54 protein-coding genes (2 of these 54 only partly in view) are annotated in these 55,836 nt (G+C 63.6%); 23 read left to right on the top strand and 31 right to left on the bottom strand.

All coding sequences use genetic code 11. The features are described from left to right. The 4 genes in view from ACSMXM_RS14650 to ACSMXM_RS14635 are tightly spaced (at most 10 nt apart) and all read left to right on the top strand, a layout consistent with a single transcriptional unit that may run on beyond the window. Positions 1-1,669, top strand: the 3' portion of a protein-coding gene (locus ACSMXM_RS14650; RefSeq protein ID WP_460317136.1) for a heme lyase CcmF/NrfE family subunit. 239 nt of this gene lie to the left of the window's left edge; 1,669 of the gene's 1,908 nt are visible here — the last part of the coding sequence; its start codon lies off the left edge, out of view; it ends in the stop codon at positions 1,667-1,669. Continuing rightward, entirely contained in the window at positions 1,666-2,196 is a 531-nt protein-coding gene (locus tag ACSMXM_RS14645) for a DsbE family thiol:disulfide interchange protein (protein WP_460317134.1), read from the top strand. Before ACSMXM_RS14650 ends, ACSMXM_RS14645 begins: the two co-directional genes overlap by 4 nt. Continuing rightward, positions 2,193-2,582 (top strand): cytochrome c-type biogenesis protein, encoded by a 390-nt coding sequence (locus tag ACSMXM_RS14640; RefSeq protein ID WP_460317133.1) that lies wholly within the window; start codon positions 2,193-2,195, stop codon positions 2,580-2,582. The genes ACSMXM_RS14645 and ACSMXM_RS14640 overlap by 4 nt, the downstream gene beginning before the upstream one ends. 10 nt (positions 2,583-2,592) lie before the next feature. Beyond that, positions 2,593-3,219 (top strand): tetratricopeptide repeat protein, encoded by a 627-nt coding sequence (locus ACSMXM_RS14635; RefSeq protein ID WP_460317132.1) that lies wholly within the window; start codon positions 2,593-2,595, stop codon positions 3,217-3,219. A gap of 7 nt (positions 3,220-3,226) precedes the next feature. Here the strand turns inward: ACSMXM_RS14635 and ACSMXM_RS14630 are convergent, their stop codons facing one another. After that, complete coding sequence (locus ACSMXM_RS14630; RefSeq protein WP_460317131.1) at positions 3,227-3,385, bottom strand: YdcH family protein; 159 nt, start codon at positions 3,383-3,385, stop codon at positions 3,227-3,229. Between the two features lie 54 nt (positions 3,386-3,439). Here ACSMXM_RS14630 and ACSMXM_RS14625 point away from each other — a divergent pair, with 54 nt between their 5' ends. After that, positions 3,440-3,709: a YdcH family protein gene (locus tag ACSMXM_RS14625; protein WP_460317129.1), complete on the top strand. Its 270-nt coding sequence runs from the start codon at positions 3,440-3,442 to the stop codon at positions 3,707-3,709. A gap of 10 nt (positions 3,710-3,719) precedes the next feature. After that, complete coding sequence (mutL, locus tag ACSMXM_RS14620; protein ID WP_460317128.1) at positions 3,720-5,570, top strand: DNA mismatch repair endonuclease MutL; 1,851 nt, start codon at positions 3,720-3,722, stop codon at positions 5,568-5,570. A 22-nt stretch (positions 5,571-5,592) separates the two neighbouring features. Here the strand turns inward: mutL and ACSMXM_RS14615 are convergent, their stop codons facing one another. From ACSMXM_RS14615 to ACSMXM_RS14575, 9 genes are read right to left on the bottom strand one after another with little or no spacing between them, the layout of a single operon-like run. Continuing rightward, positions 5,593-7,197: a hypothetical protein gene (locus ACSMXM_RS14615; protein ID WP_460317127.1), complete on the bottom strand. Its 1,605-nt coding sequence runs from the start codon at positions 7,195-7,197 to the stop codon at positions 5,593-5,595. A 58-nt stretch (positions 7,198-7,255) separates the two neighbouring features. Beyond that, positions 7,256-7,867, bottom strand: a complete 612-nt coding sequence (locus ACSMXM_RS14610) for an ATP-binding cassette domain-containing protein (protein ID WP_460317126.1) — start codon at positions 7,865-7,867, stop codon at positions 7,256-7,258. Then, positions 7,857-8,543 (bottom strand): molybdate ABC transporter permease subunit, encoded by a 687-nt coding sequence (modB, locus tag ACSMXM_RS14605; RefSeq protein ID WP_460317125.1) that lies wholly within the window; start codon positions 8,541-8,543, stop codon positions 7,857-7,859. The genes ACSMXM_RS14610 and modB overlap by 11 nt, the downstream gene beginning before the upstream one ends. Further along, a complete protein-coding gene (gene modA, locus ACSMXM_RS14600; protein ID WP_460317124.1) occupies positions 8,540-9,286 on the bottom strand; it encodes a molybdate ABC transporter substrate-binding protein in 747 nt (248 codons plus the stop codon). Before modA ends, modB begins: the two co-directional genes overlap by 4 nt. A 60-nt stretch (positions 9,287-9,346) precedes the next feature. Continuing rightward, the gene (locus tag ACSMXM_RS14595; RefSeq protein WP_460317123.1) at positions 9,347-10,495 is read right to left on the bottom strand and encodes a lipopolysaccharide biosynthesis protein; all 1,149 of its coding nucleotides are present in this window, start codon (positions 10,493-10,495) and stop codon (positions 9,347-9,349) included. A gap of 10 nt (positions 10,496-10,505) precedes the next feature. Beyond that, positions 10,506-11,294 (bottom strand): ABC transporter permease, encoded by a 789-nt coding sequence (locus ACSMXM_RS14590; RefSeq protein WP_460317122.1) that lies wholly within the window; start codon positions 11,292-11,294, stop codon positions 10,506-10,508. Then, on the bottom strand, positions 11,291-12,553 hold the full coding sequence (locus tag ACSMXM_RS14585; RefSeq protein WP_460317121.1) for a glycosyltransferase family 4 protein: 1,263 nt from the start codon (positions 12,551-12,553) through the stop codon (positions 11,291-11,293). The genes ACSMXM_RS14590 and ACSMXM_RS14585 overlap by 4 nt, the downstream gene beginning before the upstream one ends. Next, positions 12,550-13,752 (bottom strand): capsular polysaccharide export protein, LipB/KpsS family, encoded by a 1,203-nt coding sequence (locus ACSMXM_RS14580; protein WP_460317120.1) that lies wholly within the window; start codon positions 13,750-13,752, stop codon positions 12,550-12,552. The genes ACSMXM_RS14585 and ACSMXM_RS14580 overlap by 4 nt, the downstream gene beginning before the upstream one ends. A 2-nt stretch (positions 13,753-13,754) precedes the next feature. Further along, complete coding sequence (locus ACSMXM_RS14575) at positions 13,755-14,870, bottom strand: capsular polysaccharide export protein, LipB/KpsS family (protein ID WP_460317119.1); 1,116 nt, start codon at positions 14,868-14,870, stop codon at positions 13,755-13,757. Positions 14,871-15,094: 224 nt separating this feature from the next. Between ACSMXM_RS14575 and ACSMXM_RS14570 the strand changes: the two genes are divergently transcribed. Further along, positions 15,095-15,706: a DedA family protein gene (locus ACSMXM_RS14570; RefSeq protein WP_460317118.1), complete on the top strand. Its 612-nt coding sequence runs from the start codon at positions 15,095-15,097 to the stop codon at positions 15,704-15,706. A gap of 114 nt (positions 15,707-15,820) precedes the next feature. Here ACSMXM_RS14570 and ACSMXM_RS14565 read toward each other — a convergent pair whose 3' ends face one another. The 4 genes from ACSMXM_RS14565 to ACSMXM_RS14550 form a co-directional block, all read right to left on the bottom strand. Next, positions 15,821-16,780: a PRC-barrel domain-containing protein gene (locus ACSMXM_RS14565; protein WP_460317116.1), complete on the bottom strand. Its 960-nt coding sequence runs from the start codon at positions 16,778-16,780 to the stop codon at positions 15,821-15,823. Between the two features lie 126 nt (positions 16,781-16,906). After that, entirely contained in the window at positions 16,907-18,448 is a 1,542-nt protein-coding gene (locus ACSMXM_RS14560; RefSeq protein WP_460317114.1) for a diguanylate cyclase domain-containing protein, read from the bottom strand. Between the two features lie 235 nt (positions 18,449-18,683). Then, positions 18,684-19,868, bottom strand: a complete 1,185-nt coding sequence (locus ACSMXM_RS14555; protein ID WP_460317113.1) for an acetyl-CoA C-acyltransferase — start codon at positions 19,866-19,868, stop codon at positions 18,684-18,686. A 25-nt stretch (positions 19,869-19,893) separates the two neighbouring features. Further along, positions 19,894-21,423 (bottom strand): ABC transporter substrate-binding protein, encoded by a 1,530-nt coding sequence (locus ACSMXM_RS14550; protein ID WP_460317111.1) that lies wholly within the window; start codon positions 21,421-21,423, stop codon positions 19,894-19,896. A gap of 72 nt (positions 21,424-21,495) precedes the next feature. On the opposite strand from ACSMXM_RS14550, the gene ACSMXM_RS14545 reads away from it, so the two are divergent. The 6 genes from ACSMXM_RS14545 to ACSMXM_RS14520 are packed head-to-tail and all read left to right on the top strand — an operon-like array spanning position 21,496 to position 26,299. After that, positions 21,496-22,467, top strand: coding sequence for a cysteine synthase A (locus tag ACSMXM_RS14545; protein WP_460317110.1), 972 nt, complete (start codon positions 21,496-21,498; stop codon positions 22,465-22,467). 16 nt (positions 22,468-22,483) lie between these two features. Further along, positions 22,484-23,224, top strand: coding sequence for a cell division ATP-binding protein FtsE (gene ftsE / locus ACSMXM_RS14540; RefSeq protein WP_460317109.1), 741 nt, complete (start codon positions 22,484-22,486; stop codon positions 23,222-23,224). After that, entirely contained in the window at positions 23,221-24,114 is an 894-nt protein-coding gene (locus tag ACSMXM_RS14535; protein ID WP_460317108.1) for a cell division protein FtsX, read from the top strand. The genes ftsE and ACSMXM_RS14535 overlap by 4 nt, the downstream gene beginning before the upstream one ends. Further along, positions 24,115-24,678 carry a YdcF family protein gene (locus ACSMXM_RS14530; protein WP_460317107.1) on the top strand — a complete coding sequence of 188 codons (564 nt, stop codon included), beginning with the start codon at positions 24,115-24,117 and terminating at the stop codon, positions 24,676-24,678. Next, entirely contained in the window at positions 24,675-25,355 is a 681-nt protein-coding gene (locus ACSMXM_RS14525) for a lysophospholipid acyltransferase family protein (protein ID WP_460317106.1), read from the top strand. The genes ACSMXM_RS14530 and ACSMXM_RS14525 overlap by 4 nt, the downstream gene beginning before the upstream one ends. Beyond that, complete coding sequence (locus ACSMXM_RS14520; protein ID WP_460317105.1) at positions 25,352-26,299, top strand: hypothetical protein; 948 nt, start codon at positions 25,352-25,354, stop codon at positions 26,297-26,299. The genes ACSMXM_RS14525 and ACSMXM_RS14520 overlap by 4 nt, the downstream gene beginning before the upstream one ends. Here ACSMXM_RS14520 and ACSMXM_RS14515 read toward each other — a convergent pair. Both ACSMXM_RS14515 and hisC read right to left on the bottom strand, forming a co-directional pair. Further along, positions 26,220-27,155 (bottom strand): prephenate/arogenate dehydrogenase family protein, encoded by a 936-nt coding sequence (locus ACSMXM_RS14515; protein ID WP_460317103.1) that lies wholly within the window; start codon positions 27,153-27,155, stop codon positions 26,220-26,222. The two genes, ACSMXM_RS14520 and ACSMXM_RS14515, sit on opposite strands and share 80 nt — an antisense overlap. Continuing rightward, positions 27,155-28,261, bottom strand: coding sequence for a histidinol-phosphate transaminase (hisC, locus tag ACSMXM_RS14510; RefSeq protein WP_460317101.1), 1,107 nt, complete (start codon positions 28,259-28,261; stop codon positions 27,155-27,157). Before hisC ends, ACSMXM_RS14515 begins: the two co-directional genes overlap by 1 nt. A gap of 102 nt (positions 28,262-28,363) precedes the next feature. Here hisC and ACSMXM_RS14505 point away from each other — a divergent pair, with 102 nt between their 5' ends. From ACSMXM_RS14505 to ACSMXM_RS14495, 3 genes are read left to right on the top strand one after another with little or no spacing between them, the layout of a single operon-like run. Further along, positions 28,364-28,654, top strand: coding sequence for a hypothetical protein (locus ACSMXM_RS14505; protein ID WP_460317100.1), 291 nt, complete (start codon positions 28,364-28,366; stop codon positions 28,652-28,654). A gap of 39 nt (positions 28,655-28,693) precedes the next feature. Next, positions 28,694-28,852 (top strand): YqaE/Pmp3 family membrane protein, encoded by a 159-nt coding sequence (locus ACSMXM_RS14500; protein ID WP_460317098.1) that lies wholly within the window; start codon positions 28,694-28,696, stop codon positions 28,850-28,852. 34 nt (positions 28,853-28,886) lie between these two features. Beyond that, positions 28,887-29,330 (top strand): nucleoside deaminase, encoded by a 444-nt coding sequence (locus tag ACSMXM_RS14495; RefSeq protein WP_460317097.1) that lies wholly within the window; start codon positions 28,887-28,889, stop codon positions 29,328-29,330. Between the two features lie 88 nt (positions 29,331-29,418). On the opposite strand, the gene ACSMXM_RS14490 is transcribed toward ACSMXM_RS14495, so the two are convergent. Together ACSMXM_RS14490 and thiS are read right to left on the bottom strand one after the other, a co-directional pair. Further along, positions 29,419-29,610 (bottom strand): CsbD family protein, encoded by a 192-nt coding sequence (locus ACSMXM_RS14490; RefSeq protein WP_460317095.1) that lies wholly within the window; start codon positions 29,608-29,610, stop codon positions 29,419-29,421. A 113-nt stretch (positions 29,611-29,723) separates the two neighbouring features. Next, complete coding sequence (thiS, locus tag ACSMXM_RS14485; protein ID WP_460317094.1) at positions 29,724-30,719, bottom strand: sulfur carrier protein ThiS; 996 nt, start codon at positions 30,717-30,719, stop codon at positions 29,724-29,726. A gap of 69 nt (positions 30,720-30,788) precedes the next feature. Here thiS and aroQ point away from each other — a divergent pair, with 69 nt between their 5' ends. From aroQ to accC, 3 genes are read left to right on the top strand one after another with little or no spacing between them, the layout of a single operon-like run. Beyond that, the gene (aroQ, locus tag ACSMXM_RS14480) at positions 30,789-31,229 is read left to right on the top strand and encodes a type II 3-dehydroquinate dehydratase (protein WP_460317093.1); all 441 of its coding nucleotides are present in this window, start codon (positions 30,789-30,791) and stop codon (positions 31,227-31,229) included. Positions 31,230-31,270: 41 nt separating this feature from the next. Continuing rightward, positions 31,271-31,741, top strand: coding sequence for an acetyl-CoA carboxylase biotin carboxyl carrier protein (gene accB / locus ACSMXM_RS14475; protein ID WP_460317092.1), 471 nt, complete (start codon positions 31,271-31,273; stop codon positions 31,739-31,741). Next, positions 31,738-33,084, top strand: coding sequence for an acetyl-CoA carboxylase biotin carboxylase subunit (gene accC / locus ACSMXM_RS14470; protein WP_460317616.1), 1,347 nt, complete (start codon positions 31,738-31,740; stop codon positions 33,082-33,084). Before accB ends, accC begins: the two co-directional genes overlap by 4 nt. A gap of 110 nt (positions 33,085-33,194) precedes the next feature. Here the strand turns inward: accC and lpdA are convergent, their stop codons facing one another. The 7 genes from lpdA to ACSMXM_RS14435 form a co-directional block, all read right to left on the bottom strand. Then, positions 33,195-34,583 carry a dihydrolipoyl dehydrogenase gene (lpdA, locus tag ACSMXM_RS14465; RefSeq protein ID WP_460317091.1) on the bottom strand — a complete coding sequence of 463 codons (1,389 nt, stop codon included), beginning with the start codon at positions 34,581-34,583 and terminating at the stop codon, positions 33,195-33,197. Between the two features lie 79 nt (positions 34,584-34,662). Continuing rightward, the gene (locus ACSMXM_RS14460; protein ID WP_460317090.1) at positions 34,663-36,063 is read right to left on the bottom strand and encodes a dihydrolipoamide acetyltransferase family protein; all 1,401 of its coding nucleotides are present in this window, start codon (positions 36,061-36,063) and stop codon (positions 34,663-34,665) included. Then, a complete protein-coding gene (locus ACSMXM_RS14455) occupies positions 36,063-37,079 on the bottom strand; it encodes an alpha-ketoacid dehydrogenase subunit beta (protein ID WP_460317089.1) in 1,017 nt (338 codons plus the stop codon). The genes ACSMXM_RS14460 and ACSMXM_RS14455 overlap by 1 nt, the downstream gene beginning before the upstream one ends. A gap of 2 nt (positions 37,080-37,081) precedes the next feature. Further along, positions 37,082-38,314, bottom strand: a complete 1,233-nt coding sequence (locus ACSMXM_RS14450; protein ID WP_460317088.1) for a thiamine pyrophosphate-dependent enzyme — start codon at positions 38,312-38,314, stop codon at positions 37,082-37,084. A gap of 111 nt (positions 38,315-38,425) precedes the next feature. Further along, entirely contained in the window at positions 38,426-41,161 is a 2,736-nt protein-coding gene (locus ACSMXM_RS14445; protein WP_460317086.1) for a M16 family metallopeptidase, read from the bottom strand. 118 nt (positions 41,162-41,279) lie between these two features. Continuing rightward, a complete protein-coding gene (locus tag ACSMXM_RS14440; RefSeq protein ID WP_460317084.1) occupies positions 41,280-42,248 on the bottom strand; it encodes a mechanosensitive ion channel family protein in 969 nt (322 codons plus the stop codon). An 89-nt stretch (positions 42,249-42,337) separates the two neighbouring features. Continuing rightward, positions 42,338-42,817: a (2Fe-2S)-binding protein gene (locus ACSMXM_RS14435; RefSeq protein WP_460317081.1), complete on the bottom strand. Its 480-nt coding sequence runs from the start codon at positions 42,815-42,817 to the stop codon at positions 42,338-42,340. Between the two features lie 33 nt (positions 42,818-42,850). Between ACSMXM_RS14435 and ACSMXM_RS14430 the strand changes: the two genes are divergently transcribed. Then, positions 42,851-43,660: a crotonase/enoyl-CoA hydratase family protein gene (locus ACSMXM_RS14430; RefSeq protein ID WP_460317079.1), complete on the top strand. Its 810-nt coding sequence runs from the start codon at positions 42,851-42,853 to the stop codon at positions 43,658-43,660. Between the two features lie 55 nt (positions 43,661-43,715). Here the strand turns inward: ACSMXM_RS14430 and ACSMXM_RS14425 are convergent, their stop codons facing one another. The 5 genes from ACSMXM_RS14425 to ACSMXM_RS14405 all read right to left on the bottom strand — a co-directional run bounded on the left by ACSMXM_RS14425 (position 43,716) and on the right by ACSMXM_RS14405 (position 51,772). Further along, complete coding sequence (locus ACSMXM_RS14425; protein ID WP_460317078.1) at positions 43,716-44,060, bottom strand: VOC family protein; 345 nt, start codon at positions 44,058-44,060, stop codon at positions 43,716-43,718. A 412-nt stretch (positions 44,061-44,472) separates the two neighbouring features. Next, positions 44,473-45,285 (bottom strand): formylglycine-generating enzyme family protein, encoded by an 813-nt coding sequence (locus ACSMXM_RS14420; RefSeq protein ID WP_460317076.1) that lies wholly within the window; start codon positions 45,283-45,285, stop codon positions 44,473-44,475. After that, complete coding sequence (locus tag ACSMXM_RS14415; protein WP_460317075.1) at positions 45,282-45,677, bottom strand: hypothetical protein; 396 nt, start codon at positions 45,675-45,677, stop codon at positions 45,282-45,284. Before ACSMXM_RS14415 ends, ACSMXM_RS14420 begins: the two co-directional genes overlap by 4 nt. 28 nt (positions 45,678-45,705) lie before the next feature. After that, on the bottom strand, positions 45,706-50,253 hold the full coding sequence (gene gltB, locus ACSMXM_RS14410; RefSeq protein WP_460317074.1) for a glutamate synthase large subunit: 4,548 nt from the start codon (positions 50,251-50,253) through the stop codon (positions 45,706-45,708). A gap of 73 nt (positions 50,254-50,326) precedes the next feature. Next, entirely contained in the window at positions 50,327-51,772 is a 1,446-nt protein-coding gene (locus ACSMXM_RS14405; protein WP_460317073.1) for an NAD(P)-dependent oxidoreductase, read from the bottom strand. A gap of 277 nt (positions 51,773-52,049) precedes the next feature. On the opposite strand from ACSMXM_RS14405, the gene ACSMXM_RS14400 reads away from it, so the two are divergent. Further along, positions 52,050-52,850, top strand: a complete 801-nt coding sequence (locus tag ACSMXM_RS14400) for an undecaprenyl-diphosphate phosphatase (RefSeq protein ID WP_460317070.1) — start codon at positions 52,050-52,052, stop codon at positions 52,848-52,850. 3 nt (positions 52,851-52,853) lie between these two features. Here the strand turns inward: ACSMXM_RS14400 and recQ are convergent, their stop codons facing one another. Then, the gene (gene recQ / locus ACSMXM_RS14395; RefSeq protein ID WP_460317069.1) at positions 52,854-54,656 is read right to left on the bottom strand and encodes a DNA helicase RecQ; all 1,803 of its coding nucleotides are present in this window, start codon (positions 54,654-54,656) and stop codon (positions 52,854-52,856) included. 56 nt (positions 54,657-54,712) lie between these two features. On the opposite strand from recQ, the gene ACSMXM_RS14390 reads away from it, so the two are divergent. Together ACSMXM_RS14390 and ACSMXM_RS14385 are read left to right on the top strand one after the other, a co-directional pair. Beyond that, a complete protein-coding gene (locus tag ACSMXM_RS14390; RefSeq protein WP_460317067.1) occupies positions 54,713-55,792 on the top strand; it encodes an esterase-like activity of phytase family protein in 1,080 nt (359 codons plus the stop codon). A gap of 2 nt (positions 55,793-55,794) precedes the next feature. Next, positions 55,795-55,836: the 5' end (the start) of a pyridoxamine 5'-phosphate oxidase family protein gene (locus tag ACSMXM_RS14385; RefSeq protein WP_460317066.1), read on the top strand. Its footprint extends 540 nt past the window's final position; only the first 42 of its 582 coding nucleotides appear in the window; its start codon is at positions 55,795-55,797; the stop codon falls past the right edge of the window.

Genomic DNA, 55,836 nt, shown 5'->3' with positions numbered 1-55,836 from the left:
GCCCTTCGGCTATAAGCTAACGGGCGCCTGGGCGAACCACGAAGGGTCAATGCTGCTGTGGGTCAGCGTGCTTGCCGTCTTCGCCGCCGCCGCCGCGTATCGCGCCCGCGCGCTCGGCCCCAGGTTTAGGGGCCGCCTGATCCAGACGACCGGCGCCATTGCGCTCGGCTTTTACGCCTATCTGCTTCTTTCTTCGAACCCGTTCCTGCGCCTCGACCCCGCCCCGGTGGAGGGTAACGGGCTTAATCCGCTGTTGCAGGACCCCGGCCTCGCCTTTCACCCGCCACTTCTTTATCTCGGCTATGTCGGGCTCAGCGTGGCCTTTGCCTTTGCCGTTGCCGCCCTCATCGAACGGCAGGTGGGGCCGCAATGGGCACGCGCAGTAAAGCCATGGATCCTCGCCGCCTGGGCCTGCCTGACCGCTGGCATCACGCTCGGCAGCTTCTGGGCCTATTATGAACTGGGCTGGGGCGGCTGGTGGTTCTGGGATCCGGTGGAAAATGCCAGCCTGATGCCGTGGCTGGCCGCCACCGCCCTGTTCCATTCCGCCAGCGTCTTGGCGCAGCGTGACGCGCTCCGGAACTGGACCATTCTGCTCGCGGTTGCGGCGTTCAGCTTTTCGATGATCGGCACCTTCATCGTCCGTTCCGGCCTTCTGACAAGCGTACACGCCTTCGCCGTCGATCCGGAGCGCGGCCTCTTTTTGCTGGCGCTGCTTGGCCTCTATGTCGGCGGCGCCCTGACGCTCTACGCCCTGCGCGCCGGCACGGTCAGCGCGGGCGCGGGATTTCGCCTGCTCAGCCGGGAGGGGGCGCTCGTCGTCAACAATCTTCTCCTGTCCGCCATTCTGGGTGTCGTTTTCATCGGCACCCTCTACCCGGTCGCACTTGAGGGGCTGACGGGCGAGCGTGTGTCCGTTGGACCGCCCTATTTCGAGGCGGCGCTCGTCCCCCTGATCCTGCCGCTCCTCATACTGATGGCCGTGGGGCCGCTGCTCAGCTGGCGCAAGATGAACGTCGCACGGCTGAAATCGCGGCTGCTTTTCTTTGCCGCTGCCGCATTAGTAGTCGCCGTCGCGATCTGGCTGGGCGGCATGCGCTCGGTTCTCGCCATTGCCGGCATCGCCATCGCCGTCTGGCTCGCCATTGCAAGCCTCTCCCTCCTTCGAAAGCGGCCCTCCGCCCGTATCTTCGGCACCGCCGTCGCCCATCTGGGCGCCGCCATCATCGCGGTGGGGGTCAGTGTCAGCGCCGCCGGCTCCATCGAACGCACGCTCAGTCTTGCGCCCGGTGAAACAGCGAACATGGCGGGGTTCGCGGTCCGCATGCTGAACGTGGAACCGACCGCTGGACCGAATTATACCAGCGTCATGGGAACACTGGATGTCGGCCGCGGCACACGCACATATATGCTGATGCCGGAGCGGCGCGCCTTCATCACGCCGATGCAGGTAACGACGGAGACGGACATCCTGCCTTTGTGGGACGGCAATCTCTACGCAGTTCTGGGCGAAGGCTCAGGCGATGGGCGCTGGCAGGTGCGGCTGAATTGGCAGCCGATGATCGCGCTGATCTGGATTGGCGGCATCATTGCGGCGCTTGGCGGCGTCGTGGCAATATATGGCGGCCGCGTGCAGCGGCGGCGTGACAGAAGGGGATTGCCCGCATGACGAAGCGCCTCGCCCTCATCATTCCGCTTTTTCTGTTCGTTACTTTCGTGGCGGTGGCGATTTTCGGTCTGGGGACCGACTCCAACCGCCCCATCGAATCGCAAATGATCGGTCAGGCCGTGCCCGATTTCGATCTGCAGGGGCTGGATGCCCAACATCCCGGCCTGTCGTCGCAGGATCTGCGGCAGGGCACCGTCACCCTGGTCAATCTGTTCGGCAGCTGGTGCCTGCCCTGTCGCGTGGAGGCACCTCAATTGGAGCGGTTGAGCGAAGCCGGCATCGTCATCCATGGCATCGCCATTCGCGATGAAGGTCCGGCCGTCACCGAGTTTCTGACGCGCTATGGCGATCCCTTCCGACGCATCGGCATGGACCCACGCGGGCGGATGCAGATCGAACTGGGCGCGAGCGGCGTGCCGGAGACCTTCCTGATCGATGGGAAGGGCGTGATCCGCCGGCAATGGATCGGCGTCATCCGCGAAGAGCAGGTGGACGAGATCATTGCAGAGGTTGAGCGGCTGCAATGACGCGCCGCCGCCCCTTCTCCGGCCCGATCGCCTTCGCCGCGCTGCTGCTTGCGGGCTTTGCAGATGCCCCGTTGTCCGATCCCGCGCGGGAGGAGGCGGCGCAGTCGCTGATGCATGAGTTGCGCTGTCTGGTCTGCCAGGGCCAGTCGATCGCCGAATCGGATGCCGAAATGGCGGCTGACATGCGCACTCTTGTGCGGGAGCGGATAGCGGCGGGCGAGGACCCCATCGAAATCCGCAATTATCTGGTCAGCCGCTATGGCGACTGGGTCACCTTCTCGCCGCCAAAGCGCGGGCCGCACCTGATCCTGTGGCTGGCGCCGCTGCTCTTGCTGCTTGGCGGCGGTGTGCTTGCCGCGCGTATGTTCAGGCGGAAACATCCATGAGCTGCGCGGCATGAGCTTCGCGTTGCCCCTGCTCGCCATCCTGCTGGTGGCGGCCGCGCTACGCGCCGCGCGTATGCCGGTGGTGGCGGTGGTGATCGTCGCCGTTCTGGGCGGCGGTGCCTATGCCATTACCGGAATGCCCGGCCTGCCGTCACAGCCTGTCGCTGCCCCCACGCCGCCGCCCGGTAATGCCGCGCGGCAGGCAGAGGCGCAGACGGCCCTTCTGTCCGATCCAGGCAATGTTGCCGCCTGGGCGCAATTTTCCGATTCGCTGATCGCCGAGGGGCGCAGCCTGGAGGCGGTGGAGGGTCTGCGCCTTGCCGTACACGCCATGCCGCAAAGCGCCGATCTTTGGGTACAGCTTGGCAGCGCCCTGATGTCGCATGGCGACGGCGTCATCACACCTGCGGCGCGGCTTGCCTTCGGCCGCGCGTCGGCGCTGCAGCCGGAACATCCAGCGCCGCCCTATTTTCTCGGCCTCGCCTATCTACAGGCGGGTGAACCGGACCAGGCCCTTGCCGTCTGGCGTGACCTGGAACAGCGCACACCACAGGGTGCACCCTGGCGCGCCGACCTTCAGGAGAGGATCGGCGCGGCCGAGCGCATGGGCGCCGCGATGGCGACCACGACCGAGTGAGCCGCCCTTATCGGGTGGCCAGCATTTCCTCTTTAATCCGTAACTTTTCTCTCTTCAGCGCGTGCAGGCGGACCTCGTCTGGCAGGGGGCGGTGCGTTTCCGCCTCAATTTTCGTTTCCAGCGCTTCATGTTTCCTGGCGAGCGCATCCGAATATGCCTGACCCATGGTCTAAACCTCCTTGATTGAAGTGACACGGAACGGCTAGCCAATCACAGAAAAATGAGTCTGTCATCCCCGCCCGTCCACGGGCCGGGGCAGGTCGTCGCGGAACTGGTCATGAAGGGCGGCATAATGGAAGAAGGCGAAGCGCGAATCCGCTTACAGGGGGTTTTGGTCGAACATGCCGACCTCGACGCCGCCATCACCGCGCTGTCACAGCAGGCATCGCCCGACCAGTTGCAGTTGATGCGTCTGAAAAAGCGCAAATTGCAGCTGAAGGACCGCATCGAACATCTGCGCGATATCTTGAATCCCGACATTATCGCATGATCTGGGCCGCATGAGCCCGCTGCGCCGCCTGCCCGATACGCTCGTCGATCGAATTGCGGCGGGCGAGGTCGTGGAACGGCCCGCCTCCGCCGTGAAGGAACTGGTGGAAAACGCCCTCGACGCCGGGGCGACGCGCATCTCCATCGATCTGGAGGAGGGCGGCACCGACCGCATCGCCATCACCGATAATGGCCATGGCATGTCGGCGGAGGAGTTGCGCCTGGCAGTAGAACGGCACTGCACGTCGAAACTGCCGGACGGCGATCTGCAGCACATCGCAACGCTTGGATTTCGCGGGGAGGCGCTGCCCTCCATCGCCAGCGTCAGCCGTTTCGAACTGGCCAGCCGCCCGGCCGGAGCGGATGGTTGGGCGATAGAGATCGACCATGGCGAAATGCTTTCCGACGCCCCCGCCGCGCTGGCGGAGGGGACGCGCGTTACGGTGGGCAGTCTGTTCGGAAAAATCCCCGCTCGCCGCAAATTCCTAAAAACGCCGCGCGCGGAAATGGGCGCGATCAGCGACATTGTCCGTCGGCTCGCCATGGCGAGAGCCGACGTGGCGTTCCTGCTCAGCCATAATGGCCGCAAAATGCTCGAGGCACCCGCGCCAGGTCTGCCGCTGGAGGGGACAGACCGCATGACCCATGCCCGTGTCGAGCGGCTCGGCACCATCCTTGGCCGCGACTTCACCGCCAATGCCGTCGCTGTCGACATGGAGCGGGAAGGGTTTCACCTCGGCGGCCTCGCCGGCGTGCCCACCTTCAATCGCGGCGCGGCGGACCATCAATATCTGTTCGTCAACGGGCGCCCGGTGAAGGACCGGTTGCTCCTGGGAGCGGTACGCGGCGCCTATCGCGACCTCCTCGCCCGCGACCGGCATCCGGTGCTGGCGCTGTTCCTGTCGGTCCCAGCGGAGGAGGTCGACGTAAATGTGCATCCGGCAAAGACGGAGGTTCGGTTTCGCGACGCCGCGCGGGTACGCGGCCTGATCGTCAGCGGCCTGCGCCGCGCGCTCGATGCCGATTCGACGCGGACCGCCACAACTGTCAGTCAGGATGCGCTTGCCCGCTTCCAGCCGGAACATAGGCCGCTGCCTCTCGATCGTCGCATGTTCAGCGAAGGCCGCGCCAGCTTTACGCGGCCCCCATCCTACGCGCAGGCACAGCGATCATATGGCGCCATCGCACGGGATGACACCACGCCCTTCGGGGAACGGAACCCGCCCGTGGCGGAGGCCGCCTCCATCGATGCCGCCGATGGTCCAGAGGATCACGCCCACCACCCGATGGGCGCCGCGCGGGCGCAATTGCACAATAGCTGGATCGTCGCGGAGACGGAGGATCATCTGATTCTGGTCGATCAGCACGCCGCGCACGAGCGGCTGACAATGGAAAAGATGAAGGCGAGTGCCGCGACCGGCCACCCGAAGGTGCAGGCGCTCCTGATCCCCGAAGTGGTCGACGTCACCGAGGTCGAGGCAGAAGCGCTGGAGGCGCACGCCGAAGAACTGGCCTCGCTGGGCCTTGAGATCGAAAGGTTCGGCGACACGGCCATATTGGTGCGCGGTGTCCCCGCCCTTCTGGGCACCCGCGCCGACGCGCAGGGCCTGATCCGCGACCTGGCAGACGACATTGCCAGCCTTGGCACGACTCATAGCCTGAAGGAGCGGCTGGACGATCTCTACGCGACCATGGCCTGCCATGGCAGCGTCCGCGCCGGACGCCGTCTCGCCATAGCGGAAATGAACGCGCTGTTGCGGGAAATGGAGGCGACGCCGCATTCCGGCCAATGCAATCATGGCCGCCCCACCTATGTGAAGCTTGCCCGCGCCGACATTGAGAAGCTGTTCGGACGCCGCTGAAGACGCTGTTGCGCGCCTTAATTTAAGGGATGCGAATCGCCATGACGTGCGGCGGCAGCGGATCCGATGGGACGGGCGGCTGCACAATCGTACCTTGCGCCGCCAGATCGCCCACAAGGGTGGCCGATACCCACGAAGCAAGCTGACGGGCCTGACCATCCTGCGGCCCTGCATCGCTGATGACGGCGGCCCGCGTAAGCGGCGCTTTGACAGCGCGGGTGCCGGCCACCGTCCAGCCCGCCGATTCCAGCGACCTGACCAGACTTTGCGCCCGCCGTTTGCTGGCCCCATTGCCACGCTGATATTCGACCAGCACGGCGGCAGGCCTGACTGTCACGGCAGCCGGCGCCGGCGCGTCGGTTCCACTGCTCATATCTGCGACCGATCTTGGCGAACGATCCGGTGCAGCAGCCCGCGCCGCTGAACGCCGCGCCGGGGTGCTAGACGCCGTCGAGGAAGTGCGCGCCTCCCTTACGCCATCCGCCTCCCTTCGCTCCTGCGCGTCACGTAGGGAGATATCCCCATCCGTCGTGGCGTCGGCGTCGGGCACCACCGCCACCGGCCCCTCACCTGCCGCCATGTCCAGCGTCGGCAGGTCCACGAGTGCATCGCTTCCCTCGCCGTTCACAGACGCCTCGGCAGGACCTTCCCGGTCATTCACCGACGCGGCGGCCAGTTGGGGCTCGCGCGGCTCTTCCGACGGTGGGGCGGCAAATACCCACAGGGCAATCAGCGACAGCAGGAACAGCCCGGCCGCCAGAATGGCCGTGCGTGTGCGATGGTCGGGGGCGACGCCTGCATCCGCCGCGTCGGCGCTAACGACCTCCGCAGGCGCAGCTTCGGGACGGGTGTCCGTCGCAGCCTCCGCAACTTCGGCTTCTGCGGGTGCGGACGCGTGCGCCGCGGACTCTTCAGGCACGGGTTGGGGGACAATCCGAATCGTCTCCCGCTCCCCCTCCGCCGTTCCGGGAATCGTCAGCATCGCGGCGTCCACATCTTCCCGCGTGACCCGGTCGCGGTCCGCAAACATCGCCTCGATCAGGGCGGCACCGGCCAGCTGCCGCAGGCGGAACAGGGATCCGTCGGCACGGGCGGCAATATATTCCGCCACCTCGTCGCCGAACAATTCCGGCGCGCCGCCAGCGGCCACCACCTTTTCGCGCAGATAGGCTTCGACGTCGGCGGCACCGATCGGGGGAAGCGGCAGGATATGGGCACCGGGCAGGGCGACCAGCCCGCTACCCTCTGTCACCGCCAGGCAAACGGGCAGGTTCCAGCCGCGGGCCGTCGCCAGCACCGTCTTCAGCCGGTCATCATTCCAGGCGGGGGCCTCGTCGATCAGCAATATATCCGCATCGATTCGCCTGCCGACCGGCAGTCGCACGTCCCGCTGCAGGGTTCGCACCGTGCCACCATGATCGCGCAGTCGTTCGGCCAGAAACTTCAGGGCCGATGTCTTGCCGCCACCGGCACGACCGACCAGGACGATCAAGCGCTCACCCTCCGCCACGGCGCCAACGGCGTCCGCCACCACCCTGTCGATGGAGGCAAGCGGCGTCGCCGGTGCCCCCGCCGCAAAGGGCAGCGTCGACAGACCGAAATGGTCGGAAAGGGCAGTGGTGGCCATGATGGCGTCTCTAGAGCTTTCCCGTGAACCCAGCTTTAAGGAAATTTTAACCTTATAGTCAGTTGGCCCGGCTGATCTCAACGATGGACGTTGCCAGCCGTCGTGCCTCCTGACGGTCATGCGTGACGTAGAGGATGGGCAGGCCGCGCTGGCCGCCAATCCGCTCAACCAGACCCATGATCTCCTCGGCGCGGGCGCCATCCAGGCTGGAAAGCGGTTCGTCCATCAGCAGGAACTCCGCCCCCGACAAAAGCGCGCGGCCGATGGCAACGCGCTTCGCCTCGCCGCCGGACAGGCTGCGCGGCCAGCGGGAAAGCAGCGGACGAACCCCCAGCAAATCGACGATGTCGTCCCATTCCTGATGCCCGTCGCGCATGCCGAAGCGCAAATTGGCGTCGACCCGCATATGCGGAAACAGTCTCGCATCCTGAAAGACATATCCCGCGCGGCGGCGCTCCGGCGGCAGATCGTCCTGGTCATCGAATAAAGTGCGTCCACCCACGCGGATATGCCCCGCATCCGGCCTTAGAAGGCCCGCCACCATGCCCAAAATGCTACTCTTGCCGACGCCGGAGGGGCCGAAAAGTACGGTAATGCCCGGCGGCGTCGCAAAGCGGGCGGCGATCAGCGCCTCCCCCCTTTGCAGTACGATGTCGACGTCAAAGGACATGCAGACCCCTGCCCGCACGCCGGGCGATGAGCTCAGACAGGATCAGCGCCCCCAAGGACAGTGCGATGGCGATCAGGGCGAGCCTGAAGACGGCATCCTCCGCCCCCGGAACCTGCAGCGCCGTATAGATTGCCAGCGGCAGGGTGCGGGTTTCGCCCGGTATGTTCGATACGAAAGTGATCGTTGCGCCGAATTCACCCAGCGCCCTGGCAAAACCCAGCACACTGCCCGCCAGAATCCCCGGCAGGCTGAGCGGCAGCGTGATGGTGCGAAAGGTGCGCGCCGGGCTGGCCCCCAGGGTGCGGGCCGCCTGCTCCAGCCTGCGGTCGACACTTTCCAGGCTGAGGCGGATCGCCCGTACCATCAGCGGCAGCGCCATAACCCCCGCCGCGATGGCGGCACCCGTCCAGCGGAACAGCACGCTGACCCCCATAAGGTCGTTCAGCACGCGACCCACCGGTCCGGCGGGCGCAAAGGCCAGCAAGAGCAGCCAGCCGGTAACGACTGGCGGCAGGACGAGGGGCAAGTGCACCACCCCGTCCAGCAACACCTTGCCGCGAAACCGGCCGCGCGCCAGCAACCAGGCGAGGCCAAAGGCGACCGGCAGAGTGACGAGAATCGCCGCCAACCCAACCTTCAGCGACAGCAGGACGACGCCCCAAACCGCGCCGGTCACGGTGTCGGCGCCCCAAAACCGTGGCGCCGCAGCGCGCGTTGCCCCGCAGAGGTGGACAGGAACCCTAAGAAAGCCGCCGCCTCCGCATGGCGCGACGATGCCAGATGTGCGGCGTGATATTCGATAGGTGCGTGGCTGCCACGGGGAAAGGCACCCGCGAAAATTACCACGTCGGACGCGCGCCAGTCGGTCGCATAGACCACCCCCATCGGCGCGGCACCCCGCTCGACGAGCGCCAGCGCGGCACGCACATTCTCCGCCCGCGCCAGTCGCCCTTCCACGTCGCGCCAAAGGCCGAGCGATTCGAGCGCCTGCCGCGCATAACGTCCTGCCGGCACTGCATCCGGGTCGGCAAGGGCGAGCGGCCCCGCCTTTAACTGGCGCAAAATGGCGCTGCGTGAACGAACGGGATTACCGGCGGACCTCGCCAGCACAAGAACCAGCCGGTTGGTGGCAAGAACCCGACGGGTGCCGGGACGCAGCCGCCCGCGCCGCTCCACATGATCCATCCACTCCGCATCGGCGGACAGGAACAGGTCGGCGGGCGCGCCGCCCTGAACCTGCCGCGCGAGGGCCGACGTCGCAGCAAAGGACAGGACAGGACGCTGGTGACCGGCCCGCGTCCAAATATCAGCGGCGTCGGTCAGCGCCTCCTGCATGCTGGATGCGGCAAGCACGAGCGGCCCCTGCGCCATGGCGGGCACGGAGACGAAAAACAGCAGGAGAAGGATCAGCCGGCGCATCGCACACCTCCCTGCCGGATCGTCAGAGGATTTTGAAGCCGTCCATGGCGCAGCGTTCGCTCAGGCGGCGTGTTCGCGCATTCCCGCAAGTAACAGCCAACCGATACCGTAGGCCAGCGCCAGACCGGCGAGGACAGTCAGCACGATGGTTATTCGCCGGGGATAAAGCGCGCGTTCCGGCAGATTGGGCTCGACGATGCGAACGACGAACAGATTCTGGCGCAGCGCATCGGAGCGTGCCTTCTCGTACATGCCGGCAGCGAGTTCGTAGCGCTTCGCGGCAAATTCCTGCCGCATTCTAAGATCCTCGAAATTGCCGATGGCCGCCGTCAGGCCGCGTCCGCCCGATATGCGCGCCTCTGCCGCCGCCACCTCCGCCTCGACAGCGGCGATGCGGCGGCGAAGCGCCACGCGCTGCGGACTATCGGCGGAAATGCCCGACATCGCGGCATCCTGGGAACGCAATTGCGCCAATTCCCCGCGCAATGTCGTCTCCAGCTCAGTCCCCGCCCGTCCGGAAAGGGTCGGATCCACCTGTCGTTCAGAGCGGCGATAGGCCGCAAGCGCGCCGGAAACGCGTCCCAGATCGGCCTCCGCCTCGTCCAATTGGCGCCTGGCGGATTCCAGCAGCGCCTCCTGCCCGCGCTCGTTCAGCGCATTGACCCGCTCTTCACCCAGCTGCAGCAGGGTCGTCGTCAAAGCCTCCGCATCTTGCGGTCGATATGCACGAACGGCCAGTTCGGTAATGCCGGTATCTATGTCGTAGGCGACATCCACCTTGCCACGGAAATGCCGGACCAGATCCTCCGCATCGGGATCGGCATACCATAGGCGGGAAATGAAATCGGCCTCTGGCCGGCGAAACAGCGCCGTCAGGTCCAGCCGCTCGTCCGCCGCCATGACCGCATCGTGCGAATCGAGATAATCGGCGACGCTGACGGCCTCTCCGCCGCCGCCCAGCGCGCCGCCCAGGCCCACCATCTGGGCAAAGCCCGGCAGGCTGGACCCCGACTGCCCCTGATCGGCCTTGCGGACCAGGAAATGGGCCTCACTCTCATATTGATCGGCCGCGAACAGGAACAGCCAGAGCGCAACGAGGGTCGTGGGCAGCAGCACGACGGCGATGAACCAGCGGTGACGGCGCAGCCATCCCGCGCGCGGCACAATGTCGGCCTGCTGCAGCAGATAGGGCGGGGTCCGGCTGTCCACGTGGTCCCCCCTATCCGATATGCACATGTCTGCGAACTGCCCGGATCGACAACAGTCCCAGGAACGTCAGAAGCATGCACCAGAAGATGACATATATCGGTTGAACATAATCGTCGCGCGCTGCCGCGAACATGCCATAGCGGATCAGCTCGAACATCTGCGTCATGGGAAACCACGCCATGATGTCGCGATAGACGCGCGGCAACCAGTCCAGCATGTAAAAGGCCCCCGAAATCGGCAGCAGGATATAGCTGATCGGGTGCACGAACTTCGTCACCAGCCGGTTCTCGTTCGTCGCCGCACAGATCAGAAAGGACAGCGCCAGCGACCACCACCACAGAAGCCCGATACCCGCCAGCAGCGCGAGGGGACGCTCCGGAAGGTGCGCCAGTTCCGCCAGCGCCGCAATCCCGAACAGGACCGCCAGCACGACGATGGTCGATGCCAGCTCCAGCAGGGCGCGGGCCAGAACCATGTCGAAGATGGATATTTGCCGGTGGTAAAGCAGCGGCGCATTGGTTTCCAGAACCGCGTCCGCGCGCGTGAAGATGGAGCGGAACATGATGAAGGTCGTATAGCCCAGCAGGGCAAAGGGAATGGGGCCGATACTACCCGTCAGATGGCTGTTGCCGCCAATATGGATCAGCGCCACCATGGCTGCCAGGATCGCCGGTTCCAGAAACAGCCACAAATAGCCGACATTGTCGCGGCCATAGCGGGTGTGAATTTCGCGCAGGATCAAGGCGCCGATCACATTGCGCTGAACGGAAAGTCCTTCAGAAAGGGAAGCTGTCGTCATGCGGTGACTGTCTCTGCCACGGAAATGACCGTTTCCAGATGACTGCGCCAGTCCGGCGCACGCCATTTCGTCATCCGCGACATCTGTGCGGCCCGCCGCCCACTATCGCAGGTATAATCGAGGATCGCCTGCGCCCAGCCCTCCCCATCCAGCGGCCCAAGAAATTCCGGCACATTGGCTCCCGCCTCATGATGTGCAGGCAGATCGCTGGCGATGACGGACGTGCCGAGCGACAGCGCCTCCGCCACCGGCAGGCCGAACCCCTCCGCGAAGCTGGGCATCAACAACGCCCGTGCGCCGCGAATCAGGGCATGCAGTTCCGGCTCTGGCAGCGGACCCAGTTCGCGCACATGTGGGCGGGTCAGGGGTCCGCGTTCCAGCATCTTCAATATATGCTCGTTTTCCCAACCGCGCCTGCCCACCACCAACAGCTCCGGAATGGCGTCCGCGGGCATGGTTTCGGCAAAGCGGCGCCAGATTTGCAGCAGCAGCATGTGATTTTTGCGCGGCTCTATGGTGCTGACACAGATGAAGAAGGGACGCTTCCTTTGTGCCCGGTGGCCGGGCGGCGGTACGTCGATCCCCAGCCGCGATGCGTGGATCGCGGGGTGTCGTTCGCCCTGCCAGAACCGGGCAAGCTCCACGGCGGTCGCGGCACTGTTCGTAACAAGCGCCGCCGTCTGCCGCTTCAGCGTTTCAAGGCGACAGTGATGCCGCGCCGTTCCCGCCGGCCGCGCATATTCGGGATGGGTCAGCGGAATAAGGTCGTGCACCAGTGCCACCGTTCGCGTTCCCAGCGTTCGATTCATGCGGGCGAACCGGGCCGGGCGGTGCAGATTGCTGGGAGAGGCAAGGATAAGGGTACCCCCCGGGGCAGGCGCGGACAGGCGGGGTATCGTGCGCAAAAATGGTTCGACGGAGGCTGCCAGGCCACAAGGTCTGCCACTCGTCCATTTCGCCTGCTCCCGATCCAGGAAGAACGCCACGTCCGAGGGGTCCAGCCGGCCGAACAGGCCGGATGGATGACGCGCGACGAAGCCGAGGGTCTTGCCCAGCATCTGCGGCAGGTGCGTTGCATAGGCCATTTCCACCCGGTCCACGCCGGTGGGGGCGGGCTGATGCATGCGGGACATCAGACGCGACAGGTCGAGATAGAATTTGGCGTCGCCCCGAAAAATCGCGGGCGCACGGACAACCGGCCGCGCCGCGGAGGGGATATCCAGGGTTAGCGTTTCACCATCCGGAGAAATGCGCCTCATGCCGACAGCCTTCTTTCCTGAACAAGCGAGAGGGCGGGTTTCAGCAGCTTTGCCGCCGCCGATTCGACCAGCAGAGCCAGACCGGCCTCGCTGCCATGATCCCCCGGCACTTGGGCGTCATGGATGACCATTTTGTGAAACGCGGCAAACAGATCCGCGTCGGGTGCCTGCGGTGCGGTCCAGAAACTGGCCAGCGATCCCCGATGTGTCAGACCGGGAACATCGTAAATCGCCTTGCCCAGGGCCTTTACCGGCAGGCCCATTGCCAGCCCCTGCAGTGCCGCGGTCGAATTGACCGTGACCATGCCCTGGGCCCGGTGCAGCATGTCGGTCAAATCGCCCGTGGGCGCGAAGATCAGCCGGTCGCCGAACAGGCGCGCGGGCCAGTCGACGCCGCCATTGTCGTGGGGATGCCTCTTTATCAGCAGCCAGACGTCGGACGGCGCATTTTCGGCAAAATCCGTCAGGATCCCCGCCAGGGCGTTCCGCATATTTCCGTAGCGCGAATGGCTGCGAAGCTGAAAATCGGCATCCATTTGCAAGGGCAGCACGAAATAACGGCGCCCGGCGATGGCGGCGCACGCCTGCCTTGTGCGTTCGCCGTCATTGCGATTCCGCAGCCAGCCACCGGCATAGGAAATCCCCTCCGCCAGGGGTGCGAGGCCCCGGTGCCATCCACGATGCGGGAAGCGGCGCGTCGCGACCCCGACATGCGCGCGGGCATAATAGGCAAAGGTGCCCCACCCCTTCTGCCTTTCGGCAGGCGGCAGCGCGGGCGGCGGCGATAGCGGCGGCAATTGGGCAGCGCGGGAATGAATGGCTTGCGGAGTGCGAGGCAGGGGCGAATATCCGTTCACGCCCCCCCGCTCCAGGGTCATGTAGCCGGGGCGAAAATATGCCTCCTCGAAAACATGGACGGTGATACCGCGATCAATTGCGGCATCGATTGCCACCCTGTGATCACGGCGGCAATCGCCATAGACCACCAGGTCCGTCGTACCGATCCCGTCCATGATCGCAGCGATATTGGCGGGCCACTCGGCCGGGCGGGTGCGGATTTTCCGGCCCAATGGCCAGTCGTGCCGGTCGCCAGCGTTCAGATTCAGACGCAGCACGGCATGGCCCGCCGCCTCGATCCGCGCGCCGAGGCGACGGAAAAACGGGCCCTGCGGCCCCTGAAGGAAAAGAAAACGCCGCATAGTCAGGCGAACCCCCTCAGCGCGGCGGTCACGCGCCCCTGCATGCGTCGCGCCCGCGTCAGGATCGTTACCGGCGCGGCATGCCCCGCCTCTAGCCGCGACACCAACACCTCCGGCGGACAGGGCAGCGATGTGACGGGGTCCAGATAACGGGGATAGAGGATCAGCGTGGCCGCCGCCAGTTCTGCCAGCGTGCGGCGACGTGTGCGGCGGGCCGGCACCTCGCCAAGATCGCGGGTCAGCCCCCACCCTGCGTAAAAGGGCGCGCCATAGGTGGTGACGGGAATGCCGCGCAGCAGCGCTTCGAACCCTGTCTGGCTGGTCAGGCTGTGTACCTCATCCACCTGCCCGAACAGCGTCGTCAGGCTGGCATCGCGCACGACGGTGTCCGCCAGCCGGTCCGCCTCTGCCGGACGGGGGCCGCCCGCGCGCAAACCTGCCTCGACGTCCGGATGCGGCTTGAAGATGATATGGGCATCGGGGCGCGCGGAGCGGACGGCAACCAGCAGGGCGGCATTGGTCGCGATTCTGCCGCCGCCCAGGCGCACGGATCGGTCATCCTCCACCTGGCCGGGGACAAGGATCAACGGCCGCCCGCGCGGCAAGGTAACGGCTTGACCGCGTGCGCCATATTTCACGATGTCGGCGGCGACGATGCGCGCGACGAGCGCCTCCGCACGCTGAATCAGGGACGCGTCGATATCCGCGGTTTGAAGCAGATGCTCCAGATCGCTGGGCCGGGAGGGATCGTAATAGATCCCGCGCGTATCGACGACGATGGAAAGGGGGGCGTTCAGCTCTGCGCCGAGGCCGCGCGACCGGATGAATCCGTCCTCTATCTGTATGTCGCCGGGGGCGGGCGCCACTCGACTGGGCCACACCGCACGGGCATCTCCCGCCGATGATCCGGAATGCCAAAGAAAGCGCCCGATGGTGCGGCGTTTCCAGGCGCGAACGCCCTCGACCCGCGCAATCCTGCGATTCACGCCCTGTTGTGCCGCCCACATGTCCGAAAGGGCAAGTGCCTGCTCCAGGGTGCTCGGGTTACCGTAGAAGGGGCAGAAATAGGTCACCTCGCCCTCCTGCTCCCGCAACATCCGGCGCCGGATAGCCGGCATCCACGGAAAGTCCGGAATTTGGGGCTGGCGTTGCGGGGGGAGTGTCACATATTGCCTATACATAGGAACTGGCCGGATGGCGGACAGCATACGGGATCGTGAGCCCCTTGGCTGTGCCGGGGAGTCTAGCTGCACTCCCCCGGATTACCAGAGCCTGTACAGTCGGATGCGCGGCACCTATTCCCGCACGCTGTTGATCACCAACCAACGCTGCCGGGACGCTGATGACCGATTGGATCCAGACATTGATATCGGACGCCGGCTATGCCGGCATTGCGCTGCTGATGTTTCTGGAGAACCTGTTTCCGCCCATCCCGTCAGAGGTGATCATGCCGCTGGCCGGATATGCAGCCGCGCAAGGAAACGACATGTCGCTGTTCGGGGTCATTATAGCAGGTAGCGTCGGATCGCTGATCGGAATGACCTTTTGGTATTATGTCGGCCTGTGGGTCGGCGAGGAGACATTGCGCCGGGTCGCAATACGGCATGGACGGTGGCTGACCACCTCCACGCGTGACCTGGACCGGATCGATCGCTGGTTTGAACGTGGCGGACGCTGGGCAGTAATGATCGGGCGCTGTGTCCCTACCATTCGCACCCTGATCAGCGTTCCGGCGGGTATTTTCGCCATGCCGCTGCGGCAATTCCTGCCGCTGACATTCGCGGGGGTCTTTATCTGGGACGCGGCGCTCGCCTGGCTGGGCCATCGCCTGGGCAGCGATTACGCCGTCGTCGACCGGTATCTGGGCCCCCTGTCCATTGCGGTCATCGGCCTGATGCTGATCGTCTATATCTGGCGCGTGATTAACTTCAACAAAACGCACGGTCGCCTCTGATCGCGGATCACGTGAACACGGCGCCTGCCGTGCCCACGGCAAAACACCCTGTTCTGCGGATCCGCAAAACAGGGTGCTGCGTCATGCAATCTTCAGAAGATCGCATCGGCCCGTTTATGGCCGATAATAGACCAGAACTTCTTCCCGATATTCGATGCTGTCGAACTCCGGTGCATCGTCCTCTTCGAACCGCGGTGCATTTTCCAACTGATCCTTCGTCACGGCGAGTCGATAGGCATCCTCCTCCGTGTCATAATCGAGGATAGGCCAGGGCAGCGGGAAATAGCTGGCGCCAAAGCCCATCACTCCGCCGAACTGCAGGACGGCATAGGCGACGCGGCCGGTATATTTATCCACCATGAAGTTCTTGACGGTACCGATCTTCTGGCCCGACTGGTCAACGACAGCCGTTCCTTCAACCTTGTCGGAGGAAATCAGGCGGACATCCTCATCGGTCTGCAGGCGCAGTTCGAAATCGTCGCCATGCGATCCACGACGTTTCCAGAACGGATCCTCGCCGCTCTCATCCTTGCGCCTTTTATATTTCGCGCCAGCCGCAACGCCCCCCGCCAACGCAGCGAGGCCCAGCGCGGCACCGGCGCCAATGCCGATCTTGTTCCAGTCCCAGCTACCGCCCGGGATACGCTTCAGCTTGGCATGGGTATATTTTTCGCCCAGCGTCTTCCCTTCGCCCGCGTCGACCAGCGGCCGGGCCTGGGCGATCAGCGCTTCGTGACGAGCGCAAAGCTTGTCGAGCTGCTGCAGCACGACCTCGAATTCCTTCGTCCATTCCGAGTTATCCTTGTTCGTGCGATCCAGCGCATTCAGGTCGCGGCGCATGGATTTGTGATGCTGCTCGATCTCGTGGACGACGGCGCTGGTATCGGCCTGCTTTTCAAGCGGCGGGAACACCACGTCCTCGACGGCGGCCAGATGGCGACGCAGCAGCGTATCGAACAGATCGAATTGATTGTCACGGCTGGCGGGGCCAGAGCCCCCCATGCTGCTGAGCACGTCCTTTCCCAGCGCCTTAATGTCTGCATGATCGTTTTCGATCTGTGTCCAGATATCCATAATCGTTGCTCCTGATGCGTTTATTTCTCTCCTCTTGAACGAGGCGCAGGGCAGCGAGGTTCCGCGCCGGAGCGCGCGCGCCAGAGATAGGCGTTTCAAGCTTCGCAAAAGCGCAATCAGGCTGCATCAGGCATGTGCGAACGCCTGATCCGGGGCATCGTTACCTTCCAGGCGGCCCTTACCCCCCTTTTTTGCACGATAGAGCGCCGAATCAGCCGCAGCCAGCAGATCGGCGGCACGTCGCCCATTCCATGGTGCCACAGCCGCACCGATGCTGGCCCCGGCGCGAAGGGACAGACCATCGAGCAGAACCGGGGTCTCCAGTTCGTCCAGGAAACGGACCGCAATGGTGTTCAGCATGTCCCCCACATTCGACCCTATCAGGATAAGGGCGAATTCATCACCGCCCAGTCTCGCCGGAAGCGCGGTATGAATTGCCTGAAGGTCTTTCAAACCTGCAAGTCCCGACGTCATGGCCAGATTCAGCCGACGTGATATTTCCTCAAGAAAGACGTCACCGACGGGATGGCCATGTGTGTCGTTGATCGACTTGAAATCGTCGAGGTCGATCAGAAGAAGTCCGGTTTCGCGAAACGACGTCTTGCCGTCCTGCATCTGGAATGCCGCTGCTAGGCAATTGTCGAAGGCGCGGCGGTTGGGCAGCTTCGTCAGCGGATCATGATGCGCGACATGGGTCAGCTGCGCGATCGTCAGCGACATTCCCGTCAGCCCCCGCGCCAATTGCGCGACCTCGTCATTTCCCTTTACATCCAATGCAATCGCCTCTCCCTCCCGGGCGCGATTCACCATGTGCCCCAGCGTCGAAATGGGCCGAACGATGCGCTTCGCCAATATCCAGGACGCCGCCAGAACCACCAGAAAGATCAGACTGCTCAGACCTGCGATCTTCCAGGCAATTGTCTGATAATGTTTGCTGGCTTCTGAAATGGGAAATCTCAGGCGCATGACGTAATCGTCGCCCTCGATCAAGCTGGGCAGCGGGATCAGGTTTTCGACATATCCACCGCGCACGGGCGCCGTTGGGCTCTGCGCCACCGCAGATTCTCGCTGAGCCGAAGATCCAAGGACCGATTTCATCAGACGGCCCTGCAGAAACTTTACCGGCGAAGCGCGCGATCCACTGCCATCATTTCCGTCCAGTCGATTGCCGAACAGCACCCAGCCGATCGTCAACGGCGCGCGCACCGGCTCCGCCGACACCCAATATGTCGCGTCGCCAATGTTGAGTGTGCCGGTGCGGCGTCCGGATTCCAGCGTACCGCTAAGGCGGGAACCCAGGTCGTCAATCTCGTCCGACGTGCCATGCACTTCCCCGTCCTGCGTTATGAACAGCGCGAGGGGCCGCTGATTTCTTGCGGAAAGATTGCGGAGGGCGGATTCAATCGTCGGACCATGAAAACTCGCCGCCGCCCTTATGAACCCAAAGTCCCGCGCAAGAAGAGCGGCCTCCTTGTGCATGGAGGCCGAAGATGCCTGCCATTCCCGCACCAGATTGTCCGTAGCGGACCGAACATCCGCAAGGGCATGATTTGCCGCGTGGGTATGAATAACCGCGCGCGACGAAAAAAACAGAATTATCAAAGATATGCCGAACAAGGACGCAAACATAAGCGTCAGCTTCAACGACATGTCGTTTAGAAGTTTCATTCCGCTCCGCCCTTTTTACAAAGCGGCCCCATTCGATCGCCAAATGGTAAGGCGGAACGTGTTAATTTCTATTAAAACTCACATTAATCTGGGTCAGTTACGGACGCAGAATCTGCCATTCCGGTAGAAAGCAGAAATGACAGTGACATTAACAATATAAATGCACCGAACGCACGATGCACTTACTTGCCTATCCCAAAGCTCTCACCAGAATGACGACTTTCCATCAAGTCCGTCAGTTGAGCAATTCAACCGCCATGGCAGTCGCCTCGCCGCCGCCAATACACAGGCTGGCGATGCCGGTCTTGCCCCCTCTTGCCTTCAATGCGTGCACAAGCGTCACGAGAAGTCTTGCACCACTGGCACCTATCGGGTGTCCGAGAGCGCAGGCACCGCCATTTACGTTCACCCGGTCCTCGTCCAGCTGCAGATCACGAATTGCCGCCATCGCGACGACGGCGAAGGCTTCATTGATCTCCCACAGATCGACGTCGCCGGCCTTCCAGTTCAGCTTTTCCAACAGCTTTTGACATGCCGGTATGGGTGCCGTCGAAAACCAGGCCGGTGCCTGTGCGTGGGTGGCATGACCCAGAATCCGTGCCAGCGGGGTCACGCCGCGCTTCTCCGCCTCCGATTCCCGCATCAGGATCAGCGCGGCGGCGCCGTCCGAGATGGAGGATGCATTCGCGGCGGTGATCGTGCCGTCCTTTCGGAAGGCAGCCTTCAAAAGCGGGATGCGGTCTGCGCGGGCGGCGCCCGGCTGCTCGTCGGTCTCGACGACCGTTTCGCCCTTCCGATCGCTGACGGTGACGGGCGTCACCTCGTCGGCAAAGTCACCGGATTTGATGGCCTGCAGCGCCCGCTCCAGCGAACGGATGGCATAGGCGTCCTGCGCCTCTCTCGTGAACTGGTATTTCTCCGCGCAGTCCTCGGCGAAGCTGCCCATCAGCCTGCCCGGTTCATAGGCGTCTTCCAGCCCGTCGAGGAATATATGATCCTTGACCTCGCCATGACCCATGCGCAGCCCACCCCGCGCCTTCGGCAGCAGATAGGGCGCGTTGGTCATCGACTCCATGCCGCCCGCGACCATGATGTCGGCGCTGCCCGCCGCGATCATGTCGTGCGCATCCATCGCCGCCTTCATGCCGGACCCGCACATCTTGTTGACGGTGACCGCGCCGACGCTTTCCGGCAGGCCCGCGCCCAGAAGCGCTTGGCGCGCGGGCGCCTGCCCCTGTCCCGCGCCGAGGACGCAGCCCATCGTACCCTGATCCACATCCTCGCCCGACAGGCCCGCCTGCGTCATGGCCGCGCCGATGGCGGCACTGCCGAGCTGGCTGGCGCTCGCCCCCGACAGGGCGCCCTGAAACCCTCCCATCGGGGTGCGCTGTGCGGCGACGATTACGATCGGGTCTGTCATGGGGAAACCTTTCCTGAAGCGAGCATTACTGCGTGTTTTGGAATTCCAGATAGTGAGCCGGGTGCGCTCCCACCAGATTGTCCTCCCAGCCGGCAATACCGGGACGGACGAGCGACCAGCGTATGGGTGAAAACAGCGGGATGATCGGGGCATCCTCTGCAATCAGGCGCGCGGCCCTGCGGATCAGGTTAATGCGGGCCGCGCCGTCGACCTGCTGTGCGGCCTCCGCCAGCAGGCTGTCGGCGTCTGGATTGCAATAACCGCCCAGCCGTTCGGCACAGGTGAAGGGTTCCAGAAAGAATTCCGGAATAGCGGCGGGCGCGATGCGTTCGGTCAGGGCAAGATCATAGTCGCCGCTTTCGATCGCGCGTCGATGCTGCTCCGGCGAACGCTTATAGGCGCGAAGTGAGATGCCCAGCGAACGCCAGTCATCGGCCAGCCATGCCAGAACCTCCTCATGCGCGTCACCCTGCGGTATGGCGACGTCCAGCGTCAGGGGACGATCGGGACCATATCCGGCCTCCTGCACCAGACGCCGCGCCTCCCCCATCCGGACCTCTGGCGACCAGACTGCCCAGTCGGGCACGGCGCCGGCATAGGCCTCCGGCAGGGTGGGGGCGAGCGGACCGAAGGCAGGCTGCATTCCGTCCAGCGCAAAATAATCCCGCACCAGGATCTGGCGACCGGCCACCATGGCCAGCGCCCGCCGAATGCGGACATCGGTCAGGGGGCCGCCGGACGTACGGGCCAGATAGCCATAAAGGCCCAGCGTCTGTTCAAGACGCAATGCGGGAACAAGAGCATCCGTGCGAGAGCGGCGCAGACCCTGAATGCTGCCCCCGGTGACGATATCCGTGCGCCCCTCTTCGAACGCGCGGATGGCCTCCCCGACGGGCAACACGTCCAGCGAAATCGGCTTGCGCGGCTCCTCCTCATCGTCGAACCAATAGGGGTTCGCCACCAGAAAACCATCATTCCGTCCCTGCGCATAGGGGCCGGAGGGCGGCGGCGTTTCTTCCTTTCGCACGATCGCCATGGAGGGATGCGCCAGCAGCGACAGCAGCAGGGGGTCCGGTCGATCCAGCGTAATGACGACGACGCCCGGACGCGGGTCGTCAACGCCCAGCATTCGGGGCGGCTTGCGGTTGCTGGCGACCGCATCCGCCTCTTGGATGGCCATCAAATAGGGCTTCATGGGCTGGTGAGAGGCTGGCGCCAGATTACGTCGCATGACCGCAACCACGTCGCCCGCCGTGATTTCCCGCCCGTCGGGCCAGGATGCTTGCTCTAGCCTGAAAATATAGGTCCGGCCCTGATCGAGGACGCGCCAGCTGGACGCGAGCGCTGGCACGATGCGCCCGTCGGCCGCATGCGCCGTCAGCCCGGTATGCAGTGCCTCGGTACGATAAAGGTCCGCACCGAACATGCCCGGCGCCTCCGTACCCTCCGCGCTGAGCATCGTGATGCGAATCGGCGCATCGCCATCGCTGTCCGGCGTCGACATATCGCACGCGCTCAACAACAGCAGCAAAAGGAGGGCGACACGCATGTTCATCAGATAGGGGAGGGCATGCACATGCCACAAGCGACTTTGCGTGGGATTCCACCTGCTGCTAGAGCCGCAAGCATGACCCTGGTGCGCAACACACTCGATCTGATCGGCAATACTCGCCTCGTCCGTCTGGCCGGCCCGTCGGCCCGAACCGGATGCGAAATCTGGGGCAAGTGCGAATATGAAAATCCGGGCGGCAGCGTGAAGGACCGCGCGGCGCTGTTCATGATCGAGGCCGCGGAACGCAACGGGCGCCTGCAACCCGGCGGCACGATCGTCGAGGGGACGGCAGGCAATACCGGCATCGGCATCGCCACGGTGGCGAATGCGAAGGGGTACAAGACCATCATCGTCATGCCCGACAATCAGTCGCCCGAGAAAATGGCGACTCTGAGGGCGCTTGGCGCCGAGCTGGTGCTGGTGCCGCCGACGAAATACGCAGACCCTGAACATTTTCAGCACCGGTCCCGCCGCATGGGCGAGGAGACCCCGGGCGCCATCTGGGCGGGGCAGTTCGACAATGTCGCCAATCGGCAGGCACATATCGAAACGACGGCGCAAGAGATCTGGACCGCCCTCAATGGACGCATTGACGGCTTCACCTGCGCGGCGGGGACCGGGGGCACCATTGCGGGCGTCGGCATGGGCCTGAAAGAACGCTCCCAAGACGTGACCATTGCCCTGACGGACCCCCATGGCGCCGCGCTCTACAGCTATTACACCGAGGGGGAGCTCAAGTCTGAGGGTTCTTCCGTTGCGGAAGGCATCGGACAGGGACGCATCACCGCGAATCTGGAAGGGGCGCCCATCGACCTGGCATTCCGTGTCTCCGATCAGGAGGGGCTGGACGTCATCCGGCAGATAAATGCCGAAGAAGGCCTTTGCCTCGGCCTGTCGTCCGGCATCAATATCGCCGGTGCGGAACGTCTGGCAACCGAACTTGGCAAGGGATCCACCGTGGTGACGATGCTGTGCGACAGCGGCTTCCGGTATCTGTCCACCATCTGGAACCCGGAATGGCTCAAAGAAAAGGGGCTGACCGCGTGAGGATGCCGACCCCCTGATGCGGCCGCTGGCGCGCTTCGAAAATGTGGGTCTGCGCTATGGCACGGATGCCGAAGTGCTGCGCGACATCAGCTTTCGGCTGGACGCCGGGACATTCATGTTCCTGGTCGGGGCGTCGGGTGCGGGCAAAACGTCGCTGTTGAAGCTGCTGTATCTGAACCGCCGCCCGACACGGGGGCGTGTCACCCTCTTCGGAGAGGATATCGGCAGCATAGAGCGCAAGAAACTGCCCGCACTTCGCCGCCGCATCGGTGTCGTATTTCAGGATTTCCGTCTCGTCGACCATCTCAGCTGCTTCGACAATGTCGCCCTGCCGCTGCGGATCGAGGGCGTCGTCGAAAGCGAGGTGCAGGCACATGTCGGCGAACTGCTGGAGTGGGTCGGCCTGACGAAACGTGCCCATGCCCGCCCGCATACCCTGTCCGGCGGTGAGCAGCAGAGGCTGGCCATCGCGCGCGCAGTCATTGCGCGGCCAGATTTGCTGCTGGCCGACGAACCGACCGGCAATGTCGACCCCCAAATGGCGCAGCGCCTGCTACACCTGTTCCAGGAATTGAACAGGCTGGGAACGACGGTGGTGGTGGCCACCCATGCCGTACATTTGTTGCCGCAGGTGCCAACGGCCATGGTGCTGCGGCTGGACCGGGGTGAAATGCGCGACCCCACCGGCTCGCTGCGTCACCCCCCGGGCAGCCAGAGGCAAGCGGCCATCCATGAAGCCGAAAGGGCGGCCGAATGATCCCCGACTGGATTCGGCCCCGGGCCGAACGCTTTCGCTTCCTGCCGGCGGAACAGGCCGCACGCGGGTCGCTGCCGTGGATCGTCGCCCTGATGGTTGCCCTGGCGGTGCTGGGAATGGCGGCGGGCATTTCGCTCGTCTCGGGCGTCGGCGTGATGAAAGATGGGCTGGCACAGCGCTTCACCGTGCAGATCGTGGAGCCCAACCCAGACATACGGGCCGATAAAGTGGCCGCGACCGTCGCCGCGCTGGAAGGCAGAGACGGCATCTCCCGGATTCGCGTTCTGGAAACCGCGGAGCTGCGCAAGCTGCTGGAGCCATGGCTGGGTAGCGGCAATGTCGGAGAGGATCTGCCGCTGCCGGCGATGATCGATGCAGAGGCGGAATCGCCTGCCCTGCTGAACCAAGTCGCCGCCAGCCTGGAACGGGATGTGGACGGCGCGCGCGTCGATGATCATGCCGGCTGGCTGGCACCGGTCGCGCGCCTGGCGTGGGTATTGGCCATTGTCGCCCTGGCCGCAGCACTGCTGCTGACGGCGGCAATGGCGGCGATCATTGTCCTGGGTGTGCGCGCGGGCTTGACGCGACATGCCGAGACAGTGGATGTCCTGCATCTGATCGGCGCGGAGGATCGCGTGATTACCCAATTATTCCAGTATCGGTTCGGCATGGTGGCGGCACTTGGCGCCGTAACGGGGTTCCTGGTGGCCTTGCTGCTGATTTTCGCAATAGGCAGGTTGATCACCGCGCTGGGCAGCGGTCTGGTGGCGGCGGCGGGTCTGCCATGGTGGGGCTGGGTGATGGTCGTGATGGTGCCGGTCGTGGCGGTCATGCTGTCCACGATCACCGCCCGCATCACGGTCGAACGCAGTCTGGCGGATGTGCTTTAGATGCGCGTGCTCCTGAAACTTGCGCTGGCCGTTCTGTTGCTGTGGATCGCGGGCTTCGTCGCCTTCATGCTGACGCTGCCGGATCCCGCGCCGCTGGACGAGAAGACCGACGGCATCGTCGTCCTAACGGGTGGTCCCGGGCGGCTGGCAAGGGGTGTCGAGGTTCTGCGAGAGGGCAGTGCGGAGCGCCTGCTGGTTTCCGGTGTCGACCCGGTCGTGCGGCCCGTCGACCTGGCCACCGAGCTGGAAGTCGACCAGCGCCTGTTTGAATGCTGCATCGACCTGGGCAAGCGCGCCGCCGACACGGCCGGCAATGGCGCGGAGATCGCCGCCTGGGCCCGCACTCGTGGCTACAGTTCGCTGCGGGTGGTCACGGCCGCGGACCATATGCCGCGTGCGCTGATCGAACTGGAACGGCGGCTGGAGGATCGCGTCCGCATCCTGCCCGACGCAGTCCCCGTCGCGGGTGGCATCAAATCGCTGCTGCGCGAATATACCAAATTTTCCGCGCGGCGCATCGCCGAGGCGGTGGCCACCGTTGAGCAGGGAGACAGCAGCACATGATCCTGCTTCGCAATGTGATTTTCACGCTGTTCTTCTATCTGGGCAGCATCGTCATGGTGGTGACGGCGGCCATACGTGCGCTGTTTTCCCGCAGGCAGGCGCAGAAGGGGGCCTCGGCCTGGTCCGCCTATGTCATCTGGCTGGCGCGCATCATTCTGGGCATCCGGTTCGAGATCGAAGGCACCATTCCGGCAGGAACCGTCATCGTGGCGGCAAAGCACGAATCGAACCTGGAAACGATGGCCCTCCCCTCCCTGTTTCCGTGGCCCGCCGTCGTGATGAAGGCGGAACTGGAGAAGATCCCCGTCTGGGGCTGGATCGCCCGTCGTCACGGATCGCTGTTCGTCGACCGGCAGGCGGGCGCCGCCGCCATGCGCGTGATGCTGCGCGCAGCGGAAAGGGCGCGTGAGGAGGAACGCCAGATCGTCATTTTCCCGGAGGGAACGCGGACTCCGCCCGGAGAAGCGCCGCCGCTACGCGCAGGGATTGCCGGATTATACCGCCTGCTCAAGCTACCCGTCATTCCCGTCGCCCTGGAAAGCGCGCATGTGTGGCCGAAATCGGGTGCGAAGCGCCCCGGCGTGGTACGTGTGCGCTTCCTGGACCCCATCCCGCCGGGCCTGGGCCGCGAGGCGTTCGAGGAGCGGCTGCACGCCGCGATCAACGAGACACCATGAGAAACGCACGTCCCTTTCTGCTGGCACTGGCGCCGCTCCTGATCGGGCTGGCCGCCTATTATATATATTGGCGGGGACAGGCCGAGATGTTGGCAACGTCGATCGAACGGATCACCGGCAACACACCTGGCATTACCGGATTTCCCTATCGCCTGAGCGCCGATCTGAATGCCATTCAGCTAAGTCGCGGCGGCGACGGCGCACGGGTCAATCTTTCGGCTGCGCACAGCCAGATCGACAGCGGCCCCCTGCGTGGCGCGCTCTATGTCGGATATCTGACCCAGATCCGCATAAATGCAGAGGCGGCAGGCATCGGCCAGTTACGCCTGACCGCGCCCGACGCCCGCGCCAGCCTGCGGGCGAACGAGTTCATCGACCGCCTGTCGGTGCAGTTCGAGGAGGCCGAAATAGACTCCTCCCTGCTGGACCGGCCGATCCAGGCCGCGCCCATGGAATTCCATTTTCGCGAGACGCCGAACCCCACACCGGCGGACACTGCCACCGGGCCGGGACAGGCGGAGGCGCGGATTGCCGGCACATTCAGCTTGGCCGACCGGCGGCTGGCGCTCGCCCTTCCCATCAGGATTACTGCGGATGCCCCGCTAAGTTCGCTGGCCGGCTGGACGAACGGCGGCACCATGGAGATTGATGGCGGCACGCTCAGTTCTGCGTCGGGAGACGCGGTGGCTGGGTTCGACGTGACGCTGGTTCCGCTGCCGGGGGGCGAATTGCAGCTGGCGGGAACGCTTAGCACCGATTGCCCCGCCACCGTCGCGGCGGTGATCCAGGGTTCCGCCCTGCCAGCCCAGGAATTTCGTCAGCGCCGACCTGCGGAATTCGCCCTTGGCGGCTCGCCCACACAGATCAGTCTTCAGCGTCTGCCCGGCCCTTCGGGGGGGAGCGTCCGAAGTCAGGAGCCGCCGTGTCCTGACCTGCGTCGATAACGCGGCGGCGCGTTTCCCGCGTCGTTTCGAAATGCCTGAACAGCGTATCGCCATCGTCCCAGCGAATGGCGCGTTGTAATGCCGTCAAATCCTCGGTGAAGCGCTGCAGCACGTCCAGCACGGCATCCTTATTGGCCAGAAACACATCGCGCCACATCGTCGGATTGCTGGCGGCAATGCGGGTGAAATCGCGAAAGCCGCCAGCGGAATATTTGATAACTTCCGAATTGGTGACCTCTTCGACATCAGACGCCGTACCCACGATGGTATAGGCGATCAGGTGCGGCAAATGACTGGTCACCGCCAGCACGATATCGTGATGCGCAGCGTCCATGATTTCGACATCGCTGCCCAGCCGCCGCCAGAATTCCGACAGGCGCTCGACCGCAACGGGATCGGCCGCGTCGGCGGGGGTCAGAATGCACCAGCGGCTCTGAAACAGCTCGGCGAACCCCGCATCCGGCCCGGAATTCTCCGTTCCCGCAACAGGGTGCGCCGGGACGATGCGCCCTGGATGCGGAATATTGTCGTTCAGCCATCCCGCCACGCGATTCTTGACGCTGCCGACATCGCTGACGACGGCCTCATCCGGCAGATCGGCGGCAATCTCCTTCGCCACCGCCTCCGTCGCCTGCACGGGAACGGCCAGGATCACCAGATCGGCGTCGCAGACGGCGGCGCCTGCACTGTCCGTGATGTCGTCGAACAGATTGAGCGCGTCGGCGCGCGCACGCACATCTGCATCGGCGTCATAGCCGGTCAGGCGAACATCGCGCATCTCTCTCCTGACCGCGCGCGCCAGGGAGGAGCCGATCAACCCAAAGCCTATGATCGTTACGCGGGAAAAGGGCAGCATCAGGCCTGACCGACAAAGTCCTGCAACGCCTGGATAACGATGCCGATCTCCTCCTCCGTACCCACCGAAATCCGCAGAGCATGGGCAAGATCCTGGCTGGGCAGCCAGCGCGTCAATATGCCTTGGCCGGTGAAAAACTCGTTGGCGCGCTCTGCGGTCAGCGCCCCTTCTGGTGGGAATTCGACCAGTACGAAGTTCGCCGCAGACGGGATCGGCCGCAGGCCGTGATTGCCCAGCGCCTGGACCGCATCGGTAAGGCGCGCGCGCTGCTCCGCATTGTCACGGCGGCAACGGTCAACGAATTCCTGGTCGGACAGCGCCGCGATGGCGGCCGCCTGCGCCTGGCTGTTGACGTTGAAGGGGCCACGGATGCGGTTCAGCGCAGCAATTACCTCCACCGGACCATAGGCCCATCCGACGCGAGCGGCGGCAAGGCCGTAGATCTTGGAAAAGGTGCGCGTGGTGACGACATTCTCATATTTGCGCGCCATCGCGATGCCATCTTCATAGGCAGCATCGTCAATATATTCGGCATAGGCGGAATCGAGCACCAGCAGAACATCGTCGGGCAGACCGGCATGCAGCCGCTCCACCTCCTCGCGGTCGATCATCGTTCCGGTCGGATTGTTCGGATTGGCCAGATATACCAGCCGCGTTCTGGGCGTGACCGAGGCCAGCAGGGCATCGACGTCCGCAGTATAATCGCGATCCGGTGCCGCCACCGGCGTCGCGCCCGCGCGCTGGGCAGCGATGGGATAGACCATGAAGCCGCGGTGCACATACAGCACCTCGTCGCCCGGCCCGGCATAGGCCTGCGCCAGCAATTGCAGCAGTTCGTCCGACCCCGTTCCGCATACGACACGGTCAGCCTCCAGTCCGTGCAGCGCGGCGATGGCGTCACGCAGCTCATGGCTCGCCGCATCCGGATAACGGTTGCTGCCGTCCGCCGCCGCCCGCATCGCCGCCAGCGCCGCGGGCGACGTGCCAAGCGGGTTCTCGTTCGACGACAGTTTGACGGTGCGGCCCGCGCCCCCTCCCGATCGCCCGGGTACATAGGCGTGGATCGCCTCGATCCAGGGTTTCATGCGGGGTGCAGTCATGTTCATCATCCTTGCCGGAAGGGGAAAGCGCCCCGCATAGGTAGGATGCAACCAAGGTGCAATCGGCGCGTTGGGAGCCGACCTAACAACAAAAAGGGGTGTAAGATTATGGCAGAGTATGAGCGCAAGAGCAGCGGCGGCCGTACCGTCATCATCATCGTCATAGTTTTGATCGTGCTTGCAGTGATCGCATATGCACTTGGTTTGTTCAACGTGAACACCAGCGGCGATGTCGAGATGCCGGATGTGGACGTTGAAGCCAGCGCGACGGGCGGCAATCTGCCTGACGTCGATGTGGACACCGCCGATATCGCAGTCGAAGAGGGCGATGTCGACATGAACGTCGATCTGCCCTCTGTTGAAGTCGATCGCGCCGAGGACGACGATTCGGTTCAATAATTAAAACCTGTCCAACGGACGGGTACGAGGAACGACACGATGAGCATTCTGATTTTAATCCTGACGATCCTCGTACCGCCGCTTGGCGTTTTCTTAAAACATGGCCTGGATAAGGATTTCTGGATCAACCTGATCCTCACCCTCATCCTCTGGCTGCCAGGCGCGGTACACGGTGTTTACGTCAATTATCTCAGATAAGTGACGTAGCCGCGTGACACCGGCAAATGACTATATGACGGCCGCCCTGGCTGAAGCCCGGGCGGCCGCTTTGCGTTCCGAAGTGCCGATCGGTGCCGTTCTGGTGCATGGCGGAGACATCATAGCGAAGGACGGCAATCGCACACGCGAGTTGAACGATCCAACAGCACATGCCGAAATGTTGGTGCTACGCGCCGCAGCCGCTGCCCTTGGGCAGGAACGGCTGACAGGCGCCGATCTATATGTGACGCTGGAACCCTGTCCGATGTGTGCCGGCGCGATTTCCCACGCTCGCATCCGGCGGCTCTATTTCGGGGCCGAGGATCCGAAGGGCGGGGGCGTCATGCACGGCGCACGAGTATTTGCACATCCGACCTGTCACCATCGCCCCGAACTATATCCGGGCATCGGCGAGCGTTTGTCAGCCGCGATGTTGAAGGAATTTTTCGTCGCCCGGCGGGTGCAGCCTTCCCGGTAACTCTTGCTCAAAGTTTCTCGACGAGCATCATAGAAAAAGCCCCGAACCTATCAGGGTTCGAGGCCTTTTCCGTCAGTCTGCTAGGGAATCAGACGTCGTCAACGACGCCCTTTACCTTGCCTTTAGCCTTACCGACCGTCTGCTGGGCTTCGCCCTTGCGTTCCTGCTGATAGCCTTCCTGCTCCATCTGCCGGTTGTCGGTCGCCTTGCCGATGTCCTGCTTGACGTTGCCGACTGCTTCGTTCGCCAGGCCCTTTGCCTTGTCGCTAAATTCGCCCATCGAAACTCTCCTTTAAATTACAATGTCCTACCGCTCATCCTACCAATGGTTAAAAAGCCAGAAGGTTCCATTGCAACGACGGCGAAAGGCGTCGTAGTTTGCAGGAAAGTGGTTCAGATAAGTCCGGCCAGGGGCGAGGACGGGTCTGCGTAGCGGCGTTTCGCCATGCGCCCCGCGAGGTAGGACATGCGCCCGCCCTCGATGGCGCGCTTCATCGCGCCTGCCATCAGGACGGGATCCTTCGCCTCTGCGATTGCCGTGTTCATCAGCACACCGTCACAGCCCAGTTCCATCGCCGCCGCCGCGTCCGACGCACAGCCGACGCCGGCATCAACCAACACGGGAACGGAGGCATTCTCGATGATCATGCGAATGGTAACAGGGTTCTGTATCCCCAGGCCCGACCCGATGGGTGCGCCCAGCGGCATGATCGCGGCCGCGCCGGCATCCTCCAGCTTCTTCGCGGCGATGGGATCGTCGGCGCAATAGACCATGACGTCAAAGCCGTCCTTCACCAATTCCTTGGTGGCGGAAAGCGTCGCCTCCATGTCGGGATAAAGCGATTTCGCCTCTCCCAGCACCTCCAGCTTCACGAGTTTCCAGCCGCCCGCCTCTCGCGCCAGACCTAGCGTCCGCAGTGCGTCGGCGGCGGTAAAGCAGCCCGCCGTATTCGGCAGATAGGTGATCTTCTTCGGGTCGATATAGTCGGTCAGCTTTGGCGCGCCCGGATCGGAAACATTGACGCGCCGCACGGCGACCGTGACGATCTCCGCACCCGCAGCCTCGACCGCGCGGGCGTTCGTTTCAAAATCCTTATATTTGCCTGTGCCGACGATCAGGCGCGACTTGAAATGCCGCCCCGCAACCGTCCATCCCTCATCCTGACCAGCATTGTCCTGGCCACCCCCAACAAAGTGCACCACCTCTATCTCGTCGCCGGATTCGAGGCCGGTCTGCTCATAGGCGGATTTCGGTACGATCTCCATATTGCGCTCGACCGCCACAGATGCCGGATCCTGCCCCAGCACATTCAGAAGGTCGACGACCGTTGCCGGTTTGCGGATGCGGCGATGTTCGCCATTCACCGTGATCGAAAGCGTCTTGTCCATGGGATTCCCTATTGCTGTCCCCGACGATATAGGCAGGCGGAGACAGCGAACCAACCGGATAGGACGGCAATGGCCGACATGCCCCTGATCATGGTCCTGAACGGGCCGAATCTGAACCTGCTCGGCACGCGGGAACCCGACGTTTATGGGTCGGAAACGCTGGATGACATTGCCAGCCGCCTGGAGGATGAGGCCCGGTCGCTGCAGGTCCGCGTGGACATGCGGCAATCGAACCATGAGGGGCATTTGATCGACTGGCTGCACGAATGTCCGTCATCCGGCGTCCAGGCGGTCATCCTGAATCCCGGCGGGCTGACGCACACGTCCATCGCACTGCGGGATGCGGTTGCCGGCATCCCGACGCCCGTGATCGAGGTTCACCTGTCGAACACACATGCACGAGAGTCCTTTCGCCGCCGGTCCTACATCAGTCCGGTGGCGCGGGGGGTCATTGCGGGCCTTGGCGCACATGGTTACAGCTTGGCGCTTCAGGCTGCGGCGCAGCTTTAAAGGGACGGAGTATAATGGCGCAAAGCCCGAGATCCGGCGGTATGAACGTCGATACGAAGCTGGTGAAAGAACTGGCAAAACTACTGGGCGACACTGGCCTGAGTGAAATCGAGGTCGAAGATGGCGACCGCAAGATTCGCGTGGCGCGGCAGATGATGGCGGCCCAGCAGAGCTTTGCGGCAGCCCCCATGCCTGCCCCGGCGGCGGCATCTGCACCGGCATCCGCCAGCACGGGCACTGCCGCTGCGGACGATGCAGCCGCAGATCTGAAAAGCCATGTCGGCGCCGTGAAGTCGCCGATGGTGGGCACCGCCTATCTGTCGCCCGAGCCGGGTGCGGCAAACTTCGTCAAGGAAGGCGACAGGGTCGAGGCGGGCGACACGCTGCTGATCGTGGAGGCGATGAAGGTCATGAACCCCATCGTGGCCCCCCGTGCAGGCACGGTAACGAAGATCTGCGCTACCAATGAAGCACCGGTCGAATTCGACGAAGTGCTGGCAATCGTAGAATAATGTTCGAAAAGCTGCTCATCGCCAATCGGGGCGAGATCGCGCTGAGGATTCATCGCGCATGCCATGAAATGGGCATCAAGACGGTGGCGGTACATTCCACCGCTGACGCGGATGCCATGCATGTCCGGCTGGCGGACGAAAGCGTCTGCATCGGACCACCGTCCGCGACGCATTCCTATTTGAACATCGCCAATATCATCTCCGCGGCAGAGGTGTCGGGCGCCGACGCCATCCACCCGGGATATGGCTTCCTGTCCGAGAATGCGAAATTCGCGGAAATCGTCGAGGCGCACGACATCGCCTTTGTCGGTCCGACACCCGAACATATCCGCATCATGGGCGACAAGGTGGAGGCAAAGCGCACGGCCGGCGCGGTCGGCCTGCCGCTGGTGCCGGGTTCCGAGGGCGCGATCACCGACCTGGAAGAGGCGGAAACCGTCGCATTCGAAATCGGCTATCCGGTCCTCGTCAAGGCCGCGTCGGGCGGCGGCGGACGCGGCATGAAGGTCGTCGAACGGCCTGAGGATCTGTCAAAATCCCTTAAGGCTGCTGGGCAGGAGGCGAAGGCCGCCTTTGGCGACGACACCGTCTATATCGAAAAATATCTCGGCAATCCGCGCCATATCGAATTTCAGGTATTCGGCGACGGCAAGGGCAATGCCATCCATCTGGGCGAACGCGATTGTTCGCTGCAGCGACGCCATCAGAAGGTTCTGGAGGAGGCGCCCTCCCCCGCGCTGAACGCCGACCAGCGCGCGGACATGGGCGAAACCTGCCGCCAGGCGATTGCCGATCTGGGCTATCGCGGCGCCGGAACCATCGAATTCCTGTACGAGGATGGCCGCTTCTACTTCATCGAGATGAACACCCGTTTGCAGGTGGAACATCCGGTGACGGAGGCAATCACCGGCATCGATCTGGTCCGGGAACAGATCCGCGTTGCAGCGGGCCTCCCCCTCTCGGTCACACAGTCAGAGGTGAAGTTCTCCGGCCACGCCATCGAATGCCGGATCAACGCGGAGGATCCGCGCACCTTCGCGCCCTCCCCCGGCCTCGTCACGCAATATCATGCTCCGGGCGGGTTGCATGTCCGCGCCGACAGCGCGCTGTACGACGGGTACACGATCCCGCCGCATTACGATTCGCTGATTTCAAAGCTGATCGTCTATGGCGCGAACCGCAACGATTGCCTGATGCGCCTGCGCCGCGCCTTGGAAGAATATGTCATTGAGGGGCCGAAAACGACGATCCCCCTGCACCGCGCGCTGATCGAGCAGCCGGATTTCATCAATGGCGACTATTCGATCAAATGGCTGGAGGAATGGCTGGCAGCCCAGGACTGATGGGCAAGAATTGATGGCGCAGGATTGATGGCGCAACGTTGCGGCGAGCCCGGCCCGGGTTCGCCGCAGCTAATTGAACGGACCCTTTCCCCAAAAACGCGCCGCCGCAATCAAATATGCAGCGCGTGCCCCAGCGTTCTCAGCGCTGCCTCCTGCAGCGCCTCGCCCTGTGTCGGGTGTGCATGGATCGTGCCGGCAATATCCTCGACGCGCGCGCCCATTTCCAGCGCCAGACCGAACGCGGCGGATAATTCGGCGCAGCCCTTCCCCACGGCCTGCAGACCCAGAACCAGATGATTGTCCGCCCGTGCCACCACCCGCACGAACCCGTCATCCGCCTCCATCGTCAGCGAACGGCCATTGGCGGCAAAGGGAAAAATCGCTGTTTTGACGTCATAGCCCTCTGCCTCCGCCTCGGCAGGTGACAAGCCCGCACTGACGATCTCAGGGTCGGTGAAACAGATGGCGGGGATTGCACGCTTGTCCCAGATACGCTTTTCGCCCGCGACGATTTCCGCCACCATTTCACCCTGTGCCATGGCGCGGTGCGCCAGCATCGGCTCGCCGGTCACGTCGCCAATGGCATAAATGCCCTTCATCGAGGTCTCGCACTTGTCGTCGATGCGAATGTGCCGGCCATCCATGTCCAGCACCAGCGCTTCGCGGCCCCAGCCCTCCGTCACCGGGCGGCGACCGACCGTTACCAGGACCTTCTCTGCAGCGATCGTCTCCGCCGTGCCATCGGCGGTTTCTATGTCGAGACCGTCTTTCGCCTGTCCCTTCGCTTTTGCCCCCAGGCGCAATTCGATGCCCAGCGCCTCGGCGCGCTTCATGACCGGCTTGGTCATGTCCTTGTCGTAAAGCGGCAGGACTCGGTCCTCCATTTCCACGATGGTCACCTTCGACCCCAGCTTGGCATAGGCCATGCCCAGTTCCATGCCGATATAACCGGCACCGACGACAGCCATGGTGGCGGGCACGCTCTCCAGCGACAGCGCCTCCGTCGAGGAGATCACGTTCCCGCCGAATGGCAGGAAGGGCAGTTCGACTGGCGCGGAGCCCGTCGCGATGCAGACTTTTTCCGCCACGATGGTCACCGGGCCGTCTTCGCTATCGACATGAACGGTTCGGCCGTCCTGGAACGTCGCCCAGCCTTTTACCGTGCGTACCTTTGCCTTCTTCAGCAGGGCAGCGACGCCGCCGGTCAGCTTGCCGACAATACCATCCTTCCACGCGATCGTCTGCGCCAGATCGATTGCGGGCGCCGTGACGCTGATGCCCAGCGGGTTGTCGCCTGAAAAATGCGCGGCCGCCTCGAATTCCTCCGCGGCGTGGATCAGCGCCTTGGAGGGAATGCAGCCGACGTTCAGGCAGGTGCCGCCGACGGGGGCCGCCTCCACGATAATCGTATCCAGTCCCAGCTGTCCGGCGCGTATGGCGGCGATATACCCGCCGGGACCGGCACCGATGACGAGGAATTTACAGGTAAGATTGGTCATGACGTGATGTCCCGAACTTGAAAATCGTCATTGCGGCGCGCGGGCATTTATAACCGCGCAGGAGGCGTTGGGGCAGGTGTCAGTCCTCGATGAAGATCATCGCGGGCGATTCCAACAGGCCCTTGATACGCTGGATAAAGACCGCCGCATCCCAGCCATCGATCACCCTGTGGTCGAAACTGGATGACAGGTTCATCATCTTGCGCGGCACGAACTGCGTATCCTGCCAGACCGGCATCACCCGCATCTTGTTGACGCCGACAATTGCGACCTCCGGATAGTTGATTACCGGCGTCGTCACCAGGCCGCCCATGGCGCCCAGCGACGTAATGGTGATCGTCGCACCTGTCAGCTCGTCGCGCGTGGCACTGCCGTCCTTTGCCGCCTCCGCCAGCCGCGTCAGCTCCGACGCGCAGTCCCACACGGACAATGCCTCGACATGGCGCACGACCGGGACCACCAGCCCCTTATCCGTCTGTGCCGCGACGCCCATGTGCATGCCGCCATGCTGGTGGATGACACCGGCATCGTCATCATAGCGCGCGTTCATTTGCGGCTGCTCCGCGATGGCGCGCGCCATTGCCCGCATCAGGAACGGCAGCAAGGTCAGCTTTGGTTGATCGTCGCGCTTTTCGCGATTCAGTTTCGCGCGCAATTCTTCCAGCGCGGTCACATCCACCTCGTCGACATAGGTGATGTGCGGAATGCGCGTTTTGGCGATCTGCATCTTTTCCGCGATCTTGCGGCGCAGGCCCACCACCTTGATCTCGTCGATCGCCATGTTCGGCATACGGGAGGAGCCGCCGCGCACGACCGCTTCGCCGCCCGATTCGATAAAGGCATCCAGATCGTCATGACTGATCTGGCCCGCCTCGCCGCTTCCCGGCACGCGGCGCAGATCGATGCCAGCATCCAGCGCGCGCTTCCGCACCGCAGGAGAGGCCAGGGGCTTTTCGCCCACCGGGCGCGGCACGGCGCGCTGCGGCGTAGAGGTCGCAGACGGTTTCGCCGCCGACCGTGCTGTCTGCGGGGCGGCAGGCGTTTTTGCGGCAGATGCCTTTGAGGCGGACGGCTTGGCGGCGGGCGCTGTTGCTGGTGCCGCGCCTTCATGCTCGCGCGCATCCTCTTCGGGCGATTCAGGCGCTGACGGCGTCGCATCACTTTTCTCGCGCTCGTCCGCATCGGCGGGCGCGGCCTCGATCACTTCCGATGTTTCGCCGGGGGTTACATTGCCCTCGCCTTCGATCTCCATGCGGATGATCGGCGATCCGACGGCGACCACTTCGCCGATCTCCGGGCCCAGCCACAGGATCTTGCCGTCGCGCGGCGCCGGGATCTCGACCGTCGCCTTGTCGGTCATGACGGCGGCCAGAACCTGATCCTCGCGCACCTCGTCACCAACGGCGACTTCCCATTCGACCAGTTCCGCCTCGGCGACGCCTTCGCCAATATCGGGCATCTTGATGACATGTTCGCCCATCAGCTGGCCTCCATCACTTGGGTCAGGGCCGCGCCGACGCGTTTTGGCCCAGGAAAATAATCCCATTCCTGTGCATGGGGATAGGGCGTGTCATAGCCCGTCACGCGAACGATCGCCGCCTCAAGCGAATAGAAGCAGTGATGCGCCACCAGCGCCGCCAGTTCTGCGCCAAAGCCGCAGGTACGCGTCGCTTCGTGCACGATAACGCACCGTTCCGTTTTCGCGACGGATTCCGTTATGGTGTCGAGGTCGAGCGGCACGATGGAGCGCAGATCGATTACCTCGCCATCAACGCCGGTTTCCTCAACGGCCGCCAGGGCAACGTGTACCATCGTGCCATAGGCCAGGATGGTCACATCGGCGCCGGGCCGCCGGATCGCGGCCTTGCCCAGCGGCACGGTATAATGCCCCTCCGGCACCTCACCCAGTTCATGCTTCGACCAGGGCGTGACGGCGGCATCGTGATGGCCGTCGAACGGACCGTTATACAGCCGCTTCGGCTCCAGGAAGATGACGGGGTCATTATCCTCGATGCTGGCGATCAGCAGCCCCTTTGCATCATAGGGGTTGGACGGAATGACAGTTTTCAGGCCCGATACGTGCGCAAACAGCGCCTCGGGCGACTGCGAATGGGTCTGGCCGCCAAAAATGCCGCCACCCGTCGGCATACGTACCGTCAGCGGGGCGATAAAATCGCCATTGGAACGATAGCGCAGGCGCGCCGCCTCCGACACCAGCTGGTCATAGGCGGGGTACATGTAATCGGCGAACTGGATTTCGACGCAGGGGCGCAGGCCATAGGCGGCCATACCGATCGCCGTGCCGACGATGCCGCTTTCGTTGATCGGCGTGTCGAAACAGCGCTGCATGCCATATTTTTGCTGCAGCCCCTTAGTGCAGCGAAAAACGCCGCCGAAATAGCCGACGTCCTGTCCGAACACGACGACCTTCTCGTCGCGTGACATGGATACGTCGTGGGCGTCGCGAATCGCCTCGATCATGGTCATTCTTGCCATGGTCAGATTCCTGCTTCCTGGCGCTGCCGGATCAGATGCGCGGGCAGCTCCTCAAATACGTCGTCGAACATGCCCTTCGAACTCGGGTGCGGTCCGTCGTGTAACGTGCCGCAGCTTTCCGCCCGCTTCTGCGCGGCCAGAACCTCGGAATCGATTTCCGCCTGTGCCTGCGCATGGCGTTCCTCGGTCCATATGCCGCGCGCGATCAGATAGGCCTTCATGCGCTGGATGGGATCGCCCAGCGGCCAGTCTGCTGCCTCCGTCTTGGGGCGATAGCCGGCGGGGTCGTCGGATGTCGAATGCGGTCCCGCGCGATAGGTGACATGCTCGATCAGCGTGGCGCCATGGCCCAGATGCGCACGCTCCGCCGCCCATTTCGCGACCGCATGCACGGCCAGGAAATCATTGCCGTCGACGCGGATCGCCGGAATGCCAAAGCCCAGCCCGCGCGAGGCGAACGTGGCCGCCTTGCCGCGCGCAATGCCCTGAAACGTGCTGATCGCCCACTGATTATTGACAATGTTCAGGATGACCGGCGGGCGAAAGGTAGAGGCGAAGACCATGGCGGAATGAAAATCGGATTCCGCCGTCGCGCCATCGCCGATCCAGCCGGCCGCGATCTTCGTATCGCCCGCAATGGCCGATGCCATGGCCCAGCCGACGCACTGGACGAACTGCGTGCCCAGATTGCCGGAAATCGAGAAATAGGAATGGTCCTTCGCCGAATACATGACCGGCATCTGCCGTCCCTCCAGCGGGTCGGCGCTGTTGGAATAGACCTGATTCATCATGTCTTCGATGGGATAGCCGGCCGTGACCAGCAGGCCCTGCTGACGATAGGTCGGGAAATTCATGTCGCCCGGCGACAGCGCCGCCTGAAAGGCGCAGCTAATCGCCTCTTCCCCCAGCGACTGCATATAGAAGCTGGTTTTCCCTTGGCGCTGCGCGATCAGCATGCGCGCATCCAGGCTGCGCACCGTCATCATGTCGCGCAGGCCCTTCAGCGCCTCTTCTTCGGTCAGGTCCGGTGCCCAGGGGCCGACCGCCTTGCCCTCGTCATCCGTCACCCGGACGATTTCATAGGCCAGGTGGCGGATATCCTCCGCATCCACGTCCACCGCCGGGCGGTCGACTTCGCCCGCCTTCGGCACGTCGAAAGCGGAAAAATCCGGCGTGTCGCCGGGCCGGCACTGCGGTTCCGGAACGTGTAGTTGGAAAACCTTATTGCGTGTCATTGTAATCTTCCGTCTCAGACGTGGCGGCCACTTAGCGTGTAAAAACCCCGTCGACTAGGGTCTGCGCTGCCGGAACGATGTTCAGAGGGACGCGGGGGGAAGACTGTGTATCTACTGCTCCTCGATCGGCATCCCCAAATCCTGCAATTGCGGCCGCACCACGTCGGCATCGCCCACAATCACCCACAACAGGCGGCTCGGATCGATCTCCGCCTTCGCCGCGGCGGCCACCTCCGCCGGTGTCAGCGCGGCCAGCTTCGCCGCATAGGTTTCCTGATAATCGTCCGGCCGGCCCAGCGTGGCGTTCGACGTGATCGCCGCCATGACGGCATCGGCACTTTCATAGGCGCCGGGCAGGCGACCGGACAGGAACTTGGTCGTGTCCGCAACCTCTTTCTCGGTGATGCCCCGCGCGCCGACATACTCGGCGATTTCGCGCCGCAGCTCGGCCACCGCCTCGCCTGTCTTGTCGCTTTGCACCGGCGCGGTGACATAGAATGGCTCCTGCTGCACAGCGCTGGAAATCGAGGCGCGCACGCCATAGCTCCAGCCCTTCTCCTCCCGCAGATTGCTGTTCAGGCGCGACGTGAACACACCGCCCAGCGGGATGTTGGCAACGCTGAGGGCGGTATTATTATCCGTGCCCTTCGTTTGCAGCGGGTAGCCCGCAAAGATGAAACTTTGCGGCGCGCCGGGGCGGTCGACCAGCACGATACGCGCGGATTCAGGCGCCGTCACCGTGGCAAACTGCTTCACGCCCTTGGGAACGCCCGCCGGGCGCCAGTCGCCGAACCGCTCCTCCAGCATCGGCACGATCTCGGCCAGCGTGGTGTCGCCGACGACGAAAATCTGTGCCGTATCGGGCCGCAGCCAGCGATCGTGGAATTGCACCAGATCCTCGCGCGTCACCGCCTGCACACCTTCCGGCGTGCCCGATCCCGTCAGCGGCGCGCCATAGGGATGTGCCTCGCCATAGATCAGCGGCGGCAACAGGCGCAGTGCCAGGCTGCTTGGCTGCTTCAGCTCATCATCGATCCGGGCCAGCTGGATATCGCGCACGCGCTGCAGTTCCGCCTGATCGAATTTCGGATTGCGCACCACATCGGCGTAGAGGTCCAGCGATTCCCCCAGATTGATCTTCAATGCCGACAGGCTCAGCGTCGTCGTATCCAGATCGCTGCCTGCGCTGATCCCCGCGCCAAGCCGTTCCTCTGCCTCTGCGATCTCGATGGCGGTCCGGTCTTCCGTGCCCTCGTCCAGCAGGGACAGGGTCAGCGCCTGCGTACCCAGCTTGTCCTTCGGGTCGGCGGCATCGCCGGCATCGAACGCCATGGCGATATCGACCACGGGCACGGCGGCGCGCCGGGCAAAGGTCACGGGAATGCCGTTCGACAGTGTGGCCCGCTCGACATCGGGGAAATCCAGCGCGGGCAGGTCCCCCACCTGTGGCAGGCTGCTACGGTCGACGCCGGCACCGGCGGCGGCCAGGTCGCCGACCGGGTTCACCAACAGTTGAAATCCGCCCGCGCCCATCCATTCCGATGCCGCCGCCTGCACCTCTTCGGGCGTCGCGGCGACATAATCGTTCATTTCCGTTTTGAAGAAGGCGGGATCGTCGGCGTAAACCTCGCCCTCGGCCAGCGTCACTGCCTTGCCGCCAAAGCCACCGACACTTTCCAGGCCGCGGATCATGGACGAAACAACGCGCATGGCGATGCGCTCCACCTCGTCCTCGGTCGGACCGTCCTGCCGGAATTTCTCGATCTCCGCATCGATCAGCGCCTCGACCCGTTCAGGATCGACCCCCGGCTTCACGTCGGCCTGGATCTGCAGCATGCTTGCCACTTCCAGCGGCTGCAAATATCCGCCGACGGACGTGGCGACCTGCTCCTCGCGCACCAGCTTTTTGTACAGGCGCGAGGATTCGCCGCCCGCCAGCACCGCCGCGGCAATGCTCAGCGACCGCGCATCATCCGATTCCAGGCCAGGAACCGCCCAGGCGCGATAGACGCGCGGGTTGGCGACCTGATCCTGCATCACCTCACGCACGGTTTCCCGCCGCGTCGGCACCCAGTCTTCCACGCGGCCGGCCAGGGCCGGACCGGGCGGGATGTCGCCGAAATATTTCTCGACCAGCGGCCGTGCGGTGGCGGCGTCGATATCCCCCGCCAGCACCAGCACGGCATTATTGGGGCCATACCATTGGCGGAACCAGCTCTGCACGTCCTCCAGGCTGGCGGCGTCCAGATCCTCCATCGAACCGATGGTCGAATGGCGATAGGGATGGCCCGGTGGGAATAGCCCCTCCAAGATGCGATATTCGGTCAGGCCAAAGGGCTGGTTGTCGCCCTGGCGCTTTTCATTCTGAACGACGCCGCGCTGTGCATCCAGCTTCTCCTGCGTCACGGCGCCCAGCAAATGCCCCATGCGGTCCGATTCCAGGAACAGCATCCGCTCCAGCGCGGGGGTCGGCACGTTCTGGAAATAATTGGTGCGGTCGAACCAGGTCGTCCCATTGTAATCCGTCGCGCCCATGTCCTGCAGTTCGACGAACCATTCATCGTCGTAATTCTCGCTGCCGTTGAACATCAGATGCTCGAACAGATGGGCAAAGCCGGTCCGCCCCTCCGGCTCGTCCTTCGATCCGACATGATACCATACGGACACCGCCACGACTGGCGCCTTACGGTCGGTATGGGTGATCACCGTAAGGCCGTTGGGCAGGGTGAATCTTTCATAGGGAATGTCGACAGAGGCAACCAGCTCGGGCGATGGCCCCTGGGCATTTGCAGCGATTGCGGTGACAAGCGATAGCGCCGCGCTGGCGGCCAGGAAAATCGTTTTCATGGCACAGGTATACGGCGAAATGCCCCCCGCTCCCACTACCTTTTCCGTGCGGCGCTTTTGCCTGGGTGCGGCGCAGGCCCGGCTTCATGTACCTTCGACGGGCGCAACCCGCGACCCGTCAGGCGGCATCTTTCGCGGGTTCGTCGTCGCCCCCCGTCAGACGCTTCAGCGGCAGGGGCTCCTTGAAGGTCAGCGTGCGATAGGGGAACGGAATTTCGATGCCTGCATCGTCCAGCGCCCGCTTGATCGCGCGCACCACCTGATCGCGGCTCTTGTGCATGTCGACCGGCTTCGATCCCGCCCACCAGCGCACCGTGTAATTGATTGAGGAATCGGCGAATTCCGCTGCAAACACCTGCACCGGCTTGTCCTTTGCCACCAATTCGCAGCCCTCGACCGTCTTCTGGATAAGGTCACGCGCCATGTCGGCATCGGTGTCATAGGATACGCCAGCGACGATCTCGTGCCGCCGCATGGGAAAGTCGGTATGGATTTCGACCGGATTCTTGAACAACATGCTGTTCGGCATGATGGTTACTTCGTTGGACAGCTTGCGGATATAGGTTTCGCGCAGGCTGATGTGCATGATCTCGCCGGAAATTCCCTCGCACTCGATATGGTCGCCTACGCGCATCTTGTCGCGCAGCATCAGCAGGATGCCTGCGAGGAAATTCTCGAACACATCCTGAAATGCAAAACCGATCGCGACCGAACCCAAACCCAGCGCGGCCACCAGGCTGCCCAGCGTCATCGACGGGAAAACGATGGTCATGGTCAACAGAATGCCGACGATCCAAACGCCGACCTTCACCAGTGTCTGCGTCAGATTGACAAGGGAGGGGCGCTCCCCCGCCTTCGACGCCGCCCTGGACGCCAGTTTGCTGAGGCCGCTTGCCAGAAAGCCGAATATGATCAGGACGATGACCGCGATAGCCAGCGTCGGCAGGGCCTCGATCAGACCGCGCGCCATTTCGGTCAACTGGCCTGTCAGCGTACCCAGCAGGGAAAGATTATCGCCGACCGCATCGATCACACCCTCGCCCGATTCCCGGATTGCATCTGCATTCTGCGCTGCGCTGTCCTGCATATTGCCCCCTCGAGAACCCATCGTTTCGCTTGTGAATGAACAGGCACCCCCACCGGTTCCGATCATGCGCGCCCTTCAATCGCCCCGAATCAATCGCCCCCGCCGCCCTCGGCACGCCCTTCATCCCCGCCCGCCGCCCGCATGATGGCCTTGCGGATGCGCGTATAGGTGCCGCACCGGCACAGGTTCGTCATGCCCCGGTTGATGTCCTCGATCGTCGGATCGGGCGTATCCTTCAGGAACGCCGCCGCCGCCATCACCATGCCCGACTGGCAATAGCCGCATTGCGGCACCTGCTCCGCAACCCAGGCGCGCTGAACGGGGTGAGAGGAATCCGGCGACAGCCCCTCGATCGTGGTGACGAAGGTTCCTTCTATGTCCCCGATGGGAACCTGACAGGACCGCTGCGCCTCTCCGTCCACATGCACGGTGCATGCGCCGCACAGGCCCACGCCGCAGCCATATTTCGTGCCCGTCAGATTGCTGGCGTCGCGCAGCGCCCACAGCAGCGGCGTATCCGGCGGCAGATCATATTCGACAGGATTGCCGTTGACGGTGAAGCGGGTCATGGTCTGCCGAAACTAGAGTTTGGGAAGGCCGCAATGCAACTTGAAACGCTCCGCGTCGAGACCGCCGACCATATTGCGCGGGTGACGCTGACGCGCGGCGATGAATTCAACACCATGACGCCGCAATTCTGGGAGGATGTGATCACCGCCTTCACCCATATCGAGGGCGAAGCCAGCGTGCGGGCGGTGGTCATCGCCTCGACAGGTCGTCACTTCACCGCCGGCCTGGACCTGAAGTCGGCCAGCAATCCCTTTGGCGACAGCCGCGATCCGGCGCGGCAGCGCGTCCATTTCCTGAACCATGTGAAGCGCCTGCAGCACAGCTTCACGGTCATCGACCAGTGCCGCGTGCCGGTGATCGCCGCCATTCAGGGCGGCTGTATCGGCGGCGGCGTCGATCTCGTGACCGCCTGCGACCTGCGCGTCATTACCGCCGACGGATGGTTCGCCATTGCCGAAATCGATGTGGGGATCGTCGCCGATGTCGGCACGCTGCAGCGTATCCCGCATTTACTACCGCAGGGCCTGGTGCGGGAACTCGCCTATACCGGCCGCCGCTTCCCGGCGGAGGAGGCGGCGCACTATGCCTTCGTCAACAGCATCGCGGCCGACCATGACGCCGTCATCGCCGCCGCCATGGACCTGGCGCGCACAATCGCCGCCAAGTCGCCGGTCGCGATGATGGGCACCAAGACGATCCTGAACAGGGGCCGCGACCAGTCAATCGAACAGGGCCTCGACAATGTCGCCGTCTGGAACGCCGCCTTCCTGCAGGGCAACGACATGCAGCAGGCCATCGCCGCACAACTGGAAAAGCGCGCGCCCACATTCGACGACCTCTAAGCTGGCAGGCCACCGAAACAAGTTCGCGCCCGATCTTGCGCACCGCCCGGCGGGCTCACTCCTCGTAAACGAAAACCGCCAGCCGGTTCCCCGCCGGATCGATGAATTCGAAGCGGCGGCCACCGGGAAACGCAAAGATGTCCTTGACGATCTCTCCGCCCGCCGCCGTGACGCGGGCACGGGCCGCCTCCAGATCCTCGACCTTGATTCCGGGCATGGGCGCGGGCGGCGCCCCCTCGGATATCAGGCCAATCTCGGTGCCGCCGCTGGTAGAGCCGGCATAGGTCGGGCCGTAGTCGGTAAAATCATACCCGAACGCACCCTCGTAAAACGCCTTGGCCACCGCAACATCGACGGCGGGCAGTTCCACATAAGCGAGTAAAGCGGTGGGGGCAGGCATCATCTCGTCTCCCGTTTCAAAAGCTTCAGCAGCTAGGAAGCCAGGCAGCGCCGCCCCCGGCCATAAGCAAGAGTGAAACCCCTATGTTCACTTATTGTTCTAATCATCGCGGTCGGGAGGTCAAGATGAGTCCGCCATTCTTCCCCTTCGGCAAAGAGAAAGGCCCTCCCCCGCTATCGGAGAAGCCGAACGTCCTCACATGCTGCCAGATCGGACCTTGTTCGCAGCGCCCCCGCCACGAGCCGCTCGACCTTCTTGGAAGGTTCCAGTCGTTCGCACTACTAAAGCAGCGGAGGTAGCGGAGCGACCTTCAACATCCTGACCGCGGGTGCCTTAGAGACCCGCCAAGCATCTCTAAATGCGCCTCTCGCCTTGCACTTGTAAAAAAGGGATTTTAATCGCGAGCAGCCAATTACTCTCTAACCACTCGAAATCCAATATGAATGGCAGCTACTACATTTGCGACTTTTGATGAGTCAGGAATTGTTGAGTCTCTGAACACCCTCTCGCCCTTAACCTTGTAATATCGACAAAAATCCGTCCCCTTTACACATTTGTCATGCCGGATCTCACGACCATCTCTGAGCATGATTGGATAATAGGGCTCTGTATCCGATACGACTTCAGCGACATTACCGATCACGTCAAATAAACTCCACGAGTTCGGGCTTAAGAGTCCCACCTCTCGAATGTTCGCTGGGCCTCGTTGTCGTCCAAAACCCTTTATGGAAAAGCGACCGGGGTCATAAAACATTTGTCCATCTGCCGTTTGCACAAACGCCCTGTTGAAACCGATCTCATCGCCCCAAGGATAGTTCGTCGTTGCGCCGGCAGCGGCGAAATGCATCCACTCTGCTTCGGTGGGGAAGCGATATTGATGCCCGGTCTTGTCGCTGATCCAGTCGAGATAGCACTCCATGGCCAGGATGGTGATGCTGTGCATTGCGACACGATCATCGACGGCGGGGCTGCTGACATCGATCTTCTTGCCCCCCGGCCGTTCAGGGACCGGGCATCCCGCTTCCTCGATCGCGGGAAGATATTCCGACCACGTCACTTCATAGCGCCCGACTAGCAGGGTTGGCGCGCCCTCTTCTGCGGCAGGAATCTGGACCAGTTCAGGACAAGTATCGCAGTCCTTCACGATCTTTGCCGGGACCTCCGGCGCGGGGCTGGGCGCTGCCGGAGAGGCAGAAGACAAAAGCAAATATAACAATACGCTCATGGGCAGAACTCCTCATCGAACATGTGAAGCCGCAGCCTCGCTTCGGGCAGTCCAACCTGCACCGGCCCTTTGTCCAGTACCTGAACATGTCCAGGATATAGCGAAGTACCCGGAACGAATATGTGCGTACGGCCACCTCCGGGCTTTGCAGCGCTTTCATAAAGCTTCTTCGCCAGTTCGCGGTCGCGCGGAACCCCCGTTCCGCAAAGATACAGATCTCCCAGCTTCACTTGCGCGTGTTTCTCGCCCCGTTCCGCAGCCGCGACCAGATCACCAAGGCGCTGCTGCTCGCGCGACGTCACGTCCACGCCCGAAATGCCGGGATAGTGCGTCGCCGTGCATCCGCCAGTGGCGAGGGCGGAAAGCAGAAGAATATACTTCGTCAGCCTCACCGCCCACGCCCCCGCGAAAGGCCCACCGCTACTCCGCCGCCACCAGAGTGTTCTCCTCCAGCGGCACTTCCAGCATGTGCAGCACTTCCTTTGGTACGATCTGCACGAATTTGGGCAGCACGTCGTCCCAGTCGTCGAGCAGGCCACGCGCCCATTTGGAATCGGTGGCCTCGACATGCTGTTCGATGGTGTCGCGCAGGTGCGCCTGCCAATGGGCGGAGCGGAGCGGGCCGTGGACGACGCTTTCCGGGTTCACGCGGCGGGCGAAATCACCTGCCTCGTCATAGACATAGGCCATGCCCCCCGTCATGCCGGCGGCGAAATTGTCGCCGACGCGGCCCAGAATGACCGCCAGCCCGCCGGTCATATATTCGCAGCCGTTCGCGCCGCACCCTTCGACAACCACCGTCGCCCCCGAATTGCGCACCCCAAAGCGTTCGCCGGCGATCCCCGCCGCAAACAGCTCGCCCGCCGTCGCGCCGTACAGGACGGTATTGCCGATGATGACATTTTCGTTCGACTTGAGCGTAGAGGAGACGACCGGCCGCACGACGATCCGCGCACCCGACAGGCCCTTGCCGACATAATCATTGGCATCGCCCAGAACCTCCAGCGTCAGGCCCTGGACGGCAAAGGCGCCCAGCGACTGACCGGCGGATCCGCGCAGACGAACATGCACATGGCCGGGGTCCAGCCCCTGCATGCCGAACGTCTTGACGATATGGTGCGACAGGCGCGTGCCGACCGCGCGGTGCGTATTCCTGACCGCGTAGGTCAGCTGCATTTTCTCGCGCCGCTCAAACACGGCCGCGGCGTCCTTCACCATCTGCGCGTCCAGCGTATCGGCCACCTCGTTCCGGTGCCCCTTTATGTTGAAGCGCCGCTCCGCGTTCTTGCGCAGGTCGGGCTTTGCCAGAATGGGGTTCAGGTCCAGATCGTCCAGATGTTCCGCACCGCGCGACACCTGCCGCAACAATTCCGTGCGGCCGATCACCTCGTCCAGGCTGCGCATGCCGAGCGAGGCGAGGATTTCCCGAACCTCCTCGGCGATGAAGCTGACCAGGTTGATGACCTTTTCGGGCGTCCCGGTGAATCTCGCACGCAGCGCCTCGTCCTGCGTGCAGACGCCGACCGGACAGGTATTGGAATGGCACTGCCTGACCATGATACAGCCCATGGCGACCAGGTTCAGCGTACCGATGCCGAATTCCTCAGCGCCCAATATGGCGGCGATGACGATGTCGCGGCCGGTCTTCAGCCCGCCATCGGTGCGCAGCTTCACGCGTGAACGCAGGCCGTTCAGCGACAGCACCTGATTGACTTCGCTCAGTCCCATTTCCCACGGCGTACCGGCATATTTGATGCTGGTCTGCGGACTGGCGCCAGTGCCGCCAGTATGTCCCGCCACCAGGATCACGTCGGCATGCGCCTTTGCGACGCCCGCCGCGACGGTGCCGATGCCGGCAGAACTCACCAGCTTCACACAGACGCGCGCCACCGGATTGATCTGCTTCAGGTCATAGATCAGCTGCGCCAGATCCTCGATCGAATAGATGTCGTGGTGCGGCGGCGGAGAGATCAGCGTTACGCCCGGCGTGGAATGGCGCAGCTTCGCGATCAGTTCGGTGACCTTGAACCCGGGCAATTGGCCGCCCTCGCCCGGCTTGGCGCCCTGCGCGACCTTGATTTCGATCTCCGTACAGGCGTTCAGATATTCCGCCGTTACGCCAAAGCGGCCGGACGCGATCTGCTTGATCGTGGAATTGGCATTGTCGCCATTGGCATAGGGTGTGTAGCGGCTCTTGTCCTCGCCGCCCTCGCCCGACACGGCCTTGGCACCGATGCGGTTCATGGCGATGGCCAGTGTCTCGTGCGCCTCCGGGCTCAGCGCGCCCAGCGACATGCCGGGCGAGACGAAACGCTTCCTGATTTCGGAAATGGACTCCACCTCGTCGACCGGAATGGCCTCCGCCGTGCTGGTAAAGCCCATCAGGTCGCGCAGATAGATCGGCTGCAGATCGGCACAACCGCGGCTGAACTGCTGATATTGCGAATAGCTGCCCGTCTCTACCGCCTTTTGCAGCAGGTGGATCAGGTTCGCCTCATAGGCATGCGGTTCCGAACCGGAACGATAGCGGTACATGCCGCCCACCGGCAGGGCGAGCACATCCTCGTCATAGGCGGTTTCATGCCGCCGCCGCGCCGATTGATGCAGGCTGGCAAATCCCTCGCCGGAAATTTTCGACGGCATTCCGGGGAAAAATTCCTGCACCAGGCTGCGCGAAATGCCCACAGCCTCGAAATTATAGCCGCCGCGATAGGAGGAGATGATGGAGATTCCCATCTTCGACATGATCTTCAGCAGGCCGCCGTCGATCGCGGCCTTGTAACTGGCGATACAGGCGTCCAGCGTCCGGTCGCCCAGCAGGCCGCGCGCATGCCGTGCGGCAATCGCTTCCTCGGCCAGATAGGCGTTCACCGTCGTCGTGCCGACCCCGATCAGGACCGCGAAATAATGCGTGTCCAGACATTCGGCGGACCGCACATTGATGCTGGCATAGGACCGCAGCCCCTTACGCACCAGATGCGTGTGAACGCCCGCCGCCGCCAGGATCATGGTAATCGCCATGCGGTCCGGGCCGACATGCTCGTCGGTCAGGAACAGCTGCGATTTGCCGGAACGAACGGCATGTTCCGCCTCTTCGCGAACCCGGCGGATCGCATCGCGCAAATCGTTCTCGTCGCCGCCGACCGGGAATGTGCAGTCGATTTCCGCTGCGCTGCCATCCTCTTCACCAATGCCGAAATGCGCCTGCAGCCGGTGCCAGTCGCGATTGGTGAAAACCGGCGACTGCGCGATCATCACGCCCTTCTGGTCTGCATCGTCGTCCAGAACATTGGTGAAATTGGAAAAGCGCGTCTTCAGCGACATGACCCGCGTTTCGCGCAGTGAATCGATCGGCGGATTGGTCACCTGGCTGAAATTCTGCCGAAAGAAATGGCTGAATACGCGCGGATTCGTGCTGATCACGCCCAGGGGGGTATCGTCGCCCATGGACCCGATGGCTTCCTTGCCCTCCTCCGCCATCGGCGCCAGGATCAGCTCCATATCCTCCATCGTCATGCCCGCCGCGATCAGGCGGCGGCGCAGTTCGGCATTGTCATAGGCGCGCGCCGGCTGCGGCGCACCGGCACCCGGCAGATGTTCGAACCGCGTGAAGTTGGAGATCAGCGCGGGATAATCCTTCGCCGCGGCGACGCGGTCCTTGATTTCCTGGTCGTGGTAGAATTTGCACTCGTCCAGGTCGACGGCGATCATCTGACCCGGGCCCAATGCCCCCTTTTCGACGACATTGGTCTCGGCGACCGGCACCATTCCGGTTTCCGAACCCACCAGCAGCAGATTGTCGCCCGTGATCGTATAGCGCATCGGGCGCAGCGCGTTGCGGTCGACACTGGCTGCGACCCAGCGGCCATCCGTCATGGCCAGCGCGGCGGGGCCGTCCCACGGCTCCATGACGCTGGCGAAGAAGGCGTACATAGCGCGATGCGCGTCGGGCAGGGTCGAATCCTTCGACCATGCCTCTGGCACCAGCATCAGCTTGGCGGTGGGCGCGTTGCGGCCCGACCGGACCATCACCTCGAACGTGGCGTCCAGCGCCGCCGTATCGGATGCGCCCGCCGGAATGACCGGCTTCACCTCGCCCGAATGATCGCCAAAGGCTTCCGCCGCCATCAGCATCTCGTGGCTTTTCATCCAGTTCTTATTGCCGCGCACCGTGTTGATCTCGCCATTATGGGCAAGACAGCGGAACGGCTGCGCCAGCCACCATTCCGGGAAGGTGTTGGTGGAATAACGCTGGTGAAAAATGGCAAAACGGCTGGTGAAGCGGTCGTCCAGCAGGTCGGGATAGAAGTCGGCCAGGCTTTCGGCCAGGAACAACCCCTTGTAGATGATGGACCGCGACGACAGCGAACAGATGTAGAAATCCTTGATCTGCGCGGCGATCACCCGCTTTTCGATGCGCCGCCGCACCAGGTACAGATCCTTTTCGAACTTGGTCTGGTTCTCATAATCCGGGCCGGGATTGGGGCCGGCGATCATGATCTGCTCGATCTCGGGCCGCGTCACGCGCGCCTTTTCACCGATGACCGACGTGTCCACCGGCACCTGCCGCCAGCCATAGATGCGATAGCCGAATTCCAGGATTTCCGATTCCACGATGGCGCGGCAGGTTTCCTGATCGTTCAGCGACGTGCGCGGCAGAAACACCTGTCCCACGGCCAGCAGGGAATCCCGGTGCGGCCGGTGACCCGTGCGCTCGATATGCTGATTGAAGAAGGCGACCGGCAGCTCGACATGAATGCCCGCGCCGTCGCCCGTCTTGCCATCCGCATCGACGGCGCCGCGATGATAAACGGCCTTCAGCGCATCGATGCCCAACTGCACCACGCGCCGCGACGCCTTCCCATCGGTCGCCGCGATCAGGCCGACGCCGCAGGCATCGGATTCCATGTCGGGCCGGTACATGCCGGTTTCGGCCAGGCGGGCGCGTTCGAACTGAATATCGGTCATCGTCTGTTTCTTTCTCTTCGTCCCGGCTGCCTCTTCCTGTCGGCACCCTCGCTGCTTTGTCGGAAAGGCGGGATTACGCCGCCGCCTTCTCTTCCGCGTCCATCGCCAGCAGATATTCGTGCATCGTCTTCGCAACGTCGCGGCCGTCGCGGACGGCCCACACCACCAGCGATGCGCCGCGGACGATGTCGCCGGCGGCGAATACGCCGTCCAGGCTGGTCATCATGGTCTTGTGATCGGCGCGCAGCGTGCCCCAGCGGGTGACGCCCAGGTCTGGCGTGCCGAACATCTGCGGCAGATCCTCCGGACTGAAACCCAGCGCCATGATGACCAGATCGGCATCCTCGCGGAAATCCTCGCCGCCGGGTTCGGGTTCGCGGCGGCCGTCGGGACCGGGCTGGCCCAGCTTCATGCGCGTACCCTGAACGGCACTGACCTGGCCGCCCTCATCGTGGAATGCGGCGGGTGACGTCAGCCAGACGAAATCGACACCTTCTTCCTCTGCATTGGCAACTTCGCGCGCACTGCCCGGCATGTTTGCGCGGTCGCGGCGATAGAGGCACTTCACGCTCTTCGCGCCCTGCCGTACCGCTGTCCTGACGCAGTCCATCGCCGTGTCGCCGCCGCCGATCACGACGACGCGCTTGCCCTGCGCATTGAACGTGCCGTCGTCAAAGCCGGGAACCTCGTCGCCAAATCCCTTGCGGTTCGACGCGATCAGATAGTCCAGCGCCTTGATGACGCCGCCGCTGCCGACGCCCGGCGCCTGCAATTCGCGCGCCTTGTAAACGCCGGTCGCGATCAGGATCGCGTCATGGCGCGAACGCAGCTGGTCCATGGTGGCGTCGGTGCCGACCTGCAATTCATATTTGAACTCGATGCCCGACGCCTCCAGCCGCTCCAGTCGGCGCCCGACGACATATTTCTCCAGCTTGAAGCCCGGAATGCCATAGGTCAGCAGGCCGCCGCCGCGATCATGGCGGTCATAGACCGTCACCTTATACCCCTTGCGCCGCAGTAATTCCGCCGCCGTCAGGCCGGCGGGCCCGGCACCGATAATGCCGACGGAGCGGTGGGAGCGATCGCGCAGGATGCTGATGGGCTTCACCCAGCCCTGTTCCCAGGCATTTTCGGTGACGAATTTTTCCACGCTGCCGATGGTGACCGCGCCGTGGCCGGATTGCTCGATGACGCAATTGCCCTCGCACAGGCGGTCCTGCGGACAGATGCGACCACAGATTTCCGGCATGGTGGAGGTCGATTCCGCCATCTCCCACGCTTCCTGCAGCCGACCCTCGGCGGTCAGGCGCAGCCAGTCGGGGATGTTGTTGTGCAGCGGACAATGCACCTGGCAAAAGGGCACGCCGCATTGGGAACAGCGCGACGATTGCTCCTCCGCCTTATCCAGAATGAACGGACGGCTGATCTCCAGGAAGTCATCGTCCCGCTCCCCGGCGGGCCTTTTGGTTGGATAATCCTGATCCACCTTGGTGAACTTCAGCATGTCTGATGCGGCCATAACGATCCCAACGGGTCCCCACTGTCTATTTCGCGCGCCTTTTGCCACAAAACTGGCTGAAAGTCCAGCGCGTTACCGGTTTTATGACAGTAGTATTGACTTACCTGCGTCTGTTATAACGAATTTAAAAAGAAATCTAACGTGATTGGCTATGTCTTAGTACCGGTTTGCGACCATTGCTGCGGGAGTCGTTTAGCGCGGCACCTTCGCCAACTTCGCCGCGACAAGGCCCTGTCCGCCTGCTATGCGCCGCGCTTTCTCGCCAGCGGGGGCCCTCATGGATTTCGTTCAACTCCTCATCATCGCCATCGTTCAGGGCGTGACGGAGTTCCTGCCGATCAGTTCGTCGGGCCATCTGATCCTGATCCCAAAGCTGACCGATCTGCCCGACCAGGGCCCCCTGATCGACGTCGCCGTCCATGTCGGCACGCTGGCCGCGATCATCGTTTATTTCTGGCGCGACGTCAGCGGTTTGGCACGCGGCGGCCTCGCCAGCGTCGGGGTCGGCAACACTTCTCCCAGGGAACGCCGCCTGTTCTGGTACATCGTTGCTGGCACCATCCCCGCTGTGGTCGTCGGTCTGTTCCTGAAAACGGGCGGCTATCTGGAGGGCTTCCGGTCGACGCAACTGGTCGCTATCAACCTGATCTTCTGGGGCGTCATCCTCGGCCTCGCCGACCGGTTCGGCAAGCATGTCAAACGCTTCGAGGATGCAAGCCTGAAGGACGCCGTCATCATCGGGCTGTTTCAGGCACTGGCGCTGATCCCCGGCACCAGCCGTTCCGGTATCACGATGAGCGCGGCGCGCCTGCTCGGCTATGGCCGCGTGGAATCCGCCCGGTTCAGTTTCCTGTTGTCGATCCCCGCCATCGCCGGCGCTGGCCTGCTCGCGGTGCTGGACCTCGCCGATGCGACGGCCTCAATGCAGCAGGATGCGCTCATCGCCGGCGGCCTGACCTTCATTGCCGCCATCCTGACCATGGTCTTCCTGATGCGCTTCCTGAAGCGCGCCTCAATGATGGTCTTCGTCGTTTATCGTATCCTGATGGGCGTTGCCCTGCTGTTGCTGGTCGCCTGACCCTCAGGCGTTAAAGCCATCGATCACTTGCAGAAATGCGTCGCCAAATCGCTCCAGCTTTGTCGCACCCACGCCGCCGATCCTGCCCATATCAGTAAGGGTAACGGGACGCGCCGCGGCCATTTCCTGCAGGGTGGCGTCGTGGAATACGACATAGGCCGGCACGCCCGCTTCCTCCGCAATCTGCCGACGCCGCTCTCGCAGCGCATCGAACAGGGGATTGTCTGCGGCTGACAATTTTGGCGCGTCGCCCTTTCCGCGGCGGGAGCGGCTCCGGCGCTTTCCCTCCGGCGGCGGCGTGATCTCGACGGTCCGCTCCCCCTTCAGGATCGCCCGCGCGGACGGCCCCAGAGAAATGCCGCCATGACGCGCATCCGCCCGTAGCGCATCCATCGCGACCAGCTGCTGCTGTACCGGGCGCCAGTCGCCCATGTCCTTGTCCGGCGTCAGGCCAAAGACCCCCAAATCCGTATGGCCCAGGCCCACCGCCCGTTCATTGGCATCGCCCGCCAGCACCGCAGCGACATGGCCCAGCCCAAACCGCTGCCCTGTGCGATAGACGGCAGACAACAGCTTCACCGCATCCTCAGTGACGTCCGTAACCTTTGGCGGGTGAAGACAATTGTCGCAATTTCCACAGGGCGGCGGTGCAGGTTCTCCGAAATAGGTGAGGAGCGCGATACGGCGGCATGCGGTCGACGCGGCAAAGGCGGCCAGCGCATTCAGCTTTCCCTCCTCGACCCGCGCCTGCGCCTCGCCCAAACCATTCTCGCCCAGTTGCGAGCGCGCACGGGCGACATCCGCAGCGCCCCACCACATCACCGCCTCCGCGGGCGCGCCATCGCGACCGGCGCGGCCGGTTTCCTGATAATAGGCCTCGATGCTTTTCGGGAGGGCCATATGCGCAACAAAGCGCACGTCGGGCTTGTCGATGCCCATGCCAAAGGCGACGGTCGCACACATGATGACATCGTCGGCGCGCACGAACGCCTCCTGATTGGCGCGCCGCTCGGCATGGTCCAGACCGGCATGATATGCGTGTGCACGGTGGCCGCGCTTTTCGAGGGCGGCGGCCAGCGCCTCCGTTTTCGCCCGGGTCGGCGCATAGACGATCCCCGACCGCCCGCGACGATCCTCCAGCCAGTCGGTCAGCTGCGTGGTACGGCTGGCCCCCTGATTCACATAATAGGTGATATTCGGACGGTCGAAGCCGGCGACCACCACATTGCCCGCGCCGATGCCCAGCTGCTCGGCAATATCGGCCTGCGTTACCTTATCCGCCGTCGCGGTCAGGCCGATGCGCGGCACACCGGGGAAGCGGTCGGCGAGTGGACGCAATTGCCGATAGTCGGGGCGGAAATCATGTCCCCACTGGCTGACACAATGCGCCTCGTCGATGGCGATCAGGGACAGCCGCGCCCGCGCCAGACGATCCTGGAAATGCGGCATCGTCGCCCGTTCCGGCGCAACATAGAGCAGGTCCAGCGTTCCATCGTCCAGCGCGTCGAATGCGCGGCCGCGCTCATCCGCGTCCGTATCGGCGGTTAGCGCCGCGCAGGTCACGCCCACGGCGCGGAGCGCGCGCACCTGATCGTGCATCAGTGCCACCAAAGGCGAGATGATCAGCCCGGTGCCCGGCCGTGCCATGGCCGGGATCTGATAGCAAAGCGACTTGCCAGCGCCCGTCGGCATGATGGCCAGCCGGTCCTCCCCCGCAGTGACCGCCGCGATAATGTCGCCCTGCAGGGGGCGGAATGCAGGATAGCCAAAGACCTGCTGCAATATGTCGAGAGGGGTGCGGGACATTGGCAGGCGATGTAGCTAGGCTGAGCGTGAACCGCCACCCGGAGTCGTCCCAGCGAATGCTCGTCCGCCGCAACATGCCCATCGCCCGGCGGGCCTGCCTTTTGGCGGCGCTACTGTTCGTGGCAACCGCCTGCGCCGGAAGGGAGGAGGGCGCCGCGGCGGCTAGCGCGTCATCGGACGCGATTTCCGTTACTGCGACGCCGGTACCGCTTAACGAGCGCGATCCCGCGCAGCAGCGCGCCGGGCGCCTGGAATATCGCGGCGGCCTGCGGCTGCAATCAGATGACGCGCGCTTCGGCGGCATTTCCGGCCTTCGCTGGCTGAATTCGGATGTGCCAAGTCTGCTGGGGATTACCGATGCAGGCAATTGGCTGCTGCTGGAACCCATCGAGGACGCGCATCGTCTGACCGGCATCAGATCTGCACGGATGGGCGATCTGCGCGGACCATCGGGCGAGATTCTGGAGGGCAAGGCCAATGCTGACGCCGAATCGTTGACCCTGATCGAGGGCTGTGACGGCGCCCGCCCGGCCTGCCGCGCGACAGGTGCCATCATCGGGTTCGAGCACGATCATCGGGTGCTGGTTTATGATCTGCTGCCGGACGGCGCACCGGGCGGGGTGCCCAGCGACGCCGGCCTTGCCGAAGCCTTTCTGAAGGTACAGCCGTCGAATGGCGGCGCGGAGGCCATCGCAGGTTCGCCGCCGCACCTGCGCATCTATGCGGAGGATGTGCGCGACGAAGATGATCTGGCGGCGGCGATCGACCTAAGCTGCGTCGACTGCGATGGCTGGCCGAACAGGGAAACGCCCTTCGGCGTGGCGATGCCATCGCCGTTCAAACCGACCGATGCCGACTGGGCGCCGCAGGGGCAGTTGCTGCTCGGCAGATCCTTTTCACTGCTGGAGGGGGTGGGCGCGCGGGTCGATCTGGTGGTCGAGGGCGACGCGGGCGCGCCGCCGACAGAACAGCTGCGCAATCTCGCAATTCTCCATCCGCCTGAAACAGTCGATAATTTCGAGGGGCTGGCCGTGAGGGTCGAAGACGGGCGCACGTTCCTCTATATCGTCAGCGACGACAATTTCTCGCCATTGCAGCGCACGCTGCTTCTGAAATTCGAATTGATGCAGGACTGACCATGGCCGATTTCACCGACACGCTGACGGAAAAGCACATGGCG

The organism is Pacificimonas sp. ICDLI1SI03 (genome assembly GCF_054740865.1).
The sequence above is the reverse complement of the archived record's forward strand: the minus strand, read 5'-3'. Positions and strand labels throughout refer to the sequence as shown.

What these genes read in the sequence shown, in the direction of transcription:
- ACSMXM_RS14565 (WP_460317116.1), bottom strand. Translation starts at nt 16,780, where the DNA reads ATGGATATCTGGACACAGATCGAAAACGATCATGCAGACATTAAGGCG.
- ACSMXM_RS14625 (WP_460317129.1), top strand. Translation starts at nt 3,440, where the DNA reads ATGAGTCTGTCATCCCCGCCCGTCCACGGGCCGGGGCAGGTCGTCGCG.
- gltB (WP_460317074.1), bottom strand. Translation starts at nt 50,253, where the DNA reads ATGACCGATATTCAGTTCGAACGCGCCCGCCTGGCCGAAACCGGCATG.
- modA (WP_460317124.1), bottom strand. Translation starts at nt 9,286, where the DNA reads ATGCGCCGGCTGATCCTTCTCCTGCTGTTTTTCGTCTCCGTGCCCGCC.
- ACSMXM_RS14545 (WP_460317110.1), top strand. Translation starts at nt 21,496, where the DNA reads ATGACCCTGGTGCGCAACACACTCGATCTGATCGGCAATACTCGCCTC.
- ACSMXM_RS14430 (WP_460317079.1), top strand. Translation starts at nt 42,851, where the DNA reads ATGCAACTTGAAACGCTCCGCGTCGAGACCGCCGACCATATTGCGCGG.
- ACSMXM_RS14495 (WP_460317097.1), top strand. Translation starts at nt 28,887, where the DNA reads ATGACGGCCGCCCTGGCTGAAGCCCGGGCGGCCGCTTTGCGTTCCGAA.
- ACSMXM_RS14560 (WP_460317114.1), bottom strand. Translation starts at nt 18,448, where the DNA reads ATGAAACTTCTAAACGACATGTCGTTGAAGCTGACGCTTATGTTTGCG.
- hisC (WP_460317101.1), bottom strand. Translation starts at nt 28,261, where the DNA reads ATGAACATGACTGCACCCCGCATGAAACCCTGGATCGAGGCGATCCAC.
- ACSMXM_RS14550 (WP_460317111.1), bottom strand. Translation starts at nt 21,423, where the DNA reads ATGAACATGCGTGTCGCCCTCCTTTTGCTGCTGTTGTTGAGCGCGTGC.
- ACSMXM_RS14630 (WP_460317131.1), bottom strand. Translation starts at nt 3,385, where the DNA reads ATGGGTCAGGCATATTCGGATGCGCTCGCCAGGAAACATGAAGCGCTG.
- ACSMXM_RS14585 (WP_460317121.1), bottom strand. Translation starts at nt 12,553, where the DNA reads ATGAGGCGCATTTCTCCGGATGGTGAAACGCTAACCCTGGATATCCCC.
- ACSMXM_RS14555 (WP_460317113.1), bottom strand. Translation starts at nt 19,868, where the DNA reads ATGACAGACCCGATCGTAATCGTCGCCGCACAGCGCACCCCGATGGGA.
- ACSMXM_RS14645 (WP_460317134.1), top strand. Translation starts at nt 1,666, where the DNA reads ATGACGAAGCGCCTCGCCCTCATCATTCCGCTTTTTCTGTTCGTTACT.
- ACSMXM_RS14440 (WP_460317084.1), bottom strand. Translation starts at nt 42,248, where the DNA reads ATGCAGGACAGCGCAGCGCAGAATGCAGATGCAATCCGGGAATCGGGC.
- ACSMXM_RS14610 (WP_460317126.1), bottom strand. Translation starts at nt 7,867, where the DNA reads ATGTCCTTTGACGTCGACATCGTACTGCAAAGGGGGGAGGCGCTGATC.
- ACSMXM_RS14615 (WP_460317127.1), bottom strand. Translation starts at nt 7,197, where the DNA reads ATGGCCACCACTGCCCTTTCCGACCATTTCGGTCTGTCGACGCTGCCC.
- ACSMXM_RS14445 (WP_460317086.1), bottom strand. Translation starts at nt 41,161, where the DNA reads ATGAAAACGATTTTCCTGGCCGCCAGCGCGGCGCTATCGCTTGTCACC.
- ACSMXM_RS14505 (WP_460317100.1), top strand. Translation starts at nt 28,364, where the DNA reads ATGGCAGAGTATGAGCGCAAGAGCAGCGGCGGCCGTACCGTCATCATC.
- ACSMXM_RS14635 (WP_460317132.1), top strand. Translation starts at nt 2,593, where the DNA reads ATGAGCTTCGCGTTGCCCCTGCTCGCCATCCTGCTGGTGGCGGCCGCG.
- ACSMXM_RS14435 (WP_460317081.1), bottom strand. Translation starts at nt 42,817, where the DNA reads ATGACCCGCTTCACCGTCAACGGCAATCCTGTCGAATATGATCTGCCG.
- ACSMXM_RS14390 (WP_460317067.1), top strand. Translation starts at nt 54,713, where the DNA reads ATGCTCGTCCGCCGCAACATGCCCATCGCCCGGCGGGCCTGCCTTTTG.
- ACSMXM_RS14520 (WP_460317105.1), top strand. Translation starts at nt 25,352, where the DNA reads ATGAGAAACGCACGTCCCTTTCTGCTGGCACTGGCGCCGCTCCTGATC.
- ACSMXM_RS14530 (WP_460317107.1), top strand. Translation starts at nt 24,115, where the DNA reads ATGCGCGTGCTCCTGAAACTTGCGCTGGCCGTTCTGTTGCTGTGGATC.
- ACSMXM_RS14460 (WP_460317090.1), bottom strand. Translation starts at nt 36,063, where the DNA reads ATGGGCGAACATGTCATCAAGATGCCCGATATTGGCGAAGGCGTCGCC.
- ACSMXM_RS14575 (WP_460317119.1), bottom strand. Translation starts at nt 14,870, where the DNA reads ATGCCGGCTATCCGGCGCCGGATGTTGCGGGAGCAGGAGGGCGAGGTG.
- recQ (WP_460317069.1), bottom strand. Translation starts at nt 54,656, where the DNA reads ATGTCCCGCACCCCTCTCGACATATTGCAGCAGGTCTTTGGCTATCCT.
- ACSMXM_RS14425 (WP_460317078.1), bottom strand. Translation starts at nt 44,060, where the DNA reads ATGCCTGCCCCCACCGCTTTACTCGCTTATGTGGAACTGCCCGCCGTC.
- ACSMXM_RS14450 (WP_460317088.1), bottom strand. Translation starts at nt 38,314, where the DNA reads ATGACACGCAATAAGGTTTTCCAACTACACGTTCCGGAACCGCAGTGC.
- aroQ (WP_460317093.1), top strand. Translation starts at nt 30,789, where the DNA reads ATGGCCGACATGCCCCTGATCATGGTCCTGAACGGGCCGAATCTGAAC.
- ACSMXM_RS14500 (WP_460317098.1), top strand. Translation starts at nt 28,694, where the DNA reads ATGAGCATTCTGATTTTAATCCTGACGATCCTCGTACCGCCGCTTGGC.
- ACSMXM_RS14405 (WP_460317073.1), bottom strand. Translation starts at nt 51,772, where the DNA reads ATGGCCGCATCAGACATGCTGAAGTTCACCAAGGTGGATCAGGATTAT.
- ACSMXM_RS14570 (WP_460317118.1), top strand. Translation starts at nt 15,095, where the DNA reads ATGACCGATTGGATCCAGACATTGATATCGGACGCCGGCTATGCCGGC.
- ACSMXM_RS14515 (WP_460317103.1), bottom strand. Translation starts at nt 27,155, where the DNA reads ATGCTGCCCTTTTCCCGCGTAACGATCATAGGCTTTGGGTTGATCGGC.
- ACSMXM_RS14420 (WP_460317076.1), bottom strand. Translation starts at nt 45,285, where the DNA reads ATGAGCGTATTGTTATATTTGCTTTTGTCTTCTGCCTCTCCGGCAGCG.
- ftsE (WP_460317109.1), top strand. Translation starts at nt 22,484, where the DNA reads ATGCGGCCGCTGGCGCGCTTCGAAAATGTGGGTCTGCGCTATGGCACG.
- ACSMXM_RS14535 (WP_460317108.1), top strand. Translation starts at nt 23,221, where the DNA reads ATGATCCCCGACTGGATTCGGCCCCGGGCCGAACGCTTTCGCTTCCTG.
- ACSMXM_RS14640 (WP_460317133.1), top strand. Translation starts at nt 2,193, where the DNA reads ATGACGCGCCGCCGCCCCTTCTCCGGCCCGATCGCCTTCGCCGCGCTG.
- accB (WP_460317092.1), top strand. Translation starts at nt 31,271, where the DNA reads ATGAACGTCGATACGAAGCTGGTGAAAGAACTGGCAAAACTACTGGGC.
- ACSMXM_RS14590 (WP_460317122.1), bottom strand. Translation starts at nt 11,294, where the DNA reads ATGACGACAGCTTCCCTTTCTGAAGGACTTTCCGTTCAGCGCAATGTG.
- ACSMXM_RS14400 (WP_460317070.1), top strand. Translation starts at nt 52,050, where the DNA reads ATGGATTTCGTTCAACTCCTCATCATCGCCATCGTTCAGGGCGTGACG.
- mutL (WP_460317128.1), top strand. Translation starts at nt 3,720, where the DNA reads ATGAGCCCGCTGCGCCGCCTGCCCGATACGCTCGTCGATCGAATTGCG.
- thiS (WP_460317094.1), bottom strand. Translation starts at nt 30,719, where the DNA reads ATGGACAAGACGCTTTCGATCACGGTGAATGGCGAACATCGCCGCATC.
- lpdA (WP_460317091.1), bottom strand. Translation starts at nt 34,583, where the DNA reads ATGACCAATCTTACCTGTAAATTCCTCGTCATCGGTGCCGGTCCCGGC.
- ACSMXM_RS14455 (WP_460317089.1), bottom strand. Translation starts at nt 37,079, where the DNA reads ATGGCAAGAATGACCATGATCGAGGCGATTCGCGACGCCCACGACGTA.
- ACSMXM_RS14580 (WP_460317120.1), bottom strand. Translation starts at nt 13,752, where the DNA reads ATGCGGCGTTTTCTTTTCCTTCAGGGGCCGCAGGGCCCGTTTTTCCGT.
- ACSMXM_RS14490 (WP_460317095.1), bottom strand. Translation starts at nt 29,610, where the DNA reads ATGGGCGAATTTAGCGACAAGGCAAAGGGCCTGGCGAACGAAGCAGTC.
- ACSMXM_RS14525 (WP_460317106.1), top strand. Translation starts at nt 24,675, where the DNA reads ATGATCCTGCTTCGCAATGTGATTTTCACGCTGTTCTTCTATCTGGGC.